We start from the raw sequence: 57,671 nt of genomic DNA on the forward strand, positions 1-57,671 counted from the left end.
TCCACGATTTGGCAGGGCGTAGTCAAGCGAGACGGAGAGGACTGACTGCTTATCAAGAAGTACTTTATCAATCATTTCCTGCTTGAGTTCTGTAGAATAATAGGTATTCTTTCCTTTCTTGACAATGTTTATTCCATACCTATCGATCAGTCGAAGCATATATTGGATAACAGATTCTGCAATATTAAACTGTTTTGACAAGTTCTTGATAGACTGACCACTTTGACGTAGTTCATAGATTTCGATTTTGTCTTCATAGCTCAATTTCATAAAAATAGCACCCCAAAAGTTAGATTTTTTCTGTCTAACTTTTGGGGTGCGGTTCAATTTTACTGCAGCTCTTTTTTAAATGTGTCATCGTATTGTCTGTCTAATTCTTCCATCGTTTCATAAATGGGTTTGGGAATCATAAGGACTTGAGGATCCAGATAGACCATTCCATAGCTTGGATCAATGCATTCTTCTCAGTATTCTAAATGTTTCTTGTCGATGTATGATTCCGAATCTGTGACTTCGATCCCTCCTTCGGCTTGAACAGAATACCAGTAAAGGTATTCACATCCATCTAGTATTTCACGGAAAATTGTTTCGACATACATTTTTTCATTTTCGAGTGTCAATAATGTGTCTTTCATGTGATTGTTGAGAAAGGCCATCCATTCGTCTACTTTTGCAGTCTTACCCTCTTTTACACGAAAACGAGATAATTCAACATTTAATTTCAACTTCGTTTTCACCTTTTAAAAGCCCAGTCGGTTAGACAAGGCTTTGTGATATGATTTATTGTTTACCAGTACGTTCAGGTCTCCAGAAGTCTGTAACAGCTCCTTTAGAGGCTGATGACACTGTATGGGCATATTTCCCGAGCACGCCACGAGAGTAGAGTGGTGGAATCACTGTTGTTTGCTTGCGTTCTTCAATTTCTTGATCAGACACATGCATGGTGATTTCTTTTGTATCCTGATCAACTGTTACCAAATCGCCAGTGCGGAGGAAGGCGATTGGGCCACCATCCTGAGCTTCAGGAGCGATATGACCAACAACCAGCCCATAGGTGCCGCCAGAGAAACGACCGTCTGTTAGTAGGGCTACCTTGTCACCTTGGCCTTTTCCGACAATAATAGAAGAAAGGGACAGCATTTCAGGCATACCAGGTCCACCTTTTGGACCAACATAACGGACAACGACCACATCTCCGTCGACAATTTCATCGGTCAATACAGCCTCAATTGCTTCTTCTTCGGAATTAAAGACTTTCGCAGGTCCAGTGTGATTACGTACTTTTACACCAGAAACTTTAGCGACAGCACCTTCAGGAGCTAGGTTTCCTTTGAGGATAATCAGTGGTCCATCAGCACGTTTTGGATTTTCAAGCGGCATGATGACATCTTGACCGGGTGTCAAATCGGCAAAATTTTCCAAGTTTTCAGCCACTGTTTTACCAGTACATGTGATGCGGTCACCATGAAGAAAACCGTTCTTCAACAAGTATTTCATAACGGCAGGTACGCCACCAACGTTATATAAATCTTGGAAGACATATTTACCAGATGGTTTTAAGTCTGCCAAATGAGGTACTCGTTCTTGGAAATCGTTGAAATCTTCAAGAGTTAGATCGACATTTGCGGCATGAGCAATAGCAAGGAGATGGAGGGTGGCGTTGGTTGAGCCCCCTAGAGCCATCGTAACAGTTATCGCATCTTCAAAAGCTTCACGTGTCATAATGTCAGATGGTTTGAGTCCGAGTTCTAACATACGAACAACTGCACGACCAGCTTCTTCGATGTCAGCCTTTTTCTCAGGAGATTCCGCTGGATGAGATGAGGAACCCGGGATAGACATACCTAAAACTTCGATGGCTGTTGCCATTGTATTAGCAGTGTACATACCGCCACAACCACCAGGTCCAGGACATGCATTGCATTCAATTTCGCGGACTTCCTCCGCGGTTAGATCTCCGTGGTTCCACTTACCAATTCCCTCAAAAACTGAAACGAGATCAATATCTTTGCCATTTAATTTTCCTGGAGCAATGGTTCCACCATAGGCGAATATTGCAGGAATATCCATATTGGCAATTGCAATCATAGAGCCAGGCATGTTCTTATCGCATCCACCGATTGCTACAAAGGCATCTACGTTATGTCCACCCATTGCAGCTTCAATAGAGTCAGCAATGATATCACGTGACGTGAGTGAGTAGCGCATGCCGGGTGTTCCCATAGCAATCCCGTCAGCAACGGTAATGGTTCCATATTGGACAGGCCAAGCGCCAGCATCTTTTACACCTTTTTTAGCTAATTTTCCAAAGTCATGTAGATGGATATTACAGGGTGTATTTTCAGCCCAACTTGAAATAACCCCTATGATAGGTTTTTCAAAACTATCATCAGTCATTCCAGTTGCACGAAGCATAGCTCGGTTAGGTGATTTGACCATCGAATCGTAGACAGAACTACGGTGACGGAGATTTTTTAGTGTGTCTTTTTCGGTCATTACTCTTCTCCCTATCTTATTTTACCCATTATATCACAGAAATAGCGGAATCGATAAGAGAATGGATAAAGAAATGTAAATTTCTGAATATTCTGTAAAAACAACCCTCGATGAAATACAAAAAAGATAGATGGTTTATACCAAATGTCTTAAAAGTCGGTGTGTCAGTTGAGCTGTCAATTTTTGACGAGTTCTTCTTGTGTCACTGATGAATAGTGTGATGAGTGAAAGTGCCAGGAAACCAGCACCAACATACCAGTAAGGTTGATCTAAGGTGGTTGAGCGACCGGATAGATTTATGATACCTCGGAAGAGACATCCGGCTGTAATGGTAGCAATGCCTGAGTTCCACAAGTTATAAGTCATTCGTGATAAGTTGGGCTTGACTTGCAGAAGGCCCAATAGCAGAATGCCTCCCACTAAAGTTGCGCAGAACATATAGTGCATAAAGACTGAAACTTCCCCATAACTAAGGCTCTCGTAAATACGACTGAAGATGAATAGGAAGGCTGCCATAGCTAAGTAGGAGATAAATGTTCTTGAGAATCTCGTTGTTGAATTAGTAACCGATGTAGACAATATCGCTCACCGCCCTTTCTGAAATAGTGTTTCCGTTTGTTGTTGGATTGTTAATAACTTGACCATTGAAATAAAGGGTTGATGAGCCACCACCATCAAGGTTATAGGCAGTAGTTGCGCCGTACTCTTTCATAATTTCAGCCATTTGATAAAGTGACAATCCTTCGCTTTCGGTAGTTCGTCCATCAGCGACAACGATGATATAGTGGTTTTCGTCAATGATTCCAATAGCAGTACGCGGGTTGGAGGCCATTGCGCGTCCGACTTCAGTAGAAGTATCTACGACGATTTCACCATCTTCAACCAACGAAGGGCCAAAAGCTAGTAAGTTGACAACACCCTTGTCAATTAATTCTTGTGCAGTAACCTCGTCCTCGTAGACGATTTCAAATGAGCCGTCTGCATAGATTGCAAGGTCGCCATAAGAGGAATTGTCGCGGACTGTATCGCGGTAAAGGACACCATTTTTGATAACGTAACCTGTTGAATTTGCCCCGTAATAGTCCCCGTTAATCGCCAAAATGGCATTGTTTGCTGCGGCTGTTTCAGAGGTTTTAGCCGTTATGTTGGTTCCATATGTATTTTGAGCAAGAGCTGTTTTCAAATATTCAGCAGAACTAACTTGAATATCTGCGACGTAAGCGGTTGTGTTATTTATAGTGATTGTCTCTAGATTAATCTGGATATTGTCATCTGAGTAGCTCGTATCGGTTGTAGATACATTGGTTGCAATTGTTGCAGCAGTAGATGATGATACGGTGGTAGTATTTTGACTACCCGTAGTAGTATTGCTTGCTGAGACAGTTGAGATGGCTTCGGAAATCACAAAGGTTTTTAACATGGAATAAGTAAATCCTCCTGTTAAGAGCATTCCGAAGATAGTAGCGTAGGCAAATGGCTTTTTAAGCAATTTCATGTGATAATGATTTCCTTTCTTTAAAAATAATATTCTTTTGAATAAACCAAGATACTAGAAATAGAAGGAGTCCAACTGCTAATTTAACCAGATAAAGGTTTAGACCTAACAGTTGATTGAATAAGTAAAGGGGAGTAGTATCGCATAAGAAGAGAATGAATGCGAGTGTGAAATAGCCTACTCCCGTTCTTGTAACACTGTCTTTATTATGAAAAACCAATTTTTTATTCAAAGTAAAGTTACAAATGGCGCTACAAATTCGAGCGATGGTATTAGCTAAAAGTAACCGTAGGGCGGTCGGAAAAGTTGTAAAAACCAGTAAGGCTAAGGCATATACACCATAGTCAACTAGAAATCCACCAAAGGATGCGAGGGCGAATTTAAATAAGTTTTTATAAATTAATAAACCATCTTTGATTGGTCGAAAGTGTGAGCTAGCATTATCATCAATGTAAATTGTTTGGATAGGAACTTCTGTAATCTGATAACGCTGACTCGCTTGCGTAAGCATGTTCATTTCATATTCATATCGATCACCTTCTATTTCTAACATAAAAGGAATTAGGTCGGAATGAAAACCACGTAAACCAGTTTGTGTATCGCTAACGGTAACACCGGTTTGGAGTTTGAATAAGACCCGGGTCAGCTTGTTTCCAAAGCGACTGCGCAAGGGAGTATCATTTGTAAATTGGCGAACACCTAGTATTAATCGGCTTGGGAGATTCATTGCAGCGCGTGCAACTCGATCAATATCATTAATGGCATGCTGGCCATCAGCGTCGGCAGTGACAACCACTCCTGGTTTGTTTAATTCATAAATGTATTGGAAGGCAGTACGCAAGGCCTGGCCTTTTCCTTTATTGACCTCATGATGGAGGACTGTTGCGTATTGTCTAGCTGCTTCTAGGATTTCTACAGATTCACCGCTACTCCCATCATCGACAACAATCACTTGACAATTTAGCCTTTTTTTCATCCCTTTTAGTAATTGGATTAATTTTTCATCTGGCTGATAAGCCGGTATCGTAACGTAATACATATCCATAAACCTCATTTATTTTCTTGATGGTTATACTATAGGGGAGTTTTCTAAAACCAAGCTGAAAGCAAGCTAGTACTGGGCTTTACTTAAGTTTTCCTTAAGAAAATATTAGGGAATCGTTAAGAATTCAGGCAAAAAGGTAGAACAAATGTAGGAATTTTCAGAATATTCCTTGACATTCTAACACTGTGTGTTATTATAGTAGATACCACGTTTGCAGGGAGGAGGAATATTTGTGCAAGAAATTCAATTGAATCAACCGTGTTCGGGATCATTTCTAATCTTAGATACCTTGCATCAACTTGGAGTGGACCTTGTTTTTGGTTATCCAGGTGGAGCAGTATTGCCACTGTATGATGCTATACATCAGTATGAGGGGATTCAGCATATTTTGGCTCGTCATGAGCAAGGTGCCGTTCACGAAGCAGAAGGCTACGCTAAATCATCAGGAAAGGTGGGCGTAGCGATTGTCACTTCAGGACCGGGGGCTACAAACGCCATTACAGGGATTGCTGATGCCATGGGCGATAGTGTGCCACTGTTGGTATTTAGTGGACAAGTAGCAACAAGAGGGATTGGTAAAGATGCCTTTCAGGAAGCGGATGTATTAGGTATGACCATGCCGATTACCAAGTATAATTATCAGATCCGTGACACGGCAGATATTCCTCGAGTGATTACAGAAGCGGTACATATTGCGACTACAGGTCGTCCTGGACCAGTTGTGATTGATGTTCCGAAAGATATTCAAGAGAAGATCGTAGAATCTTACCATGATCCTGCTCTGCATTTACCAAGTTACCAACCGACAGTTGAACCAAATGGTTTGCAGGTTAAGAAAATTTTGAAACAGCTTAGCCGAGCTCAGAAACCAGTTATATTGGCTGGTGGTGGTGTCAACTATGCAGATGCCAATAAAGAATTAGTTGCCTTTGCAGAACGTTACCGCATTCCAGTTGTTTCAACCCTTCTAGGGTTGGGGGCGATGCCAATTGAGCACGAACTGTCATTAGCCATGGGTGGTATGCACGGTTCTTACGCTGCCAATATGGCTATGGATCAGGCTGATTACATTATCAATATTGGAGCGCGATTCGATGACCGCCTAACAGGCAATCCAACAACCTATGCGCCAAATGCGACGGTAGCACATATTGATATTGATCCCGCAGAAATTGGTAAAGTTGTCAAAACCGCAATTCCAGTAGTGGGCGATGCTAAGGCAACCTTGAAAGCTCTGCTTGCTTTAGAAACAGTTGAAACAGGCTATGCTGATTGGACGGCACAAGTATTGGAAAACAAACGTCGGGCGCCATTTTGGTATGATGAAGATGAAAAGGTTGTTAAGCCACAGGCGGCAATTGAATTAATTGGTCAGTTGACGCAAGGGGATGCCATTGTCGTGACAGACGTTGGTCAGCATCAAATGTGGGCTGCCCAATTTTATCCTTACAAACATGCTCGACAGCTTATAACATCAGGTGGTATGGGTACCATGGGATTTGGTATTCCGGCAGCTATCGGTGCCAAATTAGCTAATCCAGATAAAGAAGTAATTGTCTTTGTTGGTGATGGAGGATTCCAAATGACCAACCAAGAATTGGCTATTTTGAATGGCTATGGCGTACCGATAAAGGTTGTATTGATCAATAACCATTCTCTTGGAATGGTTCGGCAATGGCAGGAATCATTCTATGAAAAACGCCGCAGTCAATCAGTCTTTGATGATGAACCAAATTTCCAATTGTTGGCAGAAGCTTATGGTATTAGTCATTATAGTTTTGACAATCCAGCGACACTGAGCGAAGATATGAAAGTTATCCTAGAAGATAAGCCAATGTTGATTGAAATACATATTTCCAATCAGGAGCATGTTAAACCGATGGTGCAAGCTGGTAAGAGTAATGCGGAAATGTTGGGGGTGAAGTTCAATGCGTAGAATGTTAACAGCTAAATTGCGAAATTCATCTGGTGTTCTTAACCGCTTTACAGGTGTTCTCTCTCGCCGTCAAATCAATATTGAGTCCATATCTGTTGGACCGACAGAGGTAAAAGATGTCTCCCGAGTGACGGTGATAGTGGATGTTGAAAACCTTGACGAAATCGAACAAATTATTAAGCAATTGAATCGTTTAATTGATGTAGTTCGTGTCCGCGACTTGACCGAAATACCTCACCTAGAGCGCGAAGTGATACTTGTTAAGATTTCAGCACCACCTACAAAACGAGCAGAAATTTTAGCAATTATTCAACCATTTAGAGCAAATGTTGTAGATGTAGCACCGCATTCTATTACCATCCAAATGACTGGTGATGGAGATAAGATAGAAGCACTCTTACGGGTGATTCAACCCTATGGAATCAAGAATATTGCACGGACCGGGGCAACTGGTTTCAGCAGAGACTAATGCTCATCGATAATAAACACTATACTTCGTTGACTTGGCTTGATGAACATTCGTTCTATCTTCTCCTTCGTCGCCTAATCTAGCGTTTATTTTCTTTGAGCAACCAAAACTTCAAATAAAATATAGAAAAGAGAAAGAATTATGACAGTAGAAATGCAATATGAAAAAGATGTAACAGTAGCAGCACTTGATGGCAAACGTATCGCGGTTATCGGTTATGGTTCGCAAGGTCATGCACATGCACAAAACTTGCGTGATACAGGCCATGATGTCATCATCGGTGTTCGTGCAGGTAAGTCATTTGACAAAGCAAAAGAAGATGGTTTTGAAACATTTGAAGTTGCAGAAGCAACAAAACAAGCTGATGTCATTATGATTTTGGCTCCAGACGAAATTCAAGCAGATTTGTATGAGAACGAAGTTGCTCCAAACTTGGAAGCTGGAAATGCGCTAGGTTTTGCTCATGGTTTTAATATTCATTTTGAATTTATCAAAGTACCTGCTGATGTCGACGTCTTTATGTGTGCACCGAAAGGTCCAGGTCACTTGGTTCGTCGTACATTTGAGGAAGGCTTTGGTGTGCCAGCGCTTTATGCAGTGTATCAAGATGCTACTGGAAACGCGAAACATATTGCGATGGACTGGGCAAAAGGTGTTGGTTCAGCACGTGTAGGTCTTTTGGAAACGACTTTCAAGGAAGAAACCGAAGAAGACTTGTTTGGTGAACAAGCTGTTCTCTGCGGTGGTTTAACTGCTTTGATGGAAGCAGGGTTTGAAGTATTGACAGAAGCTGGCTATGCACCAGAATTAGCTTACTTTGAAGTATTGCATGAAATGAAACTGATTGTAGACCTTGTTTATGAAGGAGGTTTCAAGAAAATGCGTCAATCTATTTCAAACACTGCTGAGTTTGGTGACTATGTATCAGGTCCGCGAGTGATTACTGATCAAGTGAAAGAAAACATGAAAGCTGTTCTTGCGGATATCCAGTCAGGTAAATTCGCAAATGACTTTGTAAACGACTATAAAGCAGGTCGCCCACGTATGGAAGCATATCGTAAAGAAGCAGAAAATCTTGAAATTGAAAAAGTTGGTGCAGAACTTCGCAAAGCAATGCCATTTGTCGGACGCAACGACGACGACGCCTTCAAGATTTATAACTAAAACAGTCCAGTGGACTGTTTTAGCCCTCGCCCAGAAACTGAAAAGCGAGGAATAGCCTGCGGATAGGCTATTCTAGCCCTCGCCCAGAAATTGAAAGAGCGAGGAAAGACATGTTTGGACCTATTCAAGCCCTCGCCCAGAAATTGAAAAGCGAGGCAAGGGAAGGATACTATTTTAGCCCTCGCCTGAAAATGAAAGAGCGAGGAAGCCTATAACTATGCAAAAGAGAGACTTGCCTATTGTCTAGCCCTATATCTCCCCTCTGACAGCTTCCCAAACTGTCAGATTCCAATCCTCTGTTTAATTGATAGAACTACAAGAGCTGGCTTGCCCGGCTCTTTTAGTCATTGTTGGAAAGTTGTTTAGAAAATTAAAAGAATGTTTTTAGTATATTTCCGAGAATTAACTCAACATTGTAATGAAAACAAATAAATGAAAAGCAGTTTGTATAGTTGAATGAATTAGTTTCCAGACAAGGAACTGAGGTGCAGGCAATACTAGAGTAGGGCAAGCCGAAAGTGACGGTGTATCAAAGCTAATTCAAGTAACTAGGTCATTTATTGGATGCAATGTCATCCTCTCTATGGCGGCTCATTGATTTGGAAATTTATTTTTGAAGTGATTAAAAAACTGGTATAATAAAAATAGAATATTTAAGTATAAATACTATATTTATTTTTGCATTATTGGTACAATAGATATAAATAGAAAGAAAAAAGTGCATTATGATTTCAGCAAGAGATATTGAGCAAGCGTATTCAGTTCTGAAAGACGTTGTCGTCCGGACTCCATTGGATTTTAACCGCTATTTATCTGAAAGATACGGAGCAAGCATCTATATCAAGAGAGAAAATGAACAGCGGGTTCGCTCGTTTAAAATTCGCGGTGCTTATTATGCCATTTCACAATTGACAGATGCAAACAAAGCGAATGGAGTTGTTTGCGCATCTGCTGGTAACCATGCCCAAGGGGTAGCGTATACCTGTAAAGAAATGCAGATTCCGGCAACAATTTTTATGCCAATAACGACACCTCAACAAAAAATTGGACAAGTTAAGTTTTTTGGTGGAGAGTTTGTTGAGATTCGTTTGGTAGGGGATACCTTCGATGAGTCGGCTACAGCGGCGATGAAGTATACTAAGGAAACGGGAAAAACATTTATTGACCCCTTTGATGATCCAAATGTACAAGCAGGACAAGGTACTGTTGCTTATGAAATTCTTGAGGAAGCTGAAGAGCAGTCTGTGAGTTTTGATCAGCTACTTGTCCCAGTTGGTGGAGGAGGTCTAATTGCTGGGGTCTCTGCCTATCTGAAAGACCAAGCACCTGAGATTAAAATTGTTGGCGTAGAGGCGAGTGGTGCAAGGTCAATGAAGGCTGCTTTTGATAAAGGTCGACCTGTTAAGTTGGAGCATATTGATAAATTCGCAGATGGTATTGCAGTTCAAAAAGTTGGAAAAACAACTTATGAGGTGGCTCGCAAAAATGTTGATCAACTGATTGGCGTTGACGAGGGTCGGATTTCGGAAACCATTTTGGATCTATATTCAAAATTGGGAATTGTTGCGGAACCTGCTGGCGCAGCAACCATTGCGGCACTTGAAGTTATCAAGGATCAAATAAAGGGTCAAACGATTTGCTGTATCATTTCTGGAGGAAATAATGATATTAGCCGTATGCCAGAAATGGAAGAGCGTGCTCTAATTTATGAGGGGATTAAACATTATTTTGTGGTCAATTTTCCTCAAAGACCGGGAGCTCTTCGTGAATTTGTTAACCACATTTTAGGTCCGAATGATGATATTACACGGTTTGAATACATAAAACGTGCGAATAAAGGAACGGGTCCGGTTTTAATTGGGATTGCATTGGGTGATAAGAGGGATTACGCTGAGTTTATTGCACGACTAGAACAATTTGATCCTCAATATATCAATTTGCATGAGAATGATTCGCTTTATAAAATGCTAGTTTAGGAGGCTACTATGTCTACTGGTTTAAATATTTTTATTGTTGTGGTGCTATTTGTATTATTTATCGCTTTGATTTTGCTCTTTTCAGGTTTGTATGTGGTTAAGCAACAGACTGTTGCTATCATTGAACGATTCGGTAAGTATCAAAAAACATCAACATCTGGGATTAACTTTAAAATTCCATTTGGTATAGATGTGATTGCGGCCCGAATTCAGTTACGGATGCTACAAAGTGAAATTATTGTTGAAACAAAAACACAGGACAATGTTTTTGTGACAATGAATGTAGCAACTCAGTACCGAGTTAATGAGAATAATGTGACGGATGCTTACTATAAACTCATGCATCCAGAGGCACAAATCAAATCGTATATTGAAGATGCCTTACGCTCATCAGTTCCTAAATTGACTTTGGATGAATTGTTTGAAAAGAAAGATGAAATTGCCCTAGAAGTTCAAAGGCAAGTAGCTGAAGAGATGTCGACCTATGGTTATGTTATTGTAAAAACCTTGATTACAAAGGTTGAACCGGATGCAGAAGTGAAACAATCAATGAATGAAATCAACGCCGCTCAGCGCAAACGGGTTGCAGCTCAGGAATTGGCGGAAGCAGATAAAATTAAAATTGTTACTGCTGCAGAGGCAGAAGCTGAAAAAGATCGCCTACATGGTGTGGGGATTGCTCATCAACGTAAAGCCATAGTGGATGGATTAGCAGATTCGATTCGTGAATTGAAGGAATCCAATGTCAGTTTGTCGGAAGAACAAATCATGTCGATTCTGTTGACTAACCAATATTTGGACACTTTAAATAATTTTGCACAAGGAGGTAATAATACAATTTTCCTTCCTGGGAATCCAGAAGGAGTTGAGGACATTCGGACTCAGATACTATCCGCTCTGAAAGTGAAGTAATTTTTGGCAAAAGCCGAATATTTTGCTTGACAAAATGTGCAAGGCTATATTATACTAAGTTGCACGAATAAAATGGAAAGGGGTTTCTCATGACAAGTTACGAAAAAGTTGCTGCAGTTGTTAACTGGGTACGTGAAAAGAAAATCACTGGCTACCGTATTAGTAAAGAAACTAATGCTCGTGAAATGTCAGTCATCGCTCTTGCACAAGGCCGTGCTAAGATTGATAACATCTCATTTGCAACTGCATTGGGTTTGATTGACTTTTACGATAAAAACCACAAAAAATTTGAAAACTAATCTATGTAGTTTTAAAAAAGAGGTTCCGATGAGGAGCCTCTTTTTTTCCATAAAAAAGATACCAGAGTGACCTGGTATCGTGAATGTGTTCCTATTCAAAAATCTCCAATTATCCTAAGAAACGTTTGAGGAATTCTTTGGTACGCTCTTCTTGTGGATTCTCAAAAATTTGTTTTGGACTACCTTCTTCAGCAATAATCCCTTTATCCATGAAAATGACACGATCGGAAACGTCACGCGCAAATTCCATTTCATGAGTTACGATAATCATGGTTAGACCAGATTTTGCTAGGTCTTTCATCGTTTTGAGAACTTCACCAACCATTTCAGGATCGAGAGCAGAGGTTGGTTCGTCAAATAGAATCAATTCGGGATCAATAGAAAGAGCACGAGCAATAGCAACACGCTGTTTTTGACCGCCAGACAATTGACTTGGTTTAGCTGTCCAGTACTGCTCAGTCATCCCTACCTTGTTTAGGTTTTCCTTAGCAAGGCGTTCAGCTTCTGACCGTTCACGTTTTAGGACGGTTGTTTGAGCTACAATCGCATTTTCTAAAACATTCAAATTGTTAAAGAGGTTAAAGGATTGAAACACCATACCAAGTTTTTCTCGGTAATGAGGTAGGTTATAACCCTTTGCCAAAACATCTTGTCCGTGGTAAAGGATTTGTCCATCAGTTGGTGTTTCTAAGAGATTGATAGAACGTAAGAAAGTAGACTTTCCAGAACCAGAAGAGCCGATGATAGAGATAACTTCGCCCTTTTTAACTGTAATAGAAATATCTTTAAGTACTTGATTTTGTCCGTATGACTTTTTAAGATTTTTAATTTCCAAGATAATATTATTAGTCATTGAGGACCCCCGTTTGCATTTGATTTGCGCCTGTTGTATACGTATCTATGTCAAAGCTTTTTTCAACTATGCGTAGAATACGTGTTACAGTAAAGGTTAGAATAAAGTAGATAATAGCAATAACAGTAAATGTTTGGAAATATTGATAGGTTTGGGTTGCAACCGTGTTTCCGGAGAAGTATAGTTCTACCACAGAGATTACATTTAAAACAGAAGTATCTTTGATATTGATAACGAACTCATTACCAGTAGCCGGTAAAATGTTACGAACAACTTGAGGGAGTACGATTTTACGCATGGTTTGATTATGGGTAAATCCAAGAGCTGTTGCTGCTTCAAATTGCCCCTTATCAACAGCAAAGATACCACCACGTACAATTTCACTCATGTAAGCACCGGTATTGATAGAAACGATAAAGATAGCCGCTAAGGTACGGTCAAGGTTGAGACCAAAAGCCTGGGCAGTACCGTAGTAGATAACCATTGATTGTACAATCATTGGGGTGCCACGGAACACTTCAATATATACATTGATAATCCAACCTAAGAGTTTCTGTCCGATTGCTAAAACTTTATTAGCTGCTTTTGGTGCGGTACGGAATACACCGATGAGAAGACCAATAATTGTACCTATAATTGTACCAAGTATTGAGATTAGTAGGGTCATTCCTGTTCCGCGTAATAACTGTTGCCAGTTGTTAACAATAATTTTCCAAACTTGAGAAAAGAAATTTGGATTTTCATCTGACGCTTTTTCAACAGGTTGGTTTTTAATCATGTTATCCATGAGTGCGATTTGATCTGCTTCAGAAAAAGCTGCTAACACTTCGTTTACTTGTGTGATACGAGTATCATCTTTTCTCATACCAACTGCAATCGTAACGTCTTCGGCATTTGTTTCAAAGCCATCTGTCAATTCAACCATTTTGAAAGCTTTGTTAGCAGCCTCAGCGGTACGTCCTTCTGGTCGCTCAGAAACATAGGCATCAATCATACCAGCTTCAAGTGCTTGGCGAATTTGGGAGAAATCGCCCATCGCAGTTTGTTTATCAGCCCCTTCAATTTGATCAATCAAATCATAAAGATAGACACCCTGCTGAGCTGTAATTTTGGCACCAGCAAAATCTGATAAGCTAGTTGCATCTGCATATTGACCATCTGAACGGACAACAAGGGTTGGTATAGAAGTATAATAGCTATCTGAGAAGGCGATTTCTTTTTTTCGCTCTTCAGTTGGACTCATACCAGCGATAATCATGTCAATTTTTCCAGATGTTAAGGCAGGAACCAATCCTTCCCATTTGGTTTTGACAACAAGCAATTCTTTATTCATCGATTCAGCAATCTTTTTCGCTACTTGGACATCGTATCCGTTGGCAAATTGATTGGTTCCTTCGATTGGGACTGCACCGTTGCTATCATCTTCCTGTGTCCAGTTAAAAGGAGCATAGGCAGCTTCCATTCCGACACGAAGGTATTCATCTGCTTTTACTCCAGTTGTTATCGAAAAAACAGCTAATAAGCTTAGCAGGAGTATACTAATTTTATGCTTCATAAAATCTCCTTAGTAAAATGTATTATACTATTGTATAAAAAATTCTGAAAAATTTCAATATGCTTGTTTTATTTATTCACTCAAATTGTATGAAAAATTGGCATGAAAATGTTTGAAAATAGCAAATTTGAATACTTATCTGATACTGACTCAGCTGGCTTTGAGAGATAGTTTTTTACAAAATATTTACTGAGTGCATGATAATTTTTAATTGGGAATATTTATTTATGTGGTATAATGAGTAGAATTTATCTTAAGGAGTTATCATGATAATAGAGATTTTGAAAGCCATCTTTTTGGGTATTATTGAGGGGATAACTGAGTGGCTGCCAGTTTCATCTACTGGCCATTTGATATTAGTGCAAGAATTTATTCAATTAAAACAAAGTGCTAGTTTTATTGAGATGTTTAATATTGTGATCCAATTGGGAGCAATACTAGCGGTTATTACAATTTACTTCCAAAGACTTAATCCATTTCAACCTGGAAAAACGCAGAAAGAAATTCGTTTAACTTGGCAATTGTGGGCAAAGGTAGTACTTGCTTGTATTCCGTCCATTATCATTGCAGTTCCCTTAGATAATTGGTTTGAAGCGCATTTCAATTTTATGGTGCCGATTGCGATTGCTCTGATAGTTTATGGTATTGCCTTTATTTGGATTGAGAAACGTAACAAAGATGTTGAGCCACAAGTGACGAATTTGGAAAAAATGTCCTACAAAATAGCTTTACTGATTGGATGTTTTCAAGTCTTAAGTATTGTACCGGGTACAAGTAGGTCTGGTGCAACTATTCTGGGCGCAATTATTCTTGGGACAAGTCGTTCTGTTGCCGCGGACTTTACTTTCTTTTTGGGAATTCCAACGATGTTTGGCTACAGTGGATTAAAAGCTGTAAAATACTTTTTGGATGGTAATAGTTTGTCACTTGAACAAGTTTTAATATTATTGGTAGCTAGTGTGACTGCTTACCTAGTTTCAGTAGTTGTCATTCGAATGTTGACAGATTTTGTGAAAAAACATGATTTTACAGTCTTTGGTTACTACCGGATTGTTTTGGGGGCTATCTTACTGATTTACTCATTTTTCACATTCATTTTATAAGATAATTTAGTTGTTAAATCGGCAAAAAAGTCTAGATTGTAGTTCTAGGCTTTTCTTGTGCCGTTTTTCTATAGTTGAGGCAGAAAGTTTAGAAACTTGCTTTTTTTTTGTTTTTCGAGAGGCATTTTAGTATAATGGGAAGAGATGTGTATGAGAATTAATATTATCTAGGCTAGAAGTATCGTACTAGATGAATGAGGTAGTTATGAAAGTAAAACAAATAAGTGATTCGACTCTAAAAATCACTATCCAATTAGAAGATTTAGAGGAGCGCGGGATGGAAATTGCGGATTTCCTTATCCCTCAAGAAAAGACGGAAGATTTTTTTTATACAGTATTGGATGAATTGGATTTGCCAATGACTTTCCGAGAAAGTGGAATGCTTAGTTTTAGAGTTACTCCAAAACCGGATAAAGTGGATATTTTTGTCACAAAATCTGAAATGGATCAAAGTTTAAATTTTGATGAATTTACAGATTTATCGGAATTAGGCGATGTATCAAGAATGACTCCAGATGAATTGCTGAAAAGTTTGGAACGTACAGTTCGTGAACGAAGCACGCATGACTCAAAAGCAGTTCGTCTATTAGAAGATGCTGAAAAAGAAGATAGTGATGAATACCAAGAACAGTATATTTACTATATCTTAGAATTTCCTGCTTTGATTGATGCGGTAAATTTTGTTCAAACAGTGGATTATCCAGTTGAAGAATCTGAGCTCTACAAGGTGGAACAAACCTATTATATGACAGTATTGATTAATGTTGCAGAGCGTTCAAAGCAGTATCCGGAGTATATTCTATCTCGCATGCTTGAATTTACAAACGATACCAAATTGACACGACCATTTCTTCAAGAGCACGGAATCTTGATGTTGGGAAATGGGGCCATTGATGAGTTGAAAAAGGTGCAAACGGTATGATTCCATTTGCGCTTAAGTATGTTATGGTCTTAATAGTGACAATCGTTATGGCTGTTGTGCTTACTCCCTTGGTTCGTTTCTTGGCATTACGAATTGGAGCCGTCGATAACCCGAATGCAAGACGAATCAACAAAGTTCCAATGCCATCGGCTGGTGGTCTAGCAATATTTATTTCTTTTGCAATATCCAGTTTGGTGTTCTTACCCCTTATTGTTACACGCGTTCACTTTTTTGACACCTATTTTGAATATGTATTTCCTATCGTGGTCGCGGGTGCTGTGATTATCCTGACGGGATTAATTGATGATGTCAGGGAACTAGCACCGCTACCTAAACTTTTAGGTATCTTATTTGCTGCTCTTATCATTTGGTTTTTCACAGATTTTCATTTTGATAGTTTTAAAATTCCATTTGGGGGACCGTTACTCGTGTTCCCAACTTGGCTAGCATTTTGTTTAACTATTTTATGGATTGTTGCGATTACAAATGCAATTAATCTGATAGATGGGCTGGATGGTTTGGTTGCAGGGGTATCCATTATTTCCCTCTTAACGATGGGGATAGTATCCTATTTCTTTTTGTATGATAGTAATATTTTCTTAAGTTTGACGATTTTTGTTTTAGTTGCGGCGATTGCAGGCTTTCTCCCCTATAATTACCATCCGGCTATTATTTATCTGGGAGACACAGGTGCGCTTTTTATTGGATTTATGATTGGCGTCTTCTCCTTGCAGGGATTAAAAAACTCAACAGCGGTTGCGGTTGTAACACCAATTATTATACTTGGAGTTCCAATCACTGATACTGTGGTGGCAATTATTCGTCGAAAATTGTCTGGACAAAAGATTTATGAAGCTGACCGGATGCATTTGCATCACCGATTACTCTCACTAGGGCTGACGCATCGTGGAACTGTGTTAGTCATTTACGCGATTTCATTTATTTTTTCCTTAACGTCCTTGCTTTTGAATATTTCCAGTCAAGCAGGGGGAGTCTTGTTGGTGGTTTCACTTGCCTTGGGTGTGGAAATTTTGTGTGAATTGATTGGAATTTTTGGTGAAAATAGGACACCTGTCCTAAATCTACTGCGTTTTATTGGAAACAGTTCATATCGGCAAGAAATGATTGCAAAGAGAAAAATAAAACGTTCAGATTCGCAGGATACTAAGGAGAATAATTAATCTTCTGAAGACAAAGAAAGAGCCCTTTGGCTCTTTTTTTGATATAATGTAAAAGATATGATTTATTAAAATTGTCAGAAAAGACTATAAAAATAAATCCATGCCCGATAAAAACACGATGTAAAGATACGTATAGTTTTTAACGAGGATAAACAATACAAGGAGTGCAGTATGTCAGTATTAGAAATCAAAGACCTTCATGTGGAAATTGAAGGCAAAGAAATCCTAAAAGGTGTGAATTTGACCTTGAAAACAGGTGAAATTGCAGCTATCATGGGACCTAACGGAACAGGAAAATCCACCCTTTCAGCAGCGATTATGGGTAATCCAAGTTATGAAGTTACCCAAGGTGAGATTCTTTTTGATGGTGTAAACATTTTGGAATTAGAAGTTGATGAACGTGCCCGTATGGGACTCTTTTTGGCTATGCAATACCCATCAGAAATTCCAGGCATCACTAATGCAGAGTTCCTCCGAGCAGCTATGAATGCTGGTAAAGAAGATGAGGACAAGATTTCAGTTCGTGATTTCATCACTAAGCTGGATGAAAAAATGGAACTTTTAAACATGAAAGAAGAAATGGCAGAGCGTTACCTCAATGAAGGCTTCTCAGGTGGTGAAAAGAAACGTAACGAAATTTTGCAATTGCTTATGTTGGAACCGACTTTTGCACTTCTTGATGAGATTGACTCAGGGTTGGATATTGATGCGCTTAAAGTGGTTTCAAAAGGAATCAATGCTATGCGTGGCGAAGGCTTTGGTGCAATGATCATTACCCACTACCAACGATTGTTGAACTACATTACACCTGACGTTGTTCATGTCATGATGGAAGGACGTGTTGTTCTTTCAGGCGGACCAGAATTGGCACAACGTTTGGAAAATGAAGGTTACGTACAAGTAGCTGCCGAACTTGGCATTGACTACAAAGAAGATGACATTTAGGTCTTTGGAGGGATATATGACCAAAGATAGAATTCAAGAATTTTCATTAGAACAGGCAGAGCCAGTTTGGTTGACAGATCTCCGTCTCAAGGCCTTTGAAAAAGTATCCGAACTAGACTTGCCAGTTGTTGAGCGCGTTAAATTTCACCGTTGGAATTTAGGAGATGGACGTTTGGAAACCAATGATGCAATTGGTTCAGTTCCAGATTTTACAGAGCTTGGTGATAATCCAAAATTGGTGCAAGTTGGCAGTCAAACTGTTTTAGAGCAGTTACCGATGGATTTGGTGGAACAGGGCGTCGTCTTTACAGATTTTGCATCTGCCATAGATGTGATTCCAGATGTCATTGAGAAATACTTAGGTGCAGCTGTTGCCTATGATGAACACAAACTTTCAGCTTACAATACAGCCTATTTTAATGCAACTGCAATACTCTATGTTCCAGACCATGTCGAAATTGAGCAACCTGTTGAAGCTTTATTCTACCAAGACAGCACCAGTCCGGTTGCCTTTAACAAGCGGGTTTTAATCATTGCTGGGAAAAATGCCAAGCTCAATTATTTAGAACGTTTTGAAAGTTTGGGCGATGGAAATGTGGCTAGTTCCGCCAACATTGTTGTTGAAATCATTGCACAAGCGGGGAGTCAAATTAAATTTGCTGCGATTGATCGCTTAGGAAAGCATTTAGATACCTATATCGCACGTCGCGGTTTACTTGGTAATGATGCAAGTATTGATTGGGCAATCGGCTTAATGAACCAAGGAAATGTCGTCGCCGATTTTGATAGTGACTTAAAAGGAAATGGAAGTCATGCGAACCTCAAAGTGGTAGCTTTATCATCTGGTCGTCAAGTGCAAGGTGTGGATACACGGGTAACCAACTATGGCCATAATTCGGTGGGGCATATTCTTCAACATGGTGTTATTTTAGAGAGTGGAACGTTAACCTTTAATGGGATTGGCCACATTATTCGTGGTGCTAAAGGTGCTGATGCTCAACAAGAAAGCCGTGTGTTGATGTTGTCGGATAAGGCGCGATCAGATGCTAATCCAATACTCCTTATTGATGAGAATGAAGTAACTGCGGGTCACGCGGCCTCCATTGGTCAGGTTGATCCAGAGGACATGTATTATCTCATGAGTCGCGGTTTGGATCGTGCAACAGCGGAGCGTTTAGTTGTTCGTGGTTTCCTTGGGTCTGTTATTACAGAAATTCCGGTGAAGGAGGTTCGTGATGAACTAGTCGCAGTAATTGATGAAATATTAACAAAGAGATAAGTTTATGAACGAATTGAATAGTATTAGCAAGGATTTTCCAATTTTAGACCAGTTTGTCAATGATGAGCCCTTGGTTTATTTGGATAATGCTGCGACCACCCAAAAACCTCAGCAGGTTCTAGACGTACTTGCTGACTACTATCAACAGGATAATGCCAATGTTCACCGAGGGGTGCATACCCTTTCAGAGCGGGCAACAGCTCGGTATGAAGCTGCTCGTCAAACGGTTGCAGATTTTATTCATGCAAAATCAAGCAAGGAAATTCTCTTTACTCGCGGAACAACAACGAGTTTAAACTGGGTTGCTCAGTTTGCTAGAGAAATTCTACAGCCAGACGATGAAGTAATCATTTCCGTCCAGGAGCATCATTCAAATATCATTCCTTGGCAACAAGCCTGTCAACAAACCGGTGCACATCTCCGATATGTTTATCTACGAGATGGTGAAATTGATGTAGAACACTTGAAATCACTTTTGTCTTCTAAAACTAAGTTTGTCTCCATTGCCCATATTTCCAATGTTTTGGGGGCAATTGCACCCATTAAGCAAATTGCAACTTTGGTACACGAAGTAGGAGCTTATTTGGTAGTGGATGGAGCACAATCAGCTCCACACATAGCTATTGATGTTAAAGATTTAGATGTTGATTTCTTTGCTTTTTCAGGCCACAAGATGTTAGGGCCAACTGGAATAGGGGTACTTTATGGTAAGGAAGAGATTTTGAACCAGATGTCTCCTGTTGAATTTGGTGGTGAGATGATTGACTTTGTCTATGAGCAATCAGCTACGTGGAAAGAATTACCATGGAAGTTTGAGGCTGGAACTCCGAATATAGCAGGTGCGATTGGTCTTGCAGCAGCGATTGATTATTTGAATCAAATTGGTATGGATAGAGTTCGTGAGCATGAAGAAGAACTCATTACCTATCTTTGGCCGAAACTAAAGGCCATTCCTGGTTTAACAATATATGGAAGTCAGGATGTAGCCAAAAGAACTGGACTTGTTGCCTTTAACTTAGATCATCTACATCCTCACGATGTAGCTACGGCTCTGGATTATGAAGGAGTTGCCGTAAGAGCAGGACACCATTGTGCTCAGCCTCTCCTCAAGTATTTGCAGGTACCTGCTACAGTTCGAGCAAGTTTCTACATATACAATACAAAGGCTGATTGCGACAAGTTGGTCGAGGCTTTGATAAAGACGAAGGAGTTTTTCAATGGCCCTATCTAGATTAGATTCTCTTTATATGGCAGTTGTTTCAGAACACTCTAAGTCGCCTCATCACCATGGAAGTTTGGACGGAGTGGAAAAGCTAGAACTTCACAATCCAACCTGTGGAGATGTGATCGAATTGTCTGTCAAAGTTGAAGATGGTGTTATAACAGACATTGCGTTTGATGGAGAAGGGTGCACTATTTCAACTGCATCGGCTTCAATGATGACGGATGCCGTTATTGGAAAAGAAAAAAGACACGTGCAAGAATTAGCAGAAGTCTTTTCACAAATGGTCCAAGGTCAAAAAGATGAACGCCAAAAGGAACTGCAAGATGCCTCATTATTAGCTGGTGTCGCAAAATTCCCTCAACGCATCAAATGTGCTACTTTACCATGGAATGCCCTGGAGAAAGCACTGGAACGCAGTGAGAGTACTGACTGAAAACCAATAAAATAACAAAAACGAAAATCATACAGAAAGGATTGTTCAGTTTCTGATTGGAATTGAAATTGAACTCGCCCTAAGAGCTTATGAAAAAAGATAAATCTCCTCGTGTGTTTGCACACGAAATCGAATCTCTATTTTTCATTTGCTTTCTTAACGGGCTTAGTATCTTAAATTATGTCAGAAGAAAGAATAGAACCAACCCCGATTGATCTTGGGGAATACAAATTTGGATTCCATGATGAAAACGTGGAACTGGTAGCTTCGACTGGTAAGGGGTTGAACGAAGAAGTCATTCGTGAAATGTCCCGTATCAAAGACGAGCCTGAATGGATGTTGGAATTCCGTTTAAAATCCTATGAAACCTTCAAGAAAATGCCTATGCAGACTTGGGGAGCCGATCTATCCGAACTAGATTTTGATGATATTGTTTACTATCAAAAACCGTCGGATAAGCCAGCACGTAGCTGGGATGATGTGCCAGATAAAATCAAGGAAACCTTTGAACGCATTGGTATTCCAGAAGCTGAGCGTACTTACCTGGCAGGTGCTTCTGCCCAGTACGAATCAGAAGTAGTCTACCACAACATGAAGGAAGAGTACGACAAGCACGGCATTATCTTTACAGATACAGATACAGCGCTTAAGGAACACCCTGAACTCTTCAAAAAATACTTTGGAAAACTCGTTCCACCGTCAGACAATAAACTAGCCGCCCTCAACTCAGCGGTTTGGTCAGGCGGGACCTTCATCTATGTACCAAAAGGCGTTAAGTTAGATATTCCACTCCAAACCTACTTCCGTATTAACAATGAAGGAACAGGTCAGTTTGAACGTACCCTCATCATCGTAGATGAAGGTGCAAGCGTTCATTACGTAGAAGGCTGTACCGCTCCGACTTACTCAACGGCCAGCCTCCACGCTGCCATTGTGGAAATCATTGCCCATGAAGGTGCCTATATGCGGTACACGACCATTCAAAACTGGTCTGACAACGTTTATAATTTGGTAACCAAGCGTGCCCGTGCCGAAAAAAATGCCACAGTTGAGTGGATTGACGGTAACCTTGGTGCCAAGACGACCATGAAATACCCTGCGGTATACTTGGAAGGCGAAGGTGCCCGTGGAACTATGCTGTCAATAGCTTTTGCCAATAAAGGACAAGTCCAAGATACAGGTGCTAAGATGATTCACAACGCACCACGGACTTCATCTTCTATCGTATCTAAATCTATTGCCCGTGGCGGTGGGGAAGTGAATTATCGTGGTCAAGTAACTTTTGCTAAAAATTCAGCCAAGTCGATTAGCCACATTGAATGTGATACCATTATTATGGATGGAATTTCTAAATCAGATACAATCCCATTCAATGAAATTCACAACTCGCAGGTGGCCCTCGAACACGAAGCCAAAGTATCAAAAATCTCAGAAGAACAGCTTTACTACCTCATGAGCCGAGGCCTATCCGAATCCGAAGCCACAGAGATGATTGTCATGGGCTTTGTCGAACCATTCACCAAAGAACTCCCAATGGAATACGCAGTCGAACTCAACAGACTGATTGCCTATGAAATGGAGGGGTCGGTTGGTTAGATTTTTGGTAATTTAGCAAACATGAGTTTGCTAAAAGCCAAAAAATCTCCAACCGAGGTTGGAGATAAGGAGCGACGGAAGTCGCTCTTCTTTGTAATTCAGATAACCTTGTGACTCAAATAGCTTTAAAGCTGTTCAAGCCCGTCAAACTCCCCACTGAAGTAGGAGATGAGGAGCGACGACAGTCGCTCATAATAAAAAAACGCATAAAATCACCTGTTCCTATGAAAGAACGATGGTTTATGCGTTTTTTATATGAATTATTTCAAAGTATGTTGAAAAATGAGCATCCCCATTTTAAAACGATTATAATTTTTCATTGACATATCTCACAAATTGATTCCACCAAGAGACTGGCCAAGGAGCTGTCTTGATTGTAGTTGGTATTGCCATATCAATTTGGGCTATGTTGTCAAGATAACCTACACCTATTAAATCGTTATCAACAATTTTTAGTTGCCCCACAACAGTTCCAGACGTGATAGGTGCATCAAATTCAGTCTGATTAGAGGTGAAAGCGGCAGTAACAGGTTGTTCAGAGGTATTCTTTTGAATAGCAACTAAGTCGGCGGTTGCAACGGCAGGACTGGATGCTTTAGTACCATTAAATAGTTTAACAGAGCTATTCTCAAAAGCTTCCCCTTTTTTTACGAGAGTAATAGCTGAGTAATTATTATAGACATAATTCATCAGGTTATTTGTTTCTACAAAGCGATTATCTGAATTTGTCAACCCATCAGTAGCATTTAGTACCACTGTAATAATTCTCATATTGGCTTGAGTTGTCGTGGCTACAAAACTTGATCCAGCTGAATTAGAAGTACCAGTTTTCAAACCATCAACACCACCACGAGCGTGAGTCCCCTCGCTAAGCATTTGATTTGTACTATAGTAGGTATATCCACCAAAATCGTAGGCATTCAATGAAGTGATATTTAAGACTTGGGGATAGTCCAGAATTAGACGTCTTGCAATAATTGCTACGTCTAAAGCAGAAAATTGATTGGAGTCATCAGGTTTTGAACCAGGGTAGATATTCTCCCCTAAGTCAGAATTGTCAAGACCAGAAGTATTGACTATCGTTGCATCAGTAATTCCCCATTCAGCGACCTTAGCTTTCATTTTATCAACAAAAGCAGCTTCGCTTCCAGCAATTTTCTCAGCTAACGCAATAATCGCACTATTAGAAGAAGTAATCAGAGATGCATTCAGCAAATCGCTGACAGAATAAGAGCGGGCATCAAGGTTTACATTGCTCAATTCTGTATTGGCAGTTAAGCTGTATGGATAGTCTGATATATCCACCATAGTATCTAATTGAATTTCTCCTTTTTCTAAAGCCTCATAAACCAAGTAAACACTCAGCAACTTACTGATGGAAGCAATACTAGCAGGTGTTTGGGCATCTTGTTCATATAAAACCTTGCCTGTTGAAACTTCTACTGCAATAGCATGTTTGGCAGCAACTGAAAAATCCTCAGCAAGTACAGGGGTGATGCCTAGAAAAAGAGTGAACATTGTTAGCAGTGTTAAAAATATTTTACGCATTATGAATCCTTTAACCTCATTTCTTTACCATTATATCACAAGAATTGTGAGATAAAATCTGAAAATAAATAGAAAAAGATTAGAAAATACTGAAAAATCTGTTTTTTGTAAAATTTTCAAAAAAAAGACGTGATTTAAGAAAATTTTATGATATAATAATTCCATAAGACATTATACAAAATGTCGAATTATATGAAACAGAGGTGTTCTATGAAAAAGACGACTAAATTATTTGCTCTAGCGGGTGTAACGCTTCTTTCGGCATCTGTACTTGCTGCGTGTGGTTCTAAATCTTCTTCTAGCTCTGAGACAGCAGAGTTATCTTTCCCAGCAGAAGTAAAACAAGATGGTACAGCAGTTGCTGAGTCACAATTGAAATATGCATTGGTATCAGCATCAACTTCATCAGGTCTGTTAATTGATGAATTAACAGAGACTGCGATTGACTCAACCTTTGGTGGAATGGTTGATATTTCAATGTTTGGTTACGATGGGGATCGTAAGTTGGATGATTCAGGTCTCGCGAAAGCGGAGTTTGATGTTGATGGTAAGAAAATCACTGTTAGCTTGACTGGTAAAGACTATAAGTGGTCTGATGGCGAACCATTTACAATTGATGACTATATTTTCACAATTAAAGCAATGGCAAGCAAAGATTACACAGGTGTTCGTTTTGATGATAAATTCTTGAACATTGTGGGTATGGATGAATTTGTCGCTGGCACAGCTTCAGATATCTCAGGTCTTAAAAAAGTTGACGATTATACTGTAGAATTGACCGTTAAAGAAATGTCACCTTCAATGATGTATGCTGGTGGCGATGTGCCTGCATATGTTCAACCAGAACATATCTACAAAGATATTCCGGTTGCAGAATGGGAAAGCAGTGAGTACTCACGTACTGCAAAATTAGTCGGTATGGGTCCATGGAAAATCAAAGAAATCGTTAATGGTGAGTCTATCACCTACGTTCCTAATGAATACTACTTCAAAGGAACAACTCCTAAAACAAGTTCATTGAAGATTGATATTGTATCACCGGATACGATTGTTTCTGAAATGAAAGCTGGTAACTATGATATAGCCCAAATGCCAGCAGACCAGTTGGATTCTTACAAGGATGCCTCTAACCTTAACCTTGTTGGATCTCTAGAATCTTCATATGAATACATCTCATTCAACCTTGGTAAATATGATGAAGCATCTGGAAAGAATATCATGGATGAAAATGCTAAGATGAATGACGTGAAACTTCGTCAAGCGATTGCGTATGCGATTGATACGAAAACAGCTGGTGAGAAACTCTATAATGGACTTTATCACCCAGCAACGTCATTAATCATCTCGTTCTTTGGTGATCTTCATGATTCTGAATTGGAAGGCTACTCATATGATCCAGATAAGGCTAATGAGCTATTAGATGAAGCTGGCTATAAAGATGTTGATGGTGATGGTATTCGTGAAGGCAAAGACGGAAAAGAATTTAAAATTACATTTGCTGCTCGTAAACGTACTGAGGCGAACGAAGCACTTGTTCAACAATACATTGCTTGGTGGAAAGAAGTTGGTTTGAATGTTGACTTGTATACTGGTCGAACTTTAGAAATCAACACATTCTATGATGCAGTCAAAGCTAATGATCCGTCTATCGACATGTATGCTGGTGGATGGTCAACTGGTTACGATCCAAACCCTAATGGACTTTGGGGAGAAACTGCACCATTTAACATGTCACGTTTTGTAGATGAAAAGAATACTGAGTTATTGGATGCGATTGGTTCTGTTGCTTCATTTGATGAGAAAACAAACTTGAAGAACTACAAAGCATGGCAAGAATATGCTTTTGAACAAGCGTTTGCTATTCCAACATTTGAATCAGAAGCAATTACTGCACTGAATAAGCGCGTTAAAAACTTTGATACTAACTATGGTTCCGCATCAGAAAATGGTATCGCGTTAGAAAACATTGAACTCACAGCTGATAAAGGTGTAGCAGCTGAATAAGGTTGAGTTTTAATAATAATTTGAAAAAAGCCAACTCGTTTGGCTTTTTTCAGATAACTGTTGGAATTTTCAGATAGTTATGGTATAGTAGATAAGGTATACTAAGTACGAACGTTTAGTTTTTTGAGCAAAAGGTACCCGTTTACATGTTTAATGAAACACTTGATTGATTAGTATAACTTGTTATCAAATTGGCTGACCATATTCTTCAGGAAATTGAATTTTGTAAGTATTAGTATTGAATAGGGTTGGTTAGCTGATGAAAAAAGGAGGAGAAAGCGTGGCTACTGAAAAAAAGCTTTTGGACATTAAAGATTTGCATGTCGGTTTCCGTATTGGAGATGACTATTTTGATGCTGTAGATGGTGTTGATATTTCATTGCGAGAAAATGAAATTTTGGCAATCGTTGGGGAATCAGGATGTGGTAAATCAACTTTAGCAACAACAATTATGGGGTTGCACAATCCCTTGAATACCAAAATTACAGGGAGCATCCAGTACAATGATATGGAATTGATAGGAATGGATGAAGCTAAGTACAATACAGTGCGTGGCAATGATATTGGTATGATTTTCCAAGATCCTTTGGCTTCTCTAAACCCATTGATGACGATTGGTGCACAGATTGATGAAGCACTTTTCTATCACACTGATTTAGACTCCAGTGCACGTACAGAACGTGTTTTAGAATTGTTGGCTCAAGTTGGAATTCCAAATCCAAAGCGGACATTTAAACAATATCCCCATGAACTTTCAGGCGGTATGCGTCAGCGGATAATTATAGCTATGGCATTATCTTGTAAACCTCCAATTATCATTGCGGATGAACCAACTACTGCATTAGATGTTACGATTCAAGCACAGATTTTGGATCTCCTAAATGATATTCAAGCTGAAACGGGTTCAGGTATCATTTTGATTACCCATGATTTGGGAGTTGTGGCAGAGACTGCTGATCGCGTAGCAGTTATGTACGGTGGACAATTTGTAGAGGTTGCACCAGTTGAGGAATTATTTACAAATCCGAAACACCCGTACACTCGTTCACTACTGAAATCAAATCCACAAACAGGTAGTGAGGGTGGAGAACTTCATGTAATTGAAGGGATTGTACCACCAATTACAAAAATGCTTCGTACAGGTTGCCGCTTTGCTCCACGCATTCCATGGATTGGTGCAGAAGCACATGAAGAAAATCCAAGCATGCATGAGATAGGTCCGAATCATTTTGTTCGTTGCACCTGCCATGAGACATTCTATTTTAAAGAGGAGGCCTAATAGTGGGATTTATTGAAGTAAAAGATTTGAAAGTCCATTATCCAATTCGTAGTGGCTTCTTCAACCGTGTTACAGACCATGTTTATGCTGTAGATGGTATTAATATTGAGTTTGATGAAGGTAAAACGTATGGTTTAGTTGGTGAATCAGGATCAGGAAAATCAACCATTGGTAAGGCAATTATTGGTTTGGAACGTGCGACCTCAGGTCAGATTTTCTATGAAGGAAAAGATGTAACGAATAAGTCTCGTGGTAAGAAAGGCAACTTTAACCGCGATGTTCAAATGATTTTCCAAGATTCACTTTCTAGTTTTAATCCTAAAAAACGTATTTTGGACATTATTGCAGAGCCAATTCGTAATTTTGATCGTCTTTCACCCGATGAAGAAAAGAGAAAAGTTCTTCAATTGTTGGACACAATTGGTTTAAATGAAGAAGCACTCATCAAATATCCTCATGAATTCTCAGGTGGTCAACGCCAACGTATTGGTGTTGCACGTGCTTTGGCAAGTAACCCTCGATTAATAATTGCGGATGAGCCTGTTTCTGCCTTGGACCTATCTGTTCAAGCGCAAGTATTGAATTATATGAAGCGCATCCAAGATGAATTCAAACTAAGCTATTTATTTATTTCCCACGACCTTGGTGTTGTACAACACATGTGTGATGAGCTTTTCATTATGTATCGCGGTCGTTTTGTTGAAACAGGAAATAAGAGTGATATCTATACGAATCCTCAACACATTTACACCAAGCGATTGTTGTCTGCTATTCCGTCGATTGATCCAGTCAATCGTCTAAAGAATAAAGAAAAGCGTTTGGCTGCTGAAAAAGAATATCAAGAAATGCAAGGTCGTTACTATGATGAAAACGGTCGTGTGTATGATTTAAAAGCCTTTTCGGCAACTCATCAGGTAGCCCTTCCAGAAGGAGGTAAGAACTAAGATGTGGAAAACAATATTACGTCGTTTGCTCATGATGATTCCGCAAATTATTATTTTGAGTGTCATTGCTTTCCTTGTTGCTAAGATGATGCCAGGTGATCCGTTTACAGGTATGATTGATCCAAACATTGACCCTGCAATTATTGAACAAAAACGTATCGCAGCTGGGTATTATGATCCAATCCATATTCAGTATTTCCGTTGGGTTGGTAATTTATTGCAAGGTGATTTTGGTCAAAGTATCCTATTTAAACAACCTGTTATTGATGTGATTATACAACGTTTGAATAACACAATTTGGTTGTCGCTTTTAACCATGGTATTGACCTATCTTATTGCACTCCCGTTGGGTATGATAGCGGGTCGTTATCAAAACTCATTGGCAGATAAAATTATTGGTGTATATAACTTCTTGACTTTCTCTACTCCAATCTTTGTATTTGCGATTCTTATGCTATGGATGTTTGGTTTTAGTCTAGGATGGTTCCCAACCCGGGGATCTATTGGAGGTGGTGTAGAAGGATTCGCAGCTATATTGAGTCGCCTGCACCATATGATTCTCCCTGCAATTACGATGGCTATTCTGTCGACGACGGTCACAATTCAATATCTCCGCACAGGAATTATTGATGCAAAAAGTCAAGATTATGTACGTACAGCGCGAGCTAAAGGTGTTCCAGAGAGAGTAGTTTATAACCGACATATTTTCCGTAACTCCATTCTGCCGATTGCGTCATTCTTAGGCTATGAATTGACTGGTTTAATCGGAGGTTCAATCTTTATCGAAAATATTTTTACTTATCCCGGTATTGGTCAATTGTTCTTCAACTCTATCTCAAGCCGTGACTATAGTGTCATCTTGGCTCTCTTGTTAATTTTTGGTATGGGTACCTTGCTGGGGACATTGATTTCAGATATTATCATGAGTATTGTAGACCCACGTATCCTTGTGAAGTAGAAGGAGGAGAATGGTGAGTAAAGATAAGAAAAAACAAGTACAATCAGCTTCAACTCCTCCTGGTGGTTTCCGTGTCATTGTCCGAGAGTTTACGAAGGATAAGCTTGCATTAGCTTCATTCTTTATCTTGGTGACAGTTCTATTGGCAGTCTTTATTGGTGCCTTAGTATTGGATCAGGAACAAGTTATGAAAGTAAATCTATTAGGACGCTACTTGGAACCAGGGGTTGATGGATATATTTTAGGAACCGATGAAGGCGGTAAGGACATTTTTGGTCAGTTAATCATCGGAGCACGCAATTCAATTGTAATAGGTTTTGCCATAACAATCATTACTAGTATAGTAGGTATCTCAATCGGTCTGATTTCGGGTTATTATGGTGGGCGTTTGGATGGCCTCTTAATGCGTATAGTAGACTTTATCATGATTTTACCAGTTACAATGCTTATTATTGTATTCGTAACTGTAATCAAAGATTATACTATTTATCATTTCATTTTAATAATGAGTGCATTCTACTGGACAGCTAAGGCTCGTCTCTTCCGTACAAGGACTTTGTCAGAGGCAAGTTTGGATTATGTAAATGCATCCAAAACATTGGGAACAAGCGACTTCATGATTATGTTCCGTGAAATTTTGCCAAACTTAAGTTCATTGATTATCGTCAACCTGACCTTGAACTTTGCTGGGAATATCGGTATTGAGACTTCATTGACATATCTTGGTTTCGGTCTACCATCGACAGTACCAAGTTTAGGGACCTTGATTGCCAATGCTCGTAATGCAGATATTTTAGAGAATAAGACATGGATTTGGCTACCGGCAGCTATATTCATCCTTGTGATGATGCTCTGTATCAACTATGTCGGTCAAGCTTTCCAACGTGCAGCTGATGCTAAACAACGTTTAGGATAAAATAGACATAAAAAAATTCAAAATCAATGTGATTTTGGATTTTTTTGGTTAATCGTTAAGAAATTCTAGTAAATGAAGGAACTATTTCTCATATCTTGCCAATTTTCTGTCAATTTATGGTAGAATAGAAAAAATAGATTTTTACGAGGGATACCATGACATTAGTATATCAATCAACACGTGATGCCAAGAATACCGTATCAGCAAGTCAAGCCATTTTACAAGGGTTGGCAACTGATGGTGGGTTGTTTACCCCTATTTCCATGCCAAGGGTTGAGTTGGATTTTTCTGTACTCAAAGATGCTTCTTATCAAGAAATTGCCAAGTTGATTTTGTCGGCTTTTTTGGATGATTTTACGGCAGATGAGCTGGACTACTGTATCAAAAATGCCTACGATAGCAAGTTTGACATACCAGCTATTGCCTCAGTTGTCAAACTAAAAGGTCAGTACAACTTGGAACTTTTCCGTGGCTCAACCATTGCCTTTAAGGACATGGCACTGTCTATCTTGCCTTATTTGATGACGACAGCGGCTAAAAAACATGGTCTGGAAAATGAGATTGTCATTTTAACTGCAACATCTGGTGATACAGGTAAGGCTGCTATGGCCGGTTTTGCGGATGTACCAGGTACACAAATCATCGTCTTCTACCCACGTGACGGGGTATCTAAGGTCCAAGAATTGCAGATGACTACGCAGACGGGGGCTAATACTCACGTGGTGGCCATTGATGGTAACTTTGACGATGCTCAGACTAATGTGAAGCACATGTTCAATGACGAGAATCTTCGTGCCAAGTTGGCGGATAAAAAACTCCAGTTTTCATCAGCCAACTCCATGAATATCGGTCGCTTAGTGCCACAGATTGTTTACTATGTTTATGCCTACGCTCAGCTGGTTAAGACTGGTGAGATTGCGGCGGGCGACAAGATCAATTTCACTGTTCCGACAGGGAATTTTGGGAATATCTTAGCGGCTTACTACGCTAAGCAGATCGGTCTTCCAGTTGGCAAGCTCATCTGTGCTTCCAACGACAACAATGTCCTAACCGACTTCTTCTCAACTGGTGTTTACGACAAGAACCGTACTTTCCGCGTGACCACTAGTCCATCTATGGATATTTTGGTCTCATCAAACTTGGAGCGTTTGATTTTCCACCTTTTTGGTAATGACGCTGTCAAAACAGCGGAGCTGATGGAAGCCTTGAACACAGCTGGTCAGTATGAGATACAGGGGGCTGACCCGGATATTTTATCTTTCTTTGTTGCTGCCTTTGCGACAGAAGAAGAAACTGCTGCAGAAATCAAACGTGTTTATGAGGAGTCAGGCTATATTGAAGACCCACATACGGCTGTAGCATCTGCAGTTTATAAGAAATATGTACAGCAAACTGGTGATCAGACTCCAACAGTAATTGCTTCAACAGCTAGTCCGTACAAGTTCCCTGTGGTTGCGGTTGAAGCTGTGACTGGTCAGTCAGGTTTAACTGACTTTGAAGCTCTTGCAAAATTACATGAGATTTCAGGTGTAGCCTTGCCACCAGCTGTAGATGGTTTGGAAACTGCACCGGTTCGTCACAATACCGTTGTTGCAGCTGCGGATATGCAAGCAGAAGTAGAACGATATTTGGATGTTTAATGCATGGATATTTTTATACAAACTGTTTAAACGACAGTTTGTTTTTTAAAGTAAAAATATTTAATTGAGTTGATGTTGATACCACAAAAAATGAATTGGAGAATATGAACAAAAAGATTTGCAAAGAACTAATATCAATTGCCTTTCCTGCAATGGGAGAAAACCTTCTTCAAATGTTGATGGGGATTGTGGATTCCTATTTGGTCGCCAGTCTTGGAATCGTAGCTTTATCTGGCGTATCGATTGCGAATAATCTATTAGCCGTCTATCAGGCGGTTTTTATTGCGTTAGCTGCAGCCGTTTCATCCCAATTGGCCCATGTTTTAGGAAAAGAGAAAGGAATGCAGATTACTGCCATTGTCACCGATAGTGTCAAGTTGACTGTTTATGTAGGCGTATTTCTGGGTATTTTAGCGGTTATACTAGGTCCAACATTGCTGACTAGCTTGGGGGCAGAACGTGAGGTAGCTCAACTTGGTGGTCTCTATTTGATCTTGGTCGGGGGTAGTATTTTGTTACTGGGACTTATGACCTGTTTGGGTGGAATCCTGAGAACTCTTGGTCAACCTCGTTATCCAATGTATATTAGTTTATTTTCAAATCTCCTAAATGCCGTATTTTCGGCCATTGCAGTTTTTGTACTCCATACAGGGGTGGCCGGAGTTGCTTTTGGAACGATATTGTCAAGAATAGTCGGGTGCGGTCTACTTTGGTCACGCCTCTTGATCTCTATTAAACCAAGTACTTGGTCTGTTGATAAAGAGTTAGTTAGGCTTGCCCTACCTGCTATTGGCGAACGGTTGATGATGAGAGCAGGTGATGTAGTCATTGTAGGAATGATTACTGGTTTGGGAACGGCTGTTGTTGCTGGAAATGCGATTGGGGAAACCATTACTCAATTTAACTATATGCCCACCTTAGGAATCTCAGTAGCAACGCTTATTATGACTGCAAAGAGTAGGCAAGATTCGTTAGCTGTTCAACGGATTTATCGAATTGGTCTTGGACTCTCGCTGATTTTTATGTTCGTAATAGGAGGCATTAGTTACTTAGCAGGACCTTTACTAATTAGTCTTTTCACGATGGATGTTCAAGTGGCACAAGCTAGTCAGACGGTCTTGCTCTATTCTGTCCTTGGGGTACCTTTTACAGCAGCAACTCTTGTCTTTACAGGACTTTGGCAGGGTATGGGCAATGCTCGACTACCTTTTTATGCGACTGGTATAGGCATGTGGGTGGTTCGAATAGGTCTAGCATATTTTCTAATAAAAAATTTTCAATTAGGCTTGCCTAGTATTTGGCTTGCAACGATAGCAGATAATGCCTTTCGAGCAAGTTTTTTATATGTTCGATTCAGATACTCCACAGGATGATTTACTCTTTAAGGTTTTTATAAGAAATCTTTTAGTTTTGTTTAAGTTATGAGAGCTATACTGTCTTCAAGCTAGAAATAGCAAACAAATTCTTTTTCATATAATCTCCTAGAAAGCAGTCGGCGATGGTCGGCTGTTTTCGTGTCTTCAATTCTTTTGTAAAAATGGTATAATAGAACTGATTGTATAAGGAGAATAAAATGTCGGCAATAGGAAAAGCATCTGGGAAAATTATATTGATGGGCGAGCATTCAGTGGTTTATGGACAGCCGGCGATTGCGATGCCTTTTTCTGCTGTAGAAATTATTGCCAAAGTGACAGCTCAGGGAGAGGCTCTGAGTGTCGACTGTGATTTTTATAAGGGCCTTGTCCATAAGATGCCTAAAATATGGGAAAGCCTCAAACATGCTATACGATTTTCACTACATCGTATCGGAGCGCCAACAGATCCGGCCATTCACATTAAAATTAGCTCGACTATTCCTGCTGAAAGAGGAATGGGTTCAAGTGCAGCGGTGGCAGTTGCTGTAGCACGGGCTCTATTTGCGCATTATGAAAAAATATTGACCGATAAGGAGTTGTGGGAAATAGTTCAATCCTCGGAAAAAATAGCTCATGGGAATCCGTCGGGAATAGACGCAGCAACCACAAGTGGTAAGTCACCTGTCTTTTTTATTAAAAATCAGCCTATGGAGCCACTAGAACTCAAACTCAGTGCCTATCTAGTAGTGGCAGATACTGGTGTGACAGGAAATACCTTAGAAGCTATTTCAGATGTCGCGGATTTGTTGGAGAAAAAGCCAGAGGCGATGAAGTTTGTTGAGGAACTCGGAAGCTTAGCGAAACAGGCTAAAGAAGACTTAGCCACTGACCAAGCTGAGCTTCTAGGAAGTAAAATGAATCAAGCTCATGTCCTTCTGCAAGAATTAGGTGTATCTGATCCCAGTCTTGATCAGCTAGTACGCATTTCTCAAGAGTCCGGAGCACTTGGAGCTAAATTAACTGGTGGTGGTCGAGGAGGTTGCATGATTGCATTGGCAAAAAATGCAGAAGATGCTCAAAAAATAGCTCAAACATTAAAACAAGCTGGTGCTCGCCAGACATGGATACAATATTTAGGAGAAATCAATGACTAAAAAAATAGGAATTGCCCGCGCCCATACAAATATCGCTTTGATTAAATACTGGGGGAAACGAGATAAGGAGCTATTTTTACCTATGAACTCCAGTTTGTCCTTGACACTTGATGCTTTTTATACGGATACAAAAGTTGTTTTTGACTCAGAATTGACAGGTGACGAATTTTATCTCAATGGAAATGTACAAAATGAAAAAGAAATTTTAAAAATTTCTCGATTTTTGGATTTATTTCGCGAATATATAGGTGAAGGGAATTTTGCTCGAGTTGAAAGTCTAAATTTTGTTCCAACTGCTGCTGGTTTGGCAAGTTCTGCATCGGCCTTTGCGGCTCTAGCACTTGCAACGGCAACTGCTTTACATCTCGATTTGTCACCAGCTCAGCTTTCAACCTTTGCACGGAGAGGGTCTGGGTCAAGCACACGTAGCCTATTTGGTGGCTTTGTCGAGTGGGATATGGGTACTGGATCTGAAGATTCCATGGCTCGGCCAATTGATGATGCTGACTGGGACATTGCCATGATTGTCTTAGCTGTAAATACCGGACCTAAAAAAATTGCAAGTCGAGAAGGAATGGACCATACAGTAGCTACTTCGCCTTTCTATTCCGCTTGGGTGGAGACCGCCCAATCAGATTTGGCAGATATCAAAGATTCCATTGCTAATCGTGATTTTGAGAGACTTGGTCAAATTACAGAACACAATGGTATGAAAATGCATGCAACAACCCTTTCCGCGAATCCCCCTTTTACCTATTGGACGCCAGATAGTTTGCTTGCTCAAGAGGCTGTTCGTCAGGTTCGTGAAAAGACTGGTTTGTCAGCATATATGACGATGGATGCTGGACCAAATGTTAAAGTTCTCTGCCGTGAAAGTGAGATGGATGAATTTGTCAATAAACTATCTCAGATTTTTCCAAGAGAAAAAATAATTACCAGTAAGCCAGGTCCTGCTGCCTATATTTTAAGCGAGGAAGAGTGGCACGCATCACAAAAAAATTTGAAAAGAGTTTAGAACATGAAGGTAGTGACCAAGGTTCCAGGTAAATTGTTTTTGGCTGGAGAATATGCGGTGGTGGAGTCAGGAAACCCAGCAGTGATAGCAGCAGTTGACCGTTATTTAACGGTTAGTATTGAGTCGGCTGAAAGTGGAATGATTCACTCTACCCAGCAGTCTGATATGTTTTTAACATGGTATCGCACAAATGAACAGATTCTTGTTTCGGAAGAAAATCCTTATCAGATTGTCTTGACAGCTTTACAAGTATCAGAAGAATTTCTGCGTGAACAAGGGATACCATGTCAAGGCTACTACAGTGTAACGATTCAATCAGAATTGGATGACCAAGATTCTGGGACTAAATATGGTCTAGGTTCATCAGGTGCTGTAACGGTTGCTACTGTTGAAGCTATACTGCTCTATTATGGTTACGAATTGGATCCTTTATTGGTTTTCAAATTGTCTGTGTTGACTCAGGCAAGATTGAATATGACGGGCTCGCATGGAGATTTGGCGGCGTCTAGTTTTCGCGGGCTTGTCGCATACTATTCTCTTGATAAATCCTGGTTGTCGGAGCAGATGTCTGTGCAAGGTTTGAGTAATCTTCTTGCAAGTGATTGGAAAGATTTGCAGATTAAGCAGATTGGGTTGCCTGCACCATTGGAATTACTAGTTGGTTGGACAGGATCTGCTGCATCGACAACGCACCTAGTATCACATATGAAGAGCAAAAAAACGCAGCAGTCTAAGGAAGAAATATATTCCCAGTTTTTGAATGATTCCAAAGTATGTGTAGAGCAGTTGATATGGGCTTGCCAAAATAGAGATATACCTTGTATAAAACAGGCCGTTACTCGCAATCGCTATTTATTGCGAAAATTTTCGGAAGATATGAGTCTGACCATTGAAACTCCTTTGTTGACGGAACTTTGTGATAGTGCAGAAGCAAATGGTGCCGTAGCAAAGTCATCAGGAGCGGGAGGTGGCGACTGTGGTATTTGTTTAGTTGACAGCCAAGAGCAAAAAGAAGCTATCCAAATTATTTGGGAGCAGGCAGGAATTTTTCCACTTCCCTTAACGATTGCAGAAAGAAATAAGGAGAGAATATGATCTATCAACGAATTGAAGGATTAAACCGTAAAGATCAGCATGTTGCATTAGCTGATTTGCAATATAATGATGAATCTGCAGCGGATTTTGCCCAAACACGATTTGTTCACCATTCATTACCTGAAATGGCGATTGAGGATGTTTCAATAAAGACACAGGTAGCAGGCTTAGAGTTTGACAGACCATTTTTTATTAATGCTATGACAGGCGGGAGTGAAAAAACAGGTCAAATCAATCAATTGCTGGGAATTATTGGACATGTCAGTAAAATCGCAATTGCTTCTGGGTCAGTGAGTGAAGCGATCAAGGATCCAAGTGTAGCAAAGACATTTTCGGTCTTGCGTCGTGAAAACCCACATGGTATTATCTTTGCAAATTTAGGTGCTCACCATGATGTTGAAAGTGCTAAACGCGCAATTGATCTCTTAGAAGCTAATGCTATTCAAATTCATATCAATGCTCCTCAAGAGATAATTATGCCAGAAGGTGATCGCGATTTTTCAATGTGGTTGAAGAATATTGAGTCGCTTGTAAGAGGCTTAGAGGTTCCTGTTATTGTTAAAGAAGTTGGTTTCGGTATGAGTCGTGAAACCATAGCGCAATTGAAGTCAGTCGGAGTGGAAACAGTTGACATCTCTGGTACAGGTGGGACAAACTTTGCTAAGATTGAGAATGCGCGCCGCATTTTTCAAGAGTTTACATATTTGGAAGGATGGGGTCAGTCTACGGTTGAATCGTTGATAGAAGCAGCTAGTCTTCCAATCGAACAGCGTCCAGCGATTATAGCGTCTGGAGGAATAAAAAATCCATTTGATATTGTGAAATCACTTGCCTTGGGAGCTGATTTAGTCGGATTATCTAACCGTATCTTACAATATGTAAAAGATGGTAAAATGGACCAAATGGAGAAGGCTTTTTATGATTTGTCGGTTATGAACGGTGAAATTCGTGATATTATGACTCTCCTAGGTGCAAAAGATATTGCATCGTTGAGGAAGACAGATCTTATCTTGCCTGCATCTGTACAATATTGGTGTCAAGCGCGTGGTATTGACTGGCAGTTGTACGGTCAACGTTCTAAAAAATAGATGAATGTTAGTAAAGGACGGATATTCTGTCCTTTTTTTAAACATTTCTTTCGTTTTTATCAGATTTGTGGTAGAATAATAAAAAATTATATCGAGGTAAACAAATGAAAGCAATTATTACAGTTGTTGGTAAAGACAAATCGGGTATTGTAGCTGGTGTAGCAGGAAAAGTTGCAGAATTAGGACTGAATATTGATGATATTTCTCAAACCGTTTTAGACCAGTATTTCACAATGATGGCCTTGGTATCTGCCGAAGAAAAGAAGGACTTTACGAAGCTTCGTGCAGAATTGGAAGCTTATGGTGAGGCTTTAAACGTTAAAATCAATATTCAAAGTGCAGCTATTTTTGATGCGATGCACAATTTATAAGGAGAGTAATTTTTATATGGATATTAGACAGGTAACTGAAACGATTGCCATGATCGAGGAACAGCACTTCGATATTCGGACGATTACTATGGGGATTTCTCTTTTAGATTGTATTGATCCTGACATTGAAAAAGCTGCTGAGAAAGTTTATTCTAAAATTGTGACCAAGGCAAAGAATTTGGTTTCGGTTGGGGATGAAATAGCAGCAGAATTAGGGATTCCTATTGTCAATAAACGTGTGTCTGTAACGCCGATTGCCTTAATTGGTGCGGCGACTGATGCGACAGATTATCTCCCATTGGCTCATGCTTTGGACAAGGCAGCTAATGAAATCGGAATTGACTTTATCGGAGGTTTTTCAGCCCTTGTTCAAAAAGGCTATCAAAAAGGTGATGAAATTCTGATCAATTCCATTCCACAAGCCTTAGCACAGACTTCAAAGGTTTGTTCATCGGTTAATATCGGTTCGACAAAGTCCGGTATTAACATGACTGCTGTGAGAGATATGGGAAGAATCATCAAGGAAACAGCCGAAGCTTCTGAGATGGGTGCTGCTAAGTTGGTGGTTTTTGCGAATGCGGTTGAAGATAATCCGTTTATGGCTGGCGCTTTCCATGGTGTTGGTGAGGCAGATGTCGTTATTAATGTGGGTGTTTCTGGGCCAGGTGTAGTAAAGCGTGCTCTGGAAAAAGTCCGCGGGGAGAGCTTTGATGTAGTAGCTGAAACAGTGAAGAAAACAGCCTTTAAAATAACTCGTATCGGTCAGCTAGTGGGCAATATGGCGAGCGAACGTTTGGGTGTCAAATTTGGTATCGTTGACCTCTCACTTGCTCCAACACCTGCTGTCGGGGACTCTGTTGCGCGTGTCTTGGAGGAAATGGGATTGGAAACCGTTGGCACACATGGAACAACAGCTGCACTAGCTTTGCTAAATGACGCGGTGAAAAAAGGTGGCGTTATGGCTTGTAACCAAGTAGGTGGTTTATCAGGCGCATTCATTCCTGTATCTGAAGATGAAGGGATGATTGCAGCGGTACAAAGTGGATCGCTCAATCTTGAAAAATTAGAAGCTATGACTGCGATTTGTTCTGTCGGTTTGGACATGATTGCTATTCCAGAAACGACTCCAGCTGAAACCATTGCAGCAATGATTGCAGATGAGGCAGCCATTGGGGTAATTAATCAAAAAACAACAGCAGTCCGTATTATCCCATTAGGCAAGGAAGGTGATTTGATCGAATTTGGAGGTCTTCTAGGAACAGCTCCTGTTATGAAAGTTAACCAAGCATCTTCTGTTGATTTTATCAACCGAGGTGGTCAGATTCCTGCGCCAATTCATAGTTTTAAGAATTAAAAAACGTAGACCGATTGCCCAAACAGTCGGTTTTTTTGTTATACTATTAAGAAATGATAAGGAGAATACTATGGCAGACGTAAGATTATACATTTCCCGTCATGGAAAAACGATGTTTAATACAATTGGTCGGGTACAAGGTTGGTGTGATACGCCTCTTACCAAAAAGGGAGAAGAAGGTATTCGTGAGTTAGGGCTTGGACTGAAAGATACCGGAGTCGATTTCAAATTAGCTGTGTCAAGCGACTTGGGACGAACAGTTCAAACGATGACCATTGCTTTGCGGGAATTGGAAAAATTAGGGAAAATTCCATATTATCAGGATAAACGCATTCGAGAATGGTGTTTTGGTAGTTTTGAGGGTATGTATGATGCAGAACTATTTCAAGGAGTTCTTCCTCGCTTGAAAGGAACGGTGGATGCGAAAGGAATGTCATTTGCAGAAATAGCGACAGGGATTCAAGAAGCAGACACAGCTGGTTGGTCTGAATCATGGGAAGTGCTTAGCAATCGTATTTTGACAGGTTTTGAATCTATTGCTCAAGACTTGGAAAAGCAAGGTGGAGGAAATGCCTTGGTTGTTAGTCATGGTATGACGATAGCCACACTCGCTCATCTACTCGACCCAGAGAGGGGGGCAGATGTTGCATTGGATAATGGCTCAATTACAGTTCTCAAGTATGAGAATGGCTCATTCACCATTGAATCATTTGGGGACATGTCCTATCGCCAACGAGGAGCAGAATTAATAGCTCAAGGGAAATGACGAAAGAATCAGAGTTTCATCTCTGATTTTTTTTGATATGTATATCGAGGTGCGATATACTTTATATATCGAGATGCGATATATAGCAATGCGAAAGGAGTCTTATGAATGACAAATTAAAACGAGTCTATGTTCCCATGACAGAGACAGCCTTCTATATTCTCTTTCATTTACAGCAGGAACGACATGGTTACGATATTACACAGAAGACTAAGGAAGTCACGGCAGGTCAAGTCGTTATTAGCCCCGGAACCATGTACGGCACCCTATCGAAAATGGAAAAGGATGGCTTGATTGCCTTTGTCAGAGAAGAAGACAAGCGAAAGTTTTACCAAATAACAGCAACAGGTCGAGAAATTCTAGACATAGAATTGGCTCGAATTGAACGACTTTATCGAAATAGTAAGTCGGAAAGTTATGGAAACTAAGATAGAATGTAAAGTATTTTTTATCACGGATTTCAATCAGCAGGCGCAGTATCTGACTGAAATGCATCGGAAAGGGTGGAGGCTAACTAAAATTCGTTGGAGCTTCTTTTATCATTTTGAAAAATGTGAGCTAGAAGATATGTCGCCTACCAAGTTGATTTTAAAGAAAGTAAAAACAAGGATAGAGAATCCTATCTACGCATGTACGAGGACTATGGTTGGGAATTTGTCACATCATGCCAAAACTTCGTTATTTTTAGGAAGGCAGCTGTAAAGGGAGATCTTGAGATATACGGTGATAGGGAAAGCAAGCTGGTATTTGTGAAAACAATCTTCCAAAGACGCTATTTGCTATCTTTGGGACTGTACGGCATTCTACTGGGAACAAGTTTGCGTTCGCGTCCAGGTTTTGTCTTAGGCATTTCTATCATTTATATTCCGCTTTTATTATTACTAGGTATCCGTTTTTATCGTATGGTAAAGAGTAACTAGGTCCTAAGACTGATTTTTAGCACTCTAAGCAAAAGAGTGCTAATTTTTTGTCTTTTTCTCTTGACAATTCATTTTTTCAGCGTATAATAGGAGTATATAGTTTAGCACTCATTATAAGAGAGTGCTAAAAATGAACATATCATTCTCATGAAAGGAGCGAAGATGATTACCCAACGTCAAAATGATATTTTGAATCTGATTGTTGAATTGTTTACGCGCCATCATGAGCCAGTTGGTTCTAAGGCCTTGCAGGAGATGATTTCTTCTAGCTCAGCAACGATTCGAAATGATATGGCTAAGTTAGAGCAATTAGGCCTTTTGGAAAAAGCACACACGTCTAGTGGAAGGATACCGAGTCGAGCTGGTTTTCAATATTTTGTAAATCATTCACTGAATTTAGAGAATTTAGAGTATATTGACGAGGAAGATGTCTATCAGATAGTTAAGGCTTTCGATTTTGAAGCTTTTAAACTAGAAGATATATTGGAGCGGGCCAGTCAGGTTTTAGCAGATTTGACAGAATACACATCAGTTATTTTAGATGTGGAGCCGACCAGTCAACAGTTGACTTCCTTTGACATAGTACAGCTAAGTAATCACGATGCTTTGGCAGTTTTGACACTAGATCAGTGCAAGCCAGTCACTGTCCAATTTGCGATTCCGAAGAACTTTTTATCAAGGGATTTGGAAGTACTAAGACGCCTAGTTGATGAACGATTTGTTGGACAGACAGTTCTGTCTATTCACTATAAACTGCGGACGGAAATACCTCAAGTGGTACAGCGATACTTTACTACAACGGACAATGTCTTAGATTTGATGGATTACATTTTTTCCAACTTATTTCAAGAAACAGTCTTTATTAGTGGCAAAGTTGCTTCGCTAACTTATGGAAATCTTGCTACCTACCAATTATTGGATAGCCCACAACTTCTGGCGCCAGAACTACGACAAGGATTGGCACCGAATCAGCAGTCCAGCATTGTGATAGCCGAGCACAGAGATCCAGCTCTTGCAGACATAACGATGATTCATCATCGCTTTCCTATCCCCTATCGGGGTATGGCTCAGATGAGTTTGCTTGGTCCTATTGACATGGACTATCGTAGACAGATGAGTATAATCAACATCATCAGCCGCGTCCTATTTATGAAATTAACTGATTACTACAGATATTTGAGTAGTAATCATTATGAAGTTAATTAAGATGTGACGGCGTGAAGGAAACGATTGAAAAATAGGAGATTGACGCGGTGTCATCAGACGCAAGGAAATCTATCTTTTTTCTGAGTTTCTAGCCCGAACTCAATTTATTATTTGTCAAAGTAATAATAGAAAATGAAGAGGTGAACAACTTGTCAGAAGAAATCAAAAATGAAGAAATCGTAGAAGAGGTTGAAACAGTAGAAGAGGTTGAAACAACAGAAGAAGTTGTGGAAACTCCTGAAAAATCAGAATTGGACTTAGCAAATGAAGAGGTAAACAACTTGTCAGAAGAAATCAAAAATGAAGAAATCGTAGAAGAGGTTGAAACAACAGAAGAAGTTGTGGAAACTCCTGAAAAATCAGAATTGGACTTAGCAAATGAGCGTGCAGACGATTTTGAAAATAAATATCTGAGGGTTCATGCAGAAATGCAAAATATCCAACGTCGTGCCAACGAGGAACGCCAAACCATTCAACGTTACCGTTCGCAAGATTTAGCTAAGAAAATCTTGCCAAGCTTGGATAACTTGGAACGTGCCCTTCAAGTCGAAGGATTGACTGATGATGTCAAAAAAGGTTTGGAAATGGTGCAGGAAAGTTTGATTCAAGCCCTTAAAGAAGAAGGGGTGGAAGAAGTCGCTACAGATGTCTTTGACCCAAAACTTCATATGGCTATTCAAACAGTCCCAGCCACAGACGACTGCCCAGCAGAACGCATCGCACAAGTATTACAAAAAGGCTACAAGTTGCATGAACGTCTGTTGAGACCGGCTATAGTGGTGGTATCAGAATAGTCGCTCTGCTATTTTTCAAAAAAGAAACCTGACCGAGATGTCGTTAAACTAATTGAAAAGAAAGTAAATTAAAAAGAAAGTAAATTAAAAAGAGGTAAATCATATGTCTAAAATTATCGGTATTGACTTAGGTACAACAAACTCAGCAGTTGCAGTTCTTGAAGGAACTGAACCAAAAATCATCGCAAACCCAGAAGGAAACCGCACAACTCCGTCTGTTGTGTCTTTCAAAAATGGTGAAATCATCGTTGGTGATGCGGCAAAACGCCAAGCAGTAACCAACCCAGATACCATCATCTCTATCAAATCAAAAATGGGAACTTCTGAAAAAGTTTCAGCAAACGGTAAAGAATACACACCACAAGAAATCTCAGCTATGATTCTTCAATACTTGAAAGGCTACGCTGAAGAATATCTTGGTGAAAAAGTAACTAAAGCTGTTATCACTGTTCCTGCTTACTTCAACGATGCTCAACGTCAAGCAACCAAAGATGCTGGTAAAATCGCTGGTCTGGAAGTAGAACGTATCGTCAACGAGCCAACTGCAGCAGCCCTTGCTTATGGGTTGGACAAGACTGACAAAGACGAGAAAATTTTGGTATTCGACCTTGGCGGTGGTACTTTCGACGTGTCTATCCTTGAACTTGGTGACGGTGTCTTTGATGTACTTGCTACAGCAGGTGACAACAAACTTGGTGGTGATGATTTCGACCAAAAGATTATCGACCACATGGTTGCAGAATTCAAGAAAGAAAATGGCATCGACTTGTCAGCAGACAAAATGGCTCTTCAACGTTTGAAAGATGCTGCTGAAAAAGCGAAGAAAGATCTTTCAGGTGTCACTTCAACTCAAATCAGCTTGCCGTTCATCACTGCAGGTGCAGCTGGTCCGCTTCACTTGGAAATGACATTGACTCGTGCGAAATTTGATGAATTGACTTACGATCTTGTAGAACGCACAAAGACTCCAGTTCGTCAAGCCCTTTCAGATGCAGGCCTTAGCTTGTCAGAAATTGACGAAGTGATTCTTGTCGGTGGTTCAACTCGTATCCCAGCTGTTGTAGAAGCTGTTAAGGCTGAAACAGGTAAAGAGCCAAACAAATCTGTAAACCCTGACGAAGTCGTTGCTATGGGTGCGGCAATCCAAGGTGGTGTTATCACTGGTGATGTGAAAGACGTTGTCCTTCTTGACGTAACACCATTATCACTTGGTATTGAAACAATGGGTGGTGTATTTACAAAACTCATCGAGCGTAACACAACTATCCCAACTTCTAAATCACAAGTCTTCTCAACTGCTGCAGACAACCAGCCAGCCGTTGACATCCACGTGCTTCAAGGTGAGCGCCCAATGGCAGCGGACAACAAGACTCTTGGTCGCTTCCAATTGACTGACATCCCTGCAGCACCTCGTGGTATTCCACAAATCGAAGTAACATTTGATATCGATAAGAACGGTATTGTTTCTGTAAAAGCTAAAGACCTTGGTACACAAAAAGAACAAACCATCGTTATCCAGTCTAACTCAGGTTTGACAGAAGAAGAAATCGACCGCATGATGAAAGATGCAGAAGCAAACGCTGAAGCAGATAAGAAACGTAAGGAAGAAGTGGATCTTCGTAACGATGTTGACCAAGCAATCTTTGCGACTGAGAAAACTCTTAAAGAAACTGAAGGCAAAGGCTTTGATGCAGAACGCGACCAAGCCCAAGCAGCTCTTGATGAGTTGAAAGCAGCCCAAGAAGCTAACAACTTGGACGACATGAAGGCTAAACTTGAAAACCTCAACGAAAAAGCTCAAGCACTTGCTGTTAAAATGTACGAACAAGCTGCTGCAGCTCAACAAGCAGCACAAGGTGCTCAATCAGCTGATTCATCAAACAACAATGGTGATGACGTTGTTGACGGTGAATTCACTGAAAAATAAGATGTGAGAGCGTTAAAAGAACGACAGAAAAATAGGAACTTGACGCTGAATGCTTGCATTCAAGGAAAGTTATCTTTTTTCCGAAGTTCTTAGCTCGAACTCAGTTCTTATCTTTTCGAGAATAGAAATCATTCTTCAATAAAATTAATTTCCAATCACAGAGGTTGCAACCCAGCCTCTGTTTTTGGGTAAATAGCATTCTAACTTTCACAGAATTGAATACGCCTACGACTCTGTGGAAAAAGATAAACTTTTCCTAGATGCGAGGCATCGTCGGATAGTTTCCTATTTTTCTTTGAGTCGCTTAACGGCTTAATATCTTCATAGGAAGGAAAGTGTTTGTAATCGAACACGGGCTACTTTCAATATTTCAAAGAAAGGAATATAAGTTCGTTAATTCGAACACAGGCTAAAAAACTAGTGAAAAGATAAACTTCCTAGTGTGTTTTACACACTGCGTCAGTTTGCTGTTTTCACTTTTCCAAAACCATGATAGAAAGGAAAGTGTTCGTAATCGAACACGGGCTACTTTCTGAGTTTCGTCTATTATTTAACGAAAGGAAATGAACTCGCCCTAAAAGCTGTGTGAAAAGTCAAAAAGTCTGGGATAGACTTTTTGAGAAATACCTGTCGCTTATTGTTTTTGTACGACAGGGCTGAAAGTGTCCACTGGACACTTTCACTCCCTATTTTCACTTTGCTTTTAACGGGCATGGTATCTTATATGAACAATACTGAATTTTACGATCGTCTGGGGGTTTCTAAGGATGCCTCACAGGACGAGATAAAAAAAGCATATCGGAAGCTTTCAAAAAAATACCATCCAGACATTAATAAGGATCCGGGTGCGGAGGATAAATATAAAGAAGTTCAAGAGGCTTATGAAACTTTGAGCGACCCTCAAAAACGGGCTGCCTATGACCAATATGGTCCTGCAGGAGCCAATGGTGGCTTCGGTGGTGGAGCAGGTGGTTTTGGTGGATTTGATGGAGCTGGTTTCGGCGGTTTTGAAGATATCTTCTCAAGCTTCTTTGGTGGAGGCGGTGCAAGCCGTAATCCTAATGCACCTCGTCAAGGGGATGATTTGCAGTATGTAGTCAACTTGAAATTTGAAGAAGCGATTTTTGGTGTGGAACGAGAAATTTCCTACAATCGTGAAGCAACCTGCCAGACTTGTTCAGGTTCTGGTGCAAAACCTGGAACTAGTCCAGTAACCTGTGGTCGCTGTCATGGCTCTGGTGTCATTAATGTGGATACACAAACACCTCTTGGAACCATGCGTCGCCAAATGACTTGTGATGTCTGTCACGGTCGTGGGAAACAAATCAAAGACCCATGTACGACTTGTCATGGTACTGGTCGTGAAAAACAAGCTCATACAGTAACAGTTAAAGTTCCTGCGGGTGTTGAATCAGGTCAACGTATTCGTTTGGCAGGTCAAGGGGAAGCTGGTTTTAATGGAGGTCCTTATGGAGATCTTTATGTAGTCATCCAGGTTCAAGCCTCAGACAAGTTTGAGCGTGAGGGAACAACGATTCACTATAAATTGAATCTGAACTTTGTTCAGGCAGCTTTAGGTGACACTGTTCATGTACCAACTGTTCACGGTGATGTTGACTTGGTTATTCCAGAAGGTACCCAGACTGGTAAAACATTCCGTCTAAAAGGAAAAGGTGCGCCTAGCATTCGTGGTGGAGCGATGGGCGATCAGTATGTTACCGTCAATGTTGTGACTCCGACAGGATTAAACGATCGTCAAAAAGCCGCTCTAAAAGAATTCGCCAGAGCTTCGAATATTGAAGTAAAACCACAGAAAAAAGGCTTCTTTGATAAAGTAAAAGATGCGCTTGACGACTTATAATTGGAAAAATCAGTAAGGAATACTTGCTGATTTTTTCTATCCATGTTACCCTTAAAGGGAGAAGTGAGGTAACAAATGGAATTTAAAGATGCGACAGCCATGTCCCAAGCAATTAGAGAAAAACGAATTTCTTCAAGAGAATTAGTTGAGGATGTGATCCAAACCATTGAGAAATTGAATCCTCTTTATAATGCTGTTGTCTCAAAACAGTATGAAACTGCCTTAGCTGAAGCAGATAATCTTGATCGTCATGGTGATGAAGATAAACCATTCTTGGGTGTTCCTCTCCTATTGAAGGATTTGGGGCAAAATGAAAGTGGTCAACCTTCTACATCTGGATCACGATTGTTTAAAGCTAGCATTGCTAGCCAAACAGATTATTTTGTACAAGCCCTTAAAAATATGGGTTTCCTTATCTTGGGGCGCACAAACACACCTGAATTTGGTTTTAAAAATATTTCTGATTCAACTCTTCATGGACCTGTAAGATTACCACTTGATAGGACACGAAATGCAGGAGGGTCTAGTGGTGGTGCAGCTGCAGCAGTTGCTTCAGGAATGGTCCCAATTGCGGCAGCTTCTGATGGAGGAGGATCCATTCGAATTCCTGCTTCATTTAATGCCTTGATTGGGCTCAAACCTAGTAGAGGACGAGTTCCTGTAGGACCTTCTTCCTATCGTGGTTGGCAGGGTGCTTCCAGCAATTTTGCATTGACCAGATCGATAAGAGATACCAAGCGCCTTCTTTTTCACTTACAAACCTATCAGGTTGATGCTCCCTTTCCACTTGCTCCTTTAGTCAAAGATTCCCTGTTTTGTCCGATGACAAAGCCGATTAAAATCGCTTTTAGCCTTCAATCTCCAATTGGAACGTTGGTTTCAAACGATGCAAAAAATGCTGTTATCCAGCTTTTACCACAATTAGAGGCGCTTGGATACGAGGTGGAAGAGCTAAAAACACCAATTTTAGATGGCATTGAGGTGATGAAAGCCTATTATCTCATGAATAGCGTGGAGACTGCCCAAATGTTTGACGATATTGAAGCATTTATCGGACGACCGATGACGGTGGAGGATATGGAACCAATGACATGGGCTATCTATCAAAGTGGACAAACTATTCCAGCAAAACTTTACTCTAAAGTCTTGCAAGATTGGGACCAATACAGTGCAAAAATGGCAACTTTTCATGAATCCTATGATCTATTGTTGACACCAACAGTAGCAGATGTTGCACCAACCTTAGAGCAATTTATTCCCACAGATCAGATGGTAAATCGCTTATTGCATTCGCAAGAATTATCAATGTCGGAACAACAACAGTTAATTTGGGACATGTTCGAGGATAGTTTAGCATGGACACCGTTTACCCAACAAGCCAATATTACAGGTCAACCATCAATCAGCTTACCAACCTACCACACTAAAAATGGTCTACCAATCGGTGTTCAATTGACAGCTGCAAAAGGAAGGGAAGATATCTTACTTCAAGTGGCTGAAACTCTGGAGGTCTCAAAGTGTTGGGAAATGTAAGGGAATACATTTTTTGGTTCAATTATTTGCAAAAACGATTTCTAAATGTTAACCTATAAAAGTTGGTGAGGTAACACCTAAAAAGATTATAGGGGCAATGGCTCCAAAGGAGATTGTTTATGTTGAAAAAAGTTTTAGCCTCAGCGCTTCTGGTTTCTGCTCTAGCATTGTCAGCATGCTCTAGTAGTAGTTCGAGCACAAATAGTTCCTCTGCTGAACAAACGCAGTGGGAAAAAGTGCAAGAAGCTGGTGTATTGAAAGTAGCAACACCAGGTACTTTGTTCCCAACGTCATACTATAATGATAATAAGGAACTAGTTGGTTATGAAATTGACATGATCAACGAAATCGGTAAGCGATTGGATCTTGAAATCGAATATCAAGAAATTGGTGTAGCAGAAGCATTCACTGCTGTAGATAGTGGCAAGGTTGATATTTCTGTGAATAACTTTGATATATTAGAAGCACGTAAGGAAAAGTACAACTTCTCTATCCCTTACAAGTATTCAGTTGGCGGCTACATCGTTCGTGAAGATGGATCTTCTGGTATTGAAGCTGCAGACTTAAGTGACTGGGCTGGTAAAAAAGCAGGTGGTGGAGCTGGTACTCAGTATATGAAAATTGCTGAAAAACAAGGTGCAGAGCCAGTTATTTATGACAATGTGACAAATGATGTGTATCTCCGCGATGTATCGACAGGTCGTACAGATTTTATTCCAAATGACTACTTCACTCAGGTTATGGCGATTCAATGGGTGAAATCGAACTTCCCGGACATTAAAGTAAAAATGGGAGATGCCCAATACAACCCAACAGAACAAGGAATTGTGATGAGCAAATCCGATGATAGTTTGAAAGAAAAACTGGATGAAACCATAGAGGCTATGAAAGCAGATGGGACCTTAAAAGCTATCTCTGAGAAATACTATGGTGGTCAAGACTTGACAGTGCCAGTTGAAAATGCGGATGAATTGCCAGTTATCGATGTAGAGTAATTCTCAATGAAAATCAAAGTAGCTAACCTTCAATAATCTTGACGATGTTGATCATTGTTAAGTTTCAATTTAAGGTTTTAAGAAAAGAGAGGAAAAGATGAATATCAATTGGCAGGCAGTATTTAATGCAGAAATTGCATGGGAGGCAATCCCGCAGATTCTGGAAGGCTTACCTTATACACTTTCCCTGTCATTGATTGGATTTGCATTAGGAACTTTTTGTGGCTTTTTCGTCGCATTGTTACGAATGTCCAAGATTACCCCATTACGCTGGTTAGCTATGCTGCATATCTCACTCATGCGTGGCATCCCACTTATGGTTCTTCTCTTCTTCATTTACTTTGGTCTCCCATTTATGGGAATACAATTGGATGCAATTTCTGCCTCTATCATTGCCTTTACCTCTATGTCTAGTGCCTATATTTCTGAAATTATTCGTGCATCTCTTTCAGCAATAGATAAAGGACAATGGGAGGCAGCAAAGTCGCTTGGCTTGAGAACAAACGTGATTTACCGAAAAATCATCATTCCTCAAGCCTTTCGGATTGCTCTTCCACCTCTAAGTAATGTTTTATTAGACATGGTGAAGAGTACTTCCCTAACTGCTATGATTACGGTTCCGGAGATTTTCAATAAGGCAAAAATTGTCGGAGGAGCCAAGTCTGATTATATGACAGTCTATATATGTGTAGCTCTTATCTACTGGCTTATTTGTACCCTTTATGCGGTTGGACAAGTCCATTTAGAAAAACGATTAGCAACCTATTAATATAAAATATGAAAAATCCCTAGTAATACGCATGTTTTACTAGGGATTTTTTATAGACATTTGAATGAATACTCTTCGAAAATCAAAATTATCTTTTATCAAGAGCCTTAATGAGTGAAAAGCTACAGCGGAGCTTTTCAACCTATTACCTTGAAACAAGAAAGTAATAGAGCTCTGTCTTCTGCTCAATGATGAGAACACAATTCTCTATATTTTCCAGCCTTCAACTATTTCCCAGATAGTTGAAGCTAGACTACTTTTGATTTTCATTGAGTATAACTTTGATGCATCGTTACTTTCGGCCTGCACCTTAGTTGCTTGTTTGAAAGCTAATTTATTCAACTATGCTATTTAAAATACAGGAGTCTCAGTCCATTCAAAATCACAAGAATTGTGGAGCCTTCATGACCAACTACTCCGAGTGGGAGATTAATTGATTGGAAGAGGTTAGAGATGATGAGAACTGCGATGACTGAGAGGGCAAAAATGATATTTTGTTTGATAATTCCACGCATTTTTTTAGATAGGCGGATAGAATACGGAATCCGAGTCAAGTCTTCCATGAGAACAATATCCGCTGATTCCATCGCAATATCTGTACCGCTTCCCATAGCGTAGCTGACATTAGCTTGAGCAAGAGCTGGGGCATCGTTAATCCCATCTCCAACCATACCAACGGAAGCAAACTCTTTTTGCAACTCTTGGATGATTGAGGCCTTATCGGTTGGTAGGCAATTGGCAATGACGCGTTCGATACCGACTTGACTAGCTACATATCGAGCTGTCTTTTCTTGGTCCCCAGTTAGGAGTATAGGCGTTACTCCCATGTCCTTCAATTGACTTATCAGGGTTTTAGTCTCTGGTTTTACACGATCCTCAATGAAAAAGATAGCCATTAGTTGATCGTTTTGGCTGACATAGACCAACGTTTTACCCGTGCCTTCTGCTTGATCAATGTGTGTAATCAAGTCAGTAGAAAGTGGTTTGACCAGCGTTTCTACCACAAAGCCATATTTACCGATTTTCCAGCGATTTCCCTCGTACTCGGCTTCCAATCCTTTACCAGTTAGGTCTTTAAGGTTTTGGAGGACAATAGAGGAGCTGTCAACGGTATAGTTCTGAAGAGCTTGAGCGATAGGATGGCTAGATTGTTTTTCAACTGCTTGAACAATTTCATTGATTAGGTTTTCATCGCCAAGATAGGTTGCCCCGACAACTTCTGGTTTCCCAATGGTTAATGTACCTGTTTTATCGAAAACAATGGCTTCTAAATTTGCGATGTTATCCGCAATATCACCGCCTTTGATAATCATGCCCTTGCGCGCCGCACGGCTTATGGCAGAAAGTGTCGCAGGTGAAGAGCTAGCGACCAGTGCACATGGGGATGTAATGGTTAACAGAATCATACCACGATAGAAGGAATTCAACCAGTCCCATCCTAATGCAAAGTGTACAAAGAGAATGAAAATGGGAACTGCTACAAGTACAACTTTGACATAGGTATCTTCCATATTTTCAATGAAAGTAGCCGTTTTAGACTTTGATTCCTGTGCATTTTCAACCATCTGAACAATTTTGTCAAACAAAGCATCACCTTTTTCAGCTGTAACTTGAACGGTGACAGTTGGACCTTGGTTAATGGTTCCGCCGATAACTGTGGCGCCCATCAATTTTTCAGCAGGCAAAGGCTCACCGGTGATCATTGACTCATCAAAAATAGATTGATTGCTCATCAACCGTCCGTCCAAGGGAACAGTGTCCCCTTTACGAACCTGTAAGAAATCACCAATGTGAATATCTGCTGTTTCTAAAACTGTAATGTCCCCATTCTCTTCGATTTTACGAGCTGTGGGTGGTGTCATGTTCATCAGTGAAGCGATGGCATTTCTACTTTTTTCCATCGCCAATTCTTCCAAAGTATTTGAAAGAGAGAAGATAAAGATGAGAAGTGCTCCCTCCATCCAGTAACCAATAATACCAGATCCAATAGCAGCTAAAATCATCAGAACATCAACTGATAAATGTTTATCAAAAATAAGTTCAGAAAGACCATCTTTAGCGGACTGATACCCACCGATTAGAAAAGCTAGAATGAATGCTGGTGCAGCAAATGGTTCTAGATCAATCTGAAGTAACAAGACACCAATCAAAATAAAGAGTAGGCAAAGACTGGTCGTTAGAATATGTATATTGTTTTTAAAAAGGGTTATTAGTTTCATAATCGTAGTTCCTTAATTAGAATAATTATTATTTATGATTTAATTATACCGGTTATAATTAAATTGTCAAGCTTAATTATAATGATTCTAAATAACGAAATTCTGATAATTCTAAGATTTTCGGCAAAGATGATTGGTGAAAACAAAAAACAAACATCATTACAATGCTTGTCTGAATGAGAAGTGCGATTCGGTCACTTCACTATTTTTTTTAAAGCTGTTGGCATTCTGGACAAATTCCATAAATAGATAAGACTTCTTTAGTTATTTTATAGCCAGTTTGCTCATGTGCTTCTTTCTTGAGGCTAGGAATTTCCACATCCATAAAGTCCGTGATTTTTCCACATTTTTCACAAATAACATTGAGGTGTTCGTGTCCCATGAAATCATAGTAGGTGGTAGTGTCATTTGCACGTTTCAGTTCAGTAACAAAACCTTCTTCTAATAAAACCTTGAGGTTATTGTATACTGTCGCTAAGCTCATATTCGGATAGTTAGGTAAAAGATCCAAATAAATCATCTCCGCACTAGGATGATCGTCGCTTTCAATGATATAGGCAACAACAGCTTTCCTGGTTTCGGTTATCCGAATTCTTTTTTCTTTCAGATGTTGAATAACATGTTCAAAGGCGGTCTGGTGTTCTGCATTAAGATGAGAGTGTAATTCCATTCGTACCTCCTCCCCTCTTTAAGGATAATTCTAATCAAGTGAATTTCATTATAATCCTTTTTACAAGAGGTGTCAACGATGGACTCGGTTGTGGACGAAGTGAGCAACCTAATTTATTGTAATGCGCGGTTCCTGAAGTGTTACGATTTGTTGTTCAACAGAGGCACCTAGGTGTAGAGTAGCTGCTTGTTGAATAAAGTCCAGAGCTTCTCGAAATGCTTGTTCTCTACTGTCATCGAGTAGTTCAATCACCAAGAAGGCATTTTGTGTCTGATTGGTAATCATAGTGCGCTCCCCATCACGCCAATTAAAACAGCGGCAGAAGGCCCCCGCATCATCTTTATAACAGAGTTCACCAGGAAGTGTTGGTTGGTTGCGGTCGTCTCCAATCAGATAAAATTCATCCCCGCCATCGGTGATTGTCAGCTGCAAATCTCCCACAAAACGGTCCATGTCTTCAGCTCCTACGGGGAGGGCATATCGGAGGCTGGCTGCGTTGTAAATGTCTACTACTAGGGGATTGACACTACGGATAGGCGTTCCGCCACTAGGTCGTTTTAGCAGTGCTTCAATACTAGAACGAGCCCCTTTCTTAGTTTTAAATGCTTGATAGGCTTTTCGATAAGTTTGAATTACTGCATTGTCGCTAAAAACTTCTTCTGTTAAATAAGACTGCGCAATAGGAATACTCTCTTGGAGTTAATCTGATTTTGATTTTCATTGAGTATTAATCTGTGATAGGACAGTTGAGTTTTTTTTGTATTGTTCATCCTACACACCTATGCTACAATCAGAACATGACAAGATATAAAGCAATTATTTCCTACGATGGGCATGATTTTTCTGGTTTTCAACGTCAGCCTCATGCTCGGACAGTTCAGGAAGAAATCGAGAAAACCTTGAAACGGTTGAACAGTGGGCACTCAGTAACAGTGCATGGTGCAGGTCGGACAGATGCAGGTGTGCATGCTTATGGCCAGGTGATACATTTTGACTTGCTGGGGACTCGAGATGAGGAAAGGCTTCGCTTTGCCCTAGATACGCAAACTCCGGAGGATATCGATGTGGTCAAGGTGGAGCAGGTAGCGGATGATTTTCATTGTCGTTATGCCAAACATAGTAAAACTTATGAATTTCTAGTGGATATCGGTCGACCTAAAAATCCCATGATGCGGCATTATGCTACCTTTTATCCTTATGATCTGGACCTTTCTTTGATCAGAGAAGCCATCAAAGACTTAGAGGGGACACATGATTTCACTGGTTTTACAGCTTCTGGGACTTCAGTAGAAAATAAGGTGCGAACCATCACGTCTGCAACACTAGAATATGACCAGCGACGACAATTTTTGATTTTTACTTTTTCGGGCAATGGCTTTTTATATAAGCAGGTTCGAAATATGGTGGGCACCCTCCTAAAAATTGGGAATGGTCGCATGCCTGTTCACCAAATCAAGAGAATTTTGGAAGAAAAAAATCGCGATTTGGCTGGACCTACCGCTGCTGGTAATGGCTTGTATTTAAAGGAGATTATTTATGAAGACTAATTATATTTTGGCACTTTCAGGTAATGATATTTTTAGCGGTGGTGGACTCCATGCAGATTTAACAACCTATACTGTTCATAAATTGCATGGCTTTGTTGCCGTCACCTGTTTGACAGCTATGACAGAGAAGGGATTCGAAGTATTTCCTACGGATTCCACTATTTTTGCTCATCAGCTTACTAGCTTGAAGAACGTTCCGTTCTCAGCAATTAAGATTGGACTTCTTCCAAACGTTGAAATTTCAGAGCAGGCTTTGGAAGTCATTCAGGCCCACCAAGATATTCCTGTGGTGCTAGATCCTGTTTTGGTCTGCAAGGAAACGCATGATACAGAGGTTAGCCAATTACGTGACGAACTCTTGAAATTTTTCCCATATGTGACCATTATCACTCCAAACTTGGCAGAAGCTCAGCTATTGATTCAAAGAGACATTCAAACTGTCGAAGAAATGAAGCAGGCAGCGCGTGATTTGTACCAGTTAGGGGCTAAACATGTGGTGATTAAGGGTGGTAATCGTTTAGACAAAGATAAGGCAATAGATGTTTATTATGATGGGCAAACGATTGAGGTGTTGGAATCACCAATTTTGACCAGTAATAATGTCGGTGCGGGCTGTACCTTTGCTTCAAGCATTGCCAGTCAACTTTTACTTGGCAAGGATCCTTTAGAGGCTGTTCGGTTATCGAAAGAGTTTGTCTACCGGGCAATCGAGACGTCTGATGAATATGGGGTGGTTCAATATGAGAAATAAGAAAACAAAGGATGTAGTTTTGTTAGCGATTTTGACGGCGCTTAGCCTGGTTTTGGCCTTTATTCATGTGCCAACTCCAACAGGTTTTGTTACGCTATTGGATGTAGGTATTTTCTTTACAGCCTTTTATTTGGGCAAGAAAGAAGGAGCGATTGTTGGAGGTTTGTCAGGTCTCCTGATTGATTTTCTGTTAGGTTATCCACAGTGGGCTTTCTTTAGTCTAGTTTTTCATGGCGCACAAGGTTATTTTGCTGGTTGGAAAGGTAAGAAACAGCTGATTGGTCTTGTTTTGGCGACTGTATCCATGGTTGGCGGCTATTTTGTAGCATCTAGTTTAATGTACAATGTTGCAGATGCTGTAACGGGTCTTGTAGCAAATATCTTGCAAAATGTAGTAGGTCTTGTTCTGGGATATTTACTAGCTCAGGCGGCAGAAAGAATTGGTGCAATAAATGATGTCTTTAAACGAAATTAAACAACAAACCCAGCAAATTGTCGAGGAAGTCTTAGAACTTAGCAATCTTCAAAAAGGGCATATTTTCGTATTGGGTCTGTCCTCTAGTGAAGTAATCGGTGGACATATCGGCAAAAACTCTAGTCTGGAAGTCGGTGAGGTGATTGTTGAAACGATTTTGGATATTCTGGAGCCAAAGGGTCTGTATTTAGCAGTCCAAGGTTGTGAACACCTCAATCGTGCCTTAGTCGTGGAGAGAGAATTAGCAATTCAGAAAGACTTGGAAATAGTAAATGTCTTGCCTAGTCTTCATGCAGGTGGTTCTGGACAGTTGGCAGCTTTCAAGTATATGAAAGATCCAGTCGAAGTGGAATTTATTACTGCTCAAGCAGGCGTGGATATAGGTGATACGGCTATCGGCATGCATATCAAACATGTGCAGGTTCCAGTTAGACCAATACTTCGGGAAATTGGGCAAGCCCATGTAACGGCGCTTGCTAGCCGACCAAAATTGATTGGTGGAGCTCGTGCAGCGTATGTAGAGGATAAAATACGGAAAAATTAATCACAGCCAGAAGGTTGTGATTTTTTAAATAATTTTTTTTCGAATGAGACACTCTTATGTTAATCTTGTTTCTGTAGTTGATACATGAACAGAGAGGAAAATCTTATGATGGATACAAATTTTCTGTTGCCCTTCACATTCTTACTATGATTAGTGAGAGCAAGGAAGTTCTCAGTTCGCAAGCCTTAGCAGAAAGTGTCGGCACCAATGCTAGTTACATCCGCAAGGTGATTGCACTTTTGAAAAATGCAGGCTTAATCACTTCACACCAAGGCCGATCAGGCTACCAGTTAAGCAAATCAAAAAGCGAATTTTATCCTGTTGCTCATACCAAAAGTCAAAAAATTGGCGTAGAGCCGATAATAGATGACCATCCGTCCAATCCGACAAGTCAATCTGCCGTTCTGACAACCAGGCTTGTAACTCCGTGTTGAATGACCGCTTGAGTTCCTCTTCTTTATTAGAAAAGTTTCGGTAAAAGATAACTCGACCGATGTCAGCTCGCTCCACCAACTCTGACACACTAATCTTTTCAAAAGATTTGTCTTCCAGCAACTCCCACAAACCCTCCACGACACTCTCCACAAATAACGACTATTTCCTCTTCACTCTTTCCATGTGCAACACTTTCTTTCATTTGCTCCCTTTTGGGCAAATAGCAGAGCTGGGACTAGTTTTTCCACTGTTCATCTGCTATATTGATAAAAAAACGAAACACTTGTTTCTAAAAAAATATACCGTAAAGGACAGAAAAAAAGTATGAAAAAAGTTTTAATCGGCATAGGGATTTTAATAGCTTGTTTGAGTATTGGGTTCCTGTATTTAGCCAGCAAGCCATCAGTGGCGACTAACTACACAGAAGTTGTTGAAACGGGAGGAGCTGTCCGAGAAAAAGTATCTCGGACAGGGCAACTATGACGTTTCCTATCTCGAAATCAATGTTTTACAAAATTTCAAAAAATATGAACTATATTATCCTACAAGTATTGAAACAGAAACCAGAAAATTTCAAGTAGTGATACTTTCTAATAGTACCGGTGTTAGAGCTTCTAAGTATGCGGCTGTTTTGAAACATTTGGCTTTTTGGGG

At 40.1% G+C, this 57,671-nt stretch carries 50 protein-coding genes and 7 pseudogenes (1 of these 57 running past the window's edge); 44 read left to right on the plus strand and 13 right to left on the minus strand.

Annotated features, from left to right (window positions below):
* From ACPC58_RS02405 to ACPC58_RS02430, 6 genes and pseudogenes are all read right to left on the minus strand, one after another.
* Positions 1 to 270, minus strand: a pseudogene (locus tag ACPC58_RS02405) (IS3 family transposase); the annotation flags it as partial.
* A gap of 59 nt (positions 271 to 329) precedes the next feature.
* Positions 330 to 725, minus strand: a pseudogene (locus ACPC58_RS02410) (DUF6176 family protein).
* A gap of 55 nt (positions 726 to 780) precedes the next feature.
* Positions 781 to 2,496, minus strand: a complete 1,716-nt coding sequence (ilvD, locus tag ACPC58_RS02415; protein ID WP_313176309.1) for a dihydroxy-acid dehydratase — start codon at positions 2,494 to 2,496, stop codon at positions 781 to 783.
* A 135-nt stretch (positions 2,497 to 2,631) separates the two neighbouring features.
* A complete protein-coding gene (locus ACPC58_RS02420) occupies positions 2,632 to 3,075 on the minus strand; it encodes a hypothetical protein (protein ID WP_434065125.1) in 444 nt (147 codons plus the stop codon).
* Positions 3,056 to 3,991, minus strand: coding sequence for a phosphodiester glycosidase family protein (locus tag ACPC58_RS02425; RefSeq protein ID WP_434065126.1), 936 nt, complete (start codon positions 3,989 to 3,991; stop codon positions 3,056 to 3,058). The genes ACPC58_RS02420 and ACPC58_RS02425 overlap by 20 nt, the downstream gene beginning before the upstream one ends.
* Complete coding sequence (locus ACPC58_RS02430; protein WP_434065127.1) at positions 3,978 to 5,030, minus strand: glycosyltransferase; 1,053 nt, start codon at positions 5,028 to 5,030, stop codon at positions 3,978 to 3,980. The genes ACPC58_RS02425 and ACPC58_RS02430 overlap by 14 nt, the downstream gene beginning before the upstream one ends.
* A gap of 238 nt (positions 5,031 to 5,268) precedes the next feature.
* On the opposite strand from ACPC58_RS02430, the gene ACPC58_RS02435 reads away from it, so the two are divergent.
* From ACPC58_RS02435 to ACPC58_RS02460, 6 genes are all read left to right on the plus strand, one after another.
* Positions 5,269 to 6,972, plus strand: a complete 1,704-nt coding sequence (locus tag ACPC58_RS02435) for an acetolactate synthase large subunit (RefSeq protein ID WP_434065128.1) — start codon at positions 5,269 to 5,271, stop codon at positions 6,970 to 6,972.
* Positions 6,965 to 7,441: an acetolactate synthase small subunit gene (gene ilvN / locus ACPC58_RS02440; RefSeq protein WP_274504260.1), complete on the plus strand. Its 477-nt coding sequence runs from the start codon at positions 6,965 to 6,967 to the stop codon at positions 7,439 to 7,441. Before ACPC58_RS02435 ends, ilvN begins: the two co-directional genes overlap by 8 nt.
* Before the next feature lie 141 nt (positions 7,442 to 7,582).
* Positions 7,583 to 8,605 (plus strand): ketol-acid reductoisomerase, encoded by a 1,023-nt coding sequence (ilvC, locus tag ACPC58_RS02445; RefSeq protein ID WP_024391391.1) that lies wholly within the window; start codon positions 7,583 to 7,585, stop codon positions 8,603 to 8,605.
* 725 nt (positions 8,606 to 9,330) lie between these two features.
* On the plus strand, positions 9,331 to 10,581 hold the full coding sequence (gene ilvA, locus ACPC58_RS02450) for a threonine ammonia-lyase IlvA (RefSeq protein WP_274504259.1): 1,251 nt from the start codon (positions 9,331 to 9,333) through the stop codon (positions 10,579 to 10,581).
* 9 nt (positions 10,582 to 10,590) lie between these two features.
* On the plus strand, positions 10,591 to 11,493 hold the full coding sequence (locus ACPC58_RS02455) for an SPFH domain-containing protein (RefSeq protein WP_434065129.1): 903 nt from the start codon (positions 10,591 to 10,593) through the stop codon (positions 11,491 to 11,493).
* Between the two features lie 89 nt (positions 11,494 to 11,582).
* Positions 11,583 to 11,792, plus strand: a complete 210-nt coding sequence (locus ACPC58_RS02460; RefSeq protein WP_024391394.1) for a hypothetical protein — start codon at positions 11,583 to 11,585, stop codon at positions 11,790 to 11,792.
* Positions 11,793 to 11,901: 109 nt separating this feature from the next.
* Here ACPC58_RS02460 and ACPC58_RS02465 read toward each other — a convergent pair whose 3' ends face one another.
* Both ACPC58_RS02465 and ACPC58_RS02470 read right to left on the minus strand, forming a co-directional pair.
* Positions 11,902 to 12,645: an amino acid ABC transporter ATP-binding protein gene (locus tag ACPC58_RS02465; protein ID WP_434065130.1), complete on the minus strand. Its 744-nt coding sequence runs from the start codon at positions 12,643 to 12,645 to the stop codon at positions 11,902 to 11,904.
* A complete protein-coding gene (locus ACPC58_RS02470) occupies positions 12,638 to 14,200 on the minus strand; it encodes an ABC transporter substrate-binding protein/permease (protein WP_434065131.1) in 1,563 nt (520 codons plus the stop codon). Before ACPC58_RS02470 ends, ACPC58_RS02465 begins: the two co-directional genes overlap by 8 nt.
* Before the next feature lie 263 nt (positions 14,201 to 14,463).
* On the opposite strand from ACPC58_RS02470, the gene ACPC58_RS02475 reads away from it, so the two are divergent.
* From ACPC58_RS02475 to sufB, 8 genes are all read left to right on the plus strand, one after another.
* The gene (locus ACPC58_RS02475; protein ID WP_217375187.1) at positions 14,464 to 15,303 is read left to right on the plus strand and encodes an undecaprenyl-diphosphate phosphatase; all 840 of its coding nucleotides are present in this window, start codon (positions 14,464 to 14,466) and stop codon (positions 15,301 to 15,303) included.
* Positions 15,304 to 15,508: 205 nt separating this feature from the next.
* A complete protein-coding gene (gene mecA, locus ACPC58_RS02480) occupies positions 15,509 to 16,225 on the plus strand; it encodes an adaptor protein MecA (RefSeq protein ID WP_434065132.1) in 717 nt (238 codons plus the stop codon).
* The gene (locus ACPC58_RS02485; RefSeq protein WP_434065133.1) at positions 16,222 to 17,406 is read left to right on the plus strand and encodes a glycosyltransferase family 4 protein; all 1,185 of its coding nucleotides are present in this window, start codon (positions 16,222 to 16,224) and stop codon (positions 17,404 to 17,406) included. The genes mecA and ACPC58_RS02485 overlap by 4 nt, the downstream gene beginning before the upstream one ends.
* Before the next feature lie 171 nt (positions 17,407 to 17,577).
* Positions 17,578 to 18,351, plus strand: coding sequence for a Fe-S cluster assembly ATPase SufC (sufC, locus tag ACPC58_RS02490; protein ID WP_171989104.1), 774 nt, complete (start codon positions 17,578 to 17,580; stop codon positions 18,349 to 18,351).
* Positions 18,352 to 18,367: 16 nt separating this feature from the next.
* Positions 18,368 to 19,630: a Fe-S cluster assembly protein SufD gene (gene sufD / locus ACPC58_RS02495; RefSeq protein WP_434065134.1), complete on the plus strand. Its 1,263-nt coding sequence runs from the start codon at positions 18,368 to 18,370 to the stop codon at positions 19,628 to 19,630.
* A 4-nt stretch (positions 19,631 to 19,634) separates the two neighbouring features.
* Positions 19,635 to 20,861, plus strand: a complete 1,227-nt coding sequence (locus tag ACPC58_RS02500; protein ID WP_434065135.1) for a cysteine desulfurase — start codon at positions 19,635 to 19,637, stop codon at positions 20,859 to 20,861.
* Positions 20,848 to 21,288, plus strand: a complete 441-nt coding sequence (gene sufU, locus ACPC58_RS02505; RefSeq protein ID WP_434065136.1) for a Fe-S cluster assembly sulfur transfer protein SufU — start codon at positions 20,848 to 20,850, stop codon at positions 21,286 to 21,288. Before ACPC58_RS02500 ends, sufU begins: the two co-directional genes overlap by 14 nt.
* Before the next feature lie 180 nt (positions 21,289 to 21,468).
* On the plus strand, positions 21,469 to 22,884 hold the full coding sequence (gene sufB, locus ACPC58_RS02510) for a Fe-S cluster assembly protein SufB (RefSeq protein ID WP_172036753.1): 1,416 nt from the start codon (positions 21,469 to 21,471) through the stop codon (positions 22,882 to 22,884).
* Between the two features lie 306 nt (positions 22,885 to 23,190).
* Here sufB and pbp3 read toward each other — a convergent pair whose 3' ends face one another.
* Positions 23,191 to 24,432, minus strand: coding sequence for a D-alanyl-D-alanine carboxypeptidase PBP3 (gene pbp3 / locus ACPC58_RS02515; protein WP_434065137.1), 1,242 nt, complete (start codon positions 24,430 to 24,432; stop codon positions 23,191 to 23,193).
* A gap of 210 nt (positions 24,433 to 24,642) precedes the next feature.
* On the opposite strand from pbp3, the gene ACPC58_RS02520 reads away from it, so the two are divergent.
* The 24 genes and pseudogenes from ACPC58_RS02520 (at position 24,643) to ACPC58_RS02635 (ending at position 50,376) form a co-directional block, all read left to right on the plus strand.
* Positions 24,643 to 26,436 (plus strand): oligopeptide ABC transporter substrate-binding protein, encoded by a 1,794-nt coding sequence (locus ACPC58_RS02520; RefSeq protein WP_434065138.1) that lies wholly within the window; start codon positions 24,643 to 24,645, stop codon positions 26,434 to 26,436.
* 280 nt (positions 26,437 to 26,716) lie between these two features.
* Complete coding sequence (locus ACPC58_RS02525; protein ID WP_434065139.1) at positions 26,717 to 27,715, plus strand: ABC transporter ATP-binding protein; 999 nt, start codon at positions 26,717 to 26,719, stop codon at positions 27,713 to 27,715.
* Positions 27,716 to 27,717: 2 nt separating this feature from the next.
* Entirely contained in the window at positions 27,718 to 28,659 is a 942-nt protein-coding gene (locus ACPC58_RS02530; RefSeq protein WP_434065140.1) for an ATP-binding cassette domain-containing protein, read from the plus strand.
* 1 nt (position 28,660) lies between these two features.
* Positions 28,661 to 29,617, plus strand: a complete 957-nt coding sequence (gene opp4B / locus ACPC58_RS02535) for an oligopeptide ABC transporter permease (protein ID WP_434065141.1) — start codon at positions 28,661 to 28,663, stop codon at positions 29,615 to 29,617.
* Positions 29,618 to 29,630: 13 nt separating this feature from the next.
* Positions 29,631 to 30,533 (plus strand): ABC transporter permease, encoded by a 903-nt coding sequence (locus tag ACPC58_RS02540; RefSeq protein WP_418127578.1) that lies wholly within the window; start codon positions 29,631 to 29,633, stop codon positions 30,531 to 30,533.
* A 155-nt stretch (positions 30,534 to 30,688) separates the two neighbouring features.
* Entirely contained in the window at positions 30,689 to 32,173 is a 1,485-nt protein-coding gene (gene thrC / locus ACPC58_RS02545; protein ID WP_434065142.1) for a threonine synthase, read from the plus strand.
* A gap of 104 nt (positions 32,174 to 32,277) precedes the next feature.
* Positions 32,278 to 33,546: an MATE family efflux transporter gene (locus ACPC58_RS02550; RefSeq protein ID WP_434065143.1), complete on the plus strand. Its 1,269-nt coding sequence runs from the start codon at positions 32,278 to 32,280 to the stop codon at positions 33,544 to 33,546.
* A gap of 200 nt (positions 33,547 to 33,746) precedes the next feature.
* Positions 33,747 to 34,682, plus strand: coding sequence for a mevalonate kinase (mvk, locus tag ACPC58_RS02555; RefSeq protein WP_434065144.1), 936 nt, complete (start codon positions 33,747 to 33,749; stop codon positions 34,680 to 34,682).
* Entirely contained in the window at positions 34,675 to 35,697 is a 1,023-nt protein-coding gene (gene mvaD / locus ACPC58_RS02560) for a diphosphomevalonate decarboxylase (RefSeq protein ID WP_434065145.1), read from the plus strand. Before mvk ends, mvaD begins: the two co-directional genes overlap by 8 nt.
* Positions 35,698 to 35,700: 3 nt before the next feature.
* Positions 35,701 to 36,792, plus strand: coding sequence for a phosphomevalonate kinase (locus ACPC58_RS02565; RefSeq protein ID WP_434065146.1), 1,092 nt, complete (start codon positions 35,701 to 35,703; stop codon positions 36,790 to 36,792).
* Positions 36,789 to 37,880, plus strand: a complete 1,092-nt coding sequence (gene fni, locus ACPC58_RS02570) for a type 2 isopentenyl-diphosphate Delta-isomerase (RefSeq protein WP_434065147.1) — start codon at positions 36,789 to 36,791, stop codon at positions 37,878 to 37,880. The genes ACPC58_RS02565 and fni overlap by 4 nt, the downstream gene beginning before the upstream one ends.
* A 104-nt stretch (positions 37,881 to 37,984) precedes the next feature.
* Positions 37,985 to 38,251 carry an ACT domain-containing protein gene (locus ACPC58_RS02575; RefSeq protein ID WP_024397024.1) on the plus strand — a complete coding sequence of 89 codons (267 nt, stop codon included), beginning with the start codon at positions 37,985 to 37,987 and terminating at the stop codon, positions 38,249 to 38,251.
* 16 nt (positions 38,252 to 38,267) lie between these two features.
* The gene (locus tag ACPC58_RS02580) at positions 38,268 to 39,605 is read left to right on the plus strand and encodes a PFL family protein (protein WP_130554691.1); all 1,338 of its coding nucleotides are present in this window, start codon (positions 38,268 to 38,270) and stop codon (positions 39,603 to 39,605) included.
* 70 nt (positions 39,606 to 39,675) lie between these two features.
* A complete protein-coding gene (locus ACPC58_RS02585) occupies positions 39,676 to 40,371 on the plus strand; it encodes a histidine phosphatase family protein (RefSeq protein ID WP_217374195.1) in 696 nt (231 codons plus the stop codon).
* 104 nt (positions 40,372 to 40,475) lie between these two features.
* Positions 40,476 to 40,799: a PadR family transcriptional regulator gene (locus ACPC58_RS02590; protein ID WP_274504245.1), complete on the plus strand. Its 324-nt coding sequence runs from the start codon at positions 40,476 to 40,478 to the stop codon at positions 40,797 to 40,799.
* Positions 40,789 to 40,926, plus strand: a pseudogene (locus tag ACPC58_RS02595) (DUF2812 domain-containing protein); the annotation flags it as partial. The gene ACPC58_RS02590 and the pseudogene ACPC58_RS02595, both read left to right, overlap by 11 nt.
* 26 nt (positions 40,927 to 40,952) lie before the next feature.
* Positions 40,953 to 41,291 (plus strand): annotated as a pseudogene (locus tag ACPC58_RS02600) (DUF2812 domain-containing protein); the annotation flags it as partial.
* A 162-nt stretch (positions 41,292 to 41,453) separates the two neighbouring features.
* Complete coding sequence (gene hrcA / locus ACPC58_RS02605; protein ID WP_434065148.1) at positions 41,454 to 42,497, plus strand: heat-inducible transcriptional repressor HrcA; 1,044 nt, start codon at positions 41,454 to 41,456, stop codon at positions 42,495 to 42,497.
* Positions 42,498 to 42,778: 281 nt separating this feature from the next.
* The gene (gene grpE, locus ACPC58_RS02610; protein WP_217375185.1) at positions 42,779 to 43,291 is read left to right on the plus strand and encodes a nucleotide exchange factor GrpE; all 513 of its coding nucleotides are present in this window, start codon (positions 42,779 to 42,781) and stop codon (positions 43,289 to 43,291) included.
* Positions 43,292 to 43,394: 103 nt separating this feature from the next.
* A complete protein-coding gene (gene dnaK / locus ACPC58_RS02615) occupies positions 43,395 to 45,218 on the plus strand; it encodes a molecular chaperone DnaK (RefSeq protein WP_217374192.1) in 1,824 nt (607 codons plus the stop codon).
* A gap of 724 nt (positions 45,219 to 45,942) precedes the next feature.
* On the plus strand, positions 45,943 to 47,079 hold the full coding sequence (gene dnaJ, locus ACPC58_RS02620) for a molecular chaperone DnaJ (RefSeq protein ID WP_434065149.1): 1,137 nt from the start codon (positions 45,943 to 45,945) through the stop codon (positions 47,077 to 47,079).
* 75 nt (positions 47,080 to 47,154) lie between these two features.
* Positions 47,155 to 48,612 carry an amidase gene (locus ACPC58_RS02625; protein ID WP_434065150.1) on the plus strand — a complete coding sequence of 486 codons (1,458 nt, stop codon included), beginning with the start codon at positions 47,155 to 47,157 and terminating at the stop codon, positions 48,610 to 48,612.
* Between the two features lie 119 nt (positions 48,613 to 48,731).
* Positions 48,732 to 49,607: a transporter substrate-binding domain-containing protein gene (locus ACPC58_RS02630; protein ID WP_434065151.1), complete on the plus strand. Its 876-nt coding sequence runs from the start codon at positions 48,732 to 48,734 to the stop codon at positions 49,605 to 49,607.
* A gap of 97 nt (positions 49,608 to 49,704) precedes the next feature.
* Positions 49,705 to 50,376 (plus strand): amino acid ABC transporter permease, encoded by a 672-nt coding sequence (locus ACPC58_RS02635; RefSeq protein WP_130555502.1) that lies wholly within the window; start codon positions 49,705 to 49,707, stop codon positions 50,374 to 50,376.
* A gap of 347 nt (positions 50,377 to 50,723) precedes the next feature.
* Here ACPC58_RS02635 and ACPC58_RS02640 read toward each other — a convergent pair whose 3' ends face one another.
* From ACPC58_RS02640 to ACPC58_RS02650, 3 genes and pseudogenes are all read right to left on the minus strand, one after another.
* A complete protein-coding gene (locus tag ACPC58_RS02640; protein WP_434065152.1) occupies positions 50,724 to 52,595 on the minus strand; it encodes a heavy metal translocating P-type ATPase in 1,872 nt (623 codons plus the stop codon).
* A gap of 211 nt (positions 52,596 to 52,806) precedes the next feature.
* Positions 52,807 to 53,265: a Fur family transcriptional regulator gene (gene perR, locus ACPC58_RS02645; protein ID WP_217374187.1), complete on the minus strand. Its 459-nt coding sequence runs from the start codon at positions 53,263 to 53,265 to the stop codon at positions 52,807 to 52,809.
* Positions 53,266 to 53,373: 108 nt separating this feature from the next.
* Positions 53,374 to 53,964, minus strand: a pseudogene (locus ACPC58_RS02650) (B3/B4 domain-containing protein); the annotation flags it as partial.
* Positions 53,965 to 54,062: 98 nt separating this feature from the next.
* Between ACPC58_RS02650 and truA the strand changes: the two are divergent.
* The 5 genes and pseudogenes from truA to ACPC58_RS02675 all read left to right on the plus strand — a co-directional run.
* On the plus strand, positions 54,063 to 54,812 hold the full coding sequence (truA, locus tag ACPC58_RS02655; RefSeq protein ID WP_024397064.1) for a tRNA pseudouridine(38-40) synthase TruA: 750 nt from the start codon (positions 54,063 to 54,065) through the stop codon (positions 54,810 to 54,812).
* Entirely contained in the window at positions 54,802 to 55,563 is a 762-nt protein-coding gene (locus ACPC58_RS02660) for a bifunctional hydroxymethylpyrimidine kinase/phosphomethylpyrimidine kinase (RefSeq protein ID WP_434065153.1), read from the plus strand. Before truA ends, ACPC58_RS02660 begins: the two co-directional genes overlap by 11 nt.
* A complete protein-coding gene (locus ACPC58_RS02665) occupies positions 55,553 to 56,038 on the plus strand; it encodes an ECF transporter S component (RefSeq protein ID WP_312314313.1) in 486 nt (161 codons plus the stop codon). Before ACPC58_RS02660 ends, ACPC58_RS02665 begins: the two co-directional genes overlap by 11 nt.
* Positions 56,019 to 56,582 carry a TIGR01440 family protein gene (locus tag ACPC58_RS02670; RefSeq protein ID WP_434065177.1) on the plus strand — a complete coding sequence of 188 codons (564 nt, stop codon included), beginning with the start codon at positions 56,019 to 56,021 and terminating at the stop codon, positions 56,580 to 56,582. The genes ACPC58_RS02665 and ACPC58_RS02670 overlap by 20 nt, the downstream gene beginning before the upstream one ends.
* A 146-nt stretch (positions 56,583 to 56,728) precedes the next feature.
* Positions 56,729 to 56,893 (plus strand): annotated as a pseudogene (locus ACPC58_RS02675) (Rrf2 family transcriptional regulator); the annotation flags it as partial.
* Here ACPC58_RS02675 and ACPC58_RS02680 read toward each other — a convergent pair.
* Positions 56,841 to 57,167 (minus strand): TetR/AcrR family transcriptional regulator, encoded by a 327-nt coding sequence (locus ACPC58_RS02680; protein WP_434065154.1) that lies wholly within the window; start codon positions 57,165 to 57,167, stop codon positions 56,841 to 56,843. The pseudogene ACPC58_RS02675 and the gene ACPC58_RS02680 overlap by 53 nt on opposite strands.
* A 174-nt stretch (positions 57,168 to 57,341) precedes the next feature.
* On the opposite strand from ACPC58_RS02680, the pseudogene ACPC58_RS02685 reads away from it, so the two are divergent.
* A pseudogene (locus ACPC58_RS02685) lies at positions 57,342 to 57,671 on the plus strand (chlorophyllase/cutinase-like alpha/beta fold protein) (its annotated part continues 64 nt past the right edge of the window); the annotation flags it as partial.

It is taken from the genome of Streptococcus sp. VTCC 12905 (assembly GCF_049893385.1).
Lineage (GTDB): Bacteria > Bacillota > Bacilli > Lactobacillales > Streptococcaceae > Streptococcus > Streptococcus suis_AA.

Coding starts and splice junctions, on each gene's coding strand:
- ACPC58_RS02470 (WP_434065131.1), bottom strand. CDS start 14,200: ATGAAGCATAAAATTAGTATACTCCTGCTAAGCTTATTAGCTGTTTTT.
- ACPC58_RS02630 (WP_434065151.1), top strand. CDS start 48,732: ATGTTGAAAAAAGTTTTAGCCTCAGCGCTTCTGGTTTCTGCTCTAGCA.
- sufC (WP_171989104.1), top strand. CDS start 17,578: ATGTCAGTATTAGAAATCAAAGACCTTCATGTGGAAATTGAAGGCAAA.
- mvk (WP_434065144.1), top strand. CDS start 33,747: ATGTCGGCAATAGGAAAAGCATCTGGGAAAATTATATTGATGGGCGAG.
- ACPC58_RS02430 (WP_434065127.1), bottom strand. CDS start 5,030: ATGTATTACGTTACGATACCGGCTTATCAGCCAGATGAAAAATTAATC.
- ACPC58_RS02520 (WP_434065138.1), top strand. CDS start 24,643: ATGAAAAAGACGACTAAATTATTTGCTCTAGCGGGTGTAACGCTTCTT.
- ACPC58_RS02625 (WP_434065150.1), top strand. CDS start 47,155: ATGGAATTTAAAGATGCGACAGCCATGTCCCAAGCAATTAGAGAAAAA.
- sufU (WP_434065136.1), top strand. CDS start 20,848: ATGGCCCTATCTAGATTAGATTCTCTTTATATGGCAGTTGTTTCAGAA.
- perR (WP_217374187.1), bottom strand. CDS start 53,265: ATGGAATTACACTCTCATCTTAATGCAGAACACCAGACCGCCTTTGAA.
- ACPC58_RS02460 (WP_024391394.1), top strand. CDS start 11,583: ATGACAAGTTACGAAAAAGTTGCTGCAGTTGTTAACTGGGTACGTGAA.
- ilvD (WP_313176309.1), bottom strand. CDS start 2,496: ATGACCGAAAAAGACACACTAAAAAATCTCCGTCACCGTAGTTCTGTC.
- dnaK (WP_217374192.1), top strand. CDS start 43,395: ATGTCTAAAATTATCGGTATTGACTTAGGTACAACAAACTCAGCAGTT.
- sufB (WP_172036753.1), top strand. CDS start 21,469: ATGTCAGAAGAAAGAATAGAACCAACCCCGATTGATCTTGGGGAATAC.
- ACPC58_RS02590 (WP_274504245.1), top strand. CDS start 40,476: ATGAATGACAAATTAAAACGAGTCTATGTTCCCATGACAGAGACAGCC.
- ACPC58_RS02640 (WP_434065152.1), bottom strand. CDS start 52,595: ATGAAACTAATAACCCTTTTTAAAAACAATATACATATTCTAACGACC.
- sufD (WP_434065134.1), top strand. CDS start 18,368: ATGACCAAAGATAGAATTCAAGAATTTTCATTAGAACAGGCAGAGCCA.
- ACPC58_RS02455 (WP_434065129.1), top strand. CDS start 10,591: ATGTCTACTGGTTTAAATATTTTTATTGTTGTGGTGCTATTTGTATTA.
- ACPC58_RS02665 (WP_312314313.1), top strand. CDS start 55,553: ATGAGAAATAAGAAAACAAAGGATGTAGTTTTGTTAGCGATTTTGACG.
- ilvA (WP_274504259.1), top strand. CDS start 9,331: ATGATTTCAGCAAGAGATATTGAGCAAGCGTATTCAGTTCTGAAAGAC.
- ilvC (WP_024391391.1), top strand. CDS start 7,583: ATGACAGTAGAAATGCAATATGAAAAAGATGTAACAGTAGCAGCACTT.
- opp4B (WP_434065141.1), top strand. CDS start 28,661: ATGTGGAAAACAATATTACGTCGTTTGCTCATGATGATTCCGCAAATT.
- ACPC58_RS02670 (WP_434065177.1), top strand. CDS start 56,019: ATGTCTTTAAACGAAATTAAACAACAAACCCAGCAAATTGTCGAGGAA.
- ACPC58_RS02575 (WP_024397024.1), top strand. CDS start 37,985: ATGAAAGCAATTATTACAGTTGTTGGTAAAGACAAATCGGGTATTGTA.
- hrcA (WP_434065148.1), top strand. CDS start 41,454: ATGATTACCCAACGTCAAAATGATATTTTGAATCTGATTGTTGAATTG.
- ACPC58_RS02580 (WP_130554691.1), top strand. CDS start 38,268: ATGGATATTAGACAGGTAACTGAAACGATTGCCATGATCGAGGAACAG.
- ACPC58_RS02585 (WP_217374195.1), top strand. CDS start 39,676: ATGGCAGACGTAAGATTATACATTTCCCGTCATGGAAAAACGATGTTT.
- fni (WP_434065147.1), top strand. CDS start 36,789: ATGATCTATCAACGAATTGAAGGATTAAACCGTAAAGATCAGCATGTT.
- thrC (WP_434065142.1), top strand. CDS start 30,689: ATGACATTAGTATATCAATCAACACGTGATGCCAAGAATACCGTATCA.
- ACPC58_RS02565 (WP_434065146.1), top strand. CDS start 35,701: ATGAAGGTAGTGACCAAGGTTCCAGGTAAATTGTTTTTGGCTGGAGAA.
- ACPC58_RS02660 (WP_434065153.1), top strand. CDS start 54,802: ATGAAGACTAATTATATTTTGGCACTTTCAGGTAATGATATTTTTAGC.
- ACPC58_RS02485 (WP_434065133.1), top strand. CDS start 16,222: ATGATTCCATTTGCGCTTAAGTATGTTATGGTCTTAATAGTGACAATC.
- truA (WP_024397064.1), top strand. CDS start 54,063: ATGACAAGATATAAAGCAATTATTTCCTACGATGGGCATGATTTTTCT.
- mecA (WP_434065132.1), top strand. CDS start 15,509: ATGAAAGTAAAACAAATAAGTGATTCGACTCTAAAAATCACTATCCAA.
- dnaJ (WP_434065149.1), top strand. CDS start 45,943: ATGAACAATACTGAATTTTACGATCGTCTGGGGGTTTCTAAGGATGCC.
- ilvN (WP_274504260.1), top strand. CDS start 6,965: ATGCGTAGAATGTTAACAGCTAAATTGCGAAATTCATCTGGTGTTCTT.
- ACPC58_RS02500 (WP_434065135.1), top strand. CDS start 19,635: ATGAACGAATTGAATAGTATTAGCAAGGATTTTCCAATTTTAGACCAG.
- mvaD (WP_434065145.1), top strand. CDS start 34,675: ATGACTAAAAAAATAGGAATTGCCCGCGCCCATACAAATATCGCTTTG.
- ACPC58_RS02465 (WP_434065130.1), bottom strand. CDS start 12,645: ATGACTAATAATATTATCTTGGAAATTAAAAATCTTAAAAAGTCATAC.
- pbp3 (WP_434065137.1), bottom strand. CDS start 24,432: ATGCGTAAAATATTTTTAACACTGCTAACAATGTTCACTCTTTTTCTA.
- ACPC58_RS02635 (WP_130555502.1), top strand. CDS start 49,705: ATGAATATCAATTGGCAGGCAGTATTTAATGCAGAAATTGCATGGGAG.
- ACPC58_RS02425 (WP_434065126.1), bottom strand. CDS start 3,991: ATGAAATTGCTTAAAAAGCCATTTGCCTACGCTACTATCTTCGGAATG.
- ACPC58_RS02550 (WP_434065143.1), top strand. CDS start 32,278: ATGAACAAAAAGATTTGCAAAGAACTAATATCAATTGCCTTTCCTGCA.